The following is a 57,671-nucleotide window of genomic DNA, read 5'->3' on the forward strand; positions in this document are numbered from 1 at the left end:
AGTATAAAAGGCTTTAAAGCCTGATGAGATTGCGGGTCAAGCCCGCAATGACGCGACTTCGTCATCCTGAACTCCACAACCCGTCATCCTGAACTTGATTCAGGATCTCTTGAGGGTTTGAAAAGTATAAAAGGCTTTAAAGCCTGATGAGATTGCGGGTCAAGCCCGCAATGACGCGACTTCGTCATCCTGAACTCCACAACCCGTCATCCTGAACTTGATTCAGGATCTCTTGAGGGTTTGAAAAGTACAAAAGGCTTTAAAGCCCTGATGAGATTGCGGGTCAAGCCCGCAATGACGGAAATGTTGAGCTTCCAATGACGGAAATGTTGGACTTCAATGACGTAGAGGGAAGCCCGCAATGACGGAAATGTTGGGCTTCAATGACGGAAAAAGCACTAACACCAAAAAGAAGGAAAAATATGTTAAACCCTAAAACTTACTACTATGTTCATACAGGCCATCGTATTGGCTTAGACAGATTTAGAAGAGCTTGTACAATCATTCGACTTTTAAAAGATGTTGATATTACACTTTTATGTTCTGATTATCGTATCGCTCAGATCGCTTCTGAGTTTGGAGTAGATAAGAGTGTGGGAGTTGATGTTGTTAGAAATATTCCTCAGATCGCAAATCATGGTGACAACCTTATCTTTGACTCTGCAGAAGCTAACCCTATAATGCTCCAAGATATGAGAAACTACTTCTCAGGCTTTATTCGAATAAGCGATGAGAAAAATGACAAAAAAGAAGATGGAGAATTTTTGATATCGCCTTATTTAGAAGGGGATGAAATTTTAAATACTTTAGTCATTGATAAAAAATACTTCCAAGAAAAAGAAAAAACTATAGATATATCTTTTTTCTTCGGTGATGATGATTATGACAAACAATTAGAAAAAAATCTTTCACTTTTAGATGAAATAGATGCTGATTTACTTTTAGGTTTTTACTATTTTTTTGATTATGAAGATATGTTAAAAGAGAAATTTAAGAGACATTATGAATTTGAAAAATATGATGATGTCATCCAAAAGTCAAAAATTCTTATCAGTTCATCACATCAAGCAGTTTTAGAAAACCTAGCATCTGGAGGAAAACCTATCTTTATTCAAAGAAGAGATTATCCCGATAATTTTTTAGAAATTTTTAAGAAAATGAACATCCCTATAGTGCAAAACTACCAAAATAGTCAGCTCTTGACAATATTGAAAGCCCATGAAATACACGAGTATTACAAAGTGGAACATAAAAATGAAAAATTGATTGATTTTATAAAAGTTAGCTTAAATTTATAAATAATTAAAACTAATTTAGTGTATAATCAGAGTTAAAATTCACACTAAAGTAGCAAATATGGAAAATAATAGCCGTAGAGGTTTTATGGGTAAAGCGTTTGGTGCTGTTGCAGCAGTTGGTGCTGTGGGTTCATTAGTCGCGATGAAGAAATCGTGGGATCCACTCCCAAGTGTAAAAGCAGCAGGATTTACAACTCTAGATATGACAACATATCAAGAGGGTGTTATGGTAACTGAAAAATGGAGAGGCAAGCCTATCTTCGTTTTGAAAAAGTCAGCAGAAGTTATGGAGAATGAAAAGGGAAATCCAGCCGCAGAAGCAAGAAATATCAAAATCGGAGATGACAACTTTATGGTTGCTATCGGACTTTGTACACATCTTGGCTGTATTCCAGCATTTAGACCAGCAGAAAACGATTTTTTATGTGCTTGTCATGGTGGTATGTTTGATGCATCTGGTTTAGTTACAAAAGTACCACCTCCACGAGGTTTTGATATTCCTCCGTTTAAAATTGATGGTACAAATCTGATTTTAGGTGAAGTAGGTCCTGAGTGGCAATCGATGAAAGATAATGGCGTTACGCTATAAATTAGGGGGAAAATAAATGGCACATTTTACGAAGGCAACTGGTGTTAAAGATTGGTTAAACCAAAGATTAGCAGTTGAGACGGTAGAAAAGGTGATGATGTCGGAATATTGGATTCCGAAAAACATTAACTTTCTATGGGCAATGGGGATGGTTTTAGTAGTTACATTTGTACTACTATTGGTTTCAGGTATATTTTTACTTATGTACTATGTACCAACTGTTGATGAGGCATTTTATAGTGTAAACTATACGATAATGAGAGAAGTTGACTTTGGTTGGTTATGGAGACATGTTCACGGTGTAGCTGCATCTGTTGTCTTTTTAGTTATCTACATTCATATGTTTACTGGTATCTATTACGGTTCTTATAAGAAGGGTCGTGAAATGATTTGGATATCTGGTATGCTTCTTTTTGTCGCTTTTTCAGCTGAAGCATTTTCAGGGTATATGTTACCATGGGGACAAATGAGTTACTGGGCTGGTATGGTTATTACTAACCTGTTTGCTGGTGGTTCACTTCATGCAGATGGACTTGTTGAGTGGATTCGTGGAGACTATGTTCCTGCACAAGCATTTTTGGGTCGTTTCTTTATGTTACATGTACTTCTTTTACCACTTGCTATTGTAGGACTTATCGGTCTTCACTTTGCAGCACTTCGTATCCCGCATGTAAACAATCAAGATGGAGAAGAGATAGATTTTGATGTTGAGTCAAAAAAATATCTTGATGGAAACAAAGCTGAAAGTAAAGTTATGAGATTTGCAAATGACTTTATGTCTAAAGATATGATGGTTGTTGGAATTTTCTTAATCTTCTTCTTTTACCTAGTATTTTGGAACTATAGTTTCGCACTTGACCCCGTAAACTTTGATCCAGCAGATGGACTTAAAACACCTGCACATATCTACCCAGAGTGGTATTTCTTGTGGTCGTATGAAATTCTTCGTCCGTTTAACATTGACTTAGGTCTTGTACTATTTGGTTTTGCTCAAGTTATCTTTGTGTTCTTACCATTTCTAGATAGAAGTCCAAACACATGTCCAGCAAATCGTCGTGGAACAATGTTTAAAGTTTGGTTTTGGTTGATGCTCTCAAACATGATAGTTCTGACTGCCATGGGTAAACTACCTCCAGAAGGTATATTTAGTACTATTGGACTTGTTGCGGCTATATTGTTTGTTGTACAGTGGTTAGCACTTCCATTTATAACATCTAGGGAAAAAAAGGTATAAGGATAAAGATATGAAAAATAAAGAACCAATAATTTTAATAGTCGTCATCTTCTTTTCGCTTGTAACTTACTACCTAGTTGAGCCTTTTGCTCATGGTGTAATGCACAAGCATGTAGATAGTGAAAACTTTCAGTACAACGACTTACCCGCTCTTACAAAGACAGGTAATGTTGCAAATGGTCAAGAGTTGATAATAAATGCAGGTTGTGTTGGTTGTCACTCTATGGAAAAAGCTGGTATGCCAGCTCCTATGGATCCAGTAATGGCAGCTCAAAGTTATGGTGTAAATCCACCAGACTTAAGTGAAGCTGGTGCTGTTTACGATGCTAAGTTCTTAGCGGAGCTTATCAAAAACCCAGCACACGCACTAAAAGTTGAACATAAGTTTGATGAGTCAAAAGGTGAGATGCACCCGATGGTTCCGTTTTATGGAATGGGCGGAGACATAGATCAAGAAGTAGCTGATATGGTAGCTTACTTACAAGATCTAGCTGTTTCACCAGATGAAGTAACTCCTGCTATGGCATTTGAAAATGCTTGTGGTAGATGTCACGCAGTTGGTTATGAAAACTGGACTCAGATAGGTACAAAACCATCATTTAAACATGAAAAAGACTCACTAGCGTTTGATATAAAAGTTATGGAGTATGAAGAGTCACTTACTAAGTATATGGGTAAACTACCTCCAGATTTGAGTATATATATTCGTTCTCGTAGTGAAGACTTTTTAAGAACTTTTATAGAAAATCCTCAAAATCACTTAGCTGGGACTGCTATGCCTCGTGTTGGTGTAACTGCTGATGCTGCTGATAAAGTTTTAGAGTATATGAAAGACTCAGGTGATACTAAGCGTCACGAAAGAGAAGAGATAGGTAAAATGGTAATGATATACATAGTTATATTTGCTATTTTTGCATTCCTATGGAAAAAACAAGTTTGGAGAGACTTACACTAAGTTAAAACCTCCACGCAATGACAACCATGTCATTGCGAACTCACACTCCCGTCATTGCGGGCTACACTCTTCACTAGTTCCCATGCTCTGCGTGGGAACTCATATATATCTAAGTTGCAAGTACACATATAGACTCCCACGCAGAGCATGGGAGTCAGAAAAACCCTCAAGAGATCCTGAATCAAGTTCAGGATGACGGGTTGCGGGAGTTCAAGACGGAGTGCGGGAGTTCAAGACGGAGTGCGGGAGTTCAGGATGACGGAGTGGCGTCATTGAAGCCCAACACTTCCGTCATTGCGGGCTTGACCCGCAATCTCATCAGGCTTTAAAATTTCTCTCGTTGTAGATCTCCTTAGGCAGAACAATTTAGCTTCATCTCCACCTTGATTTTATATTTTTCTTTATTAGTGTATAATGTTTTATGGCAAAAATAGATGAGATAAAAGAACTTATAGGTTTTTTAAAAGCAATTTTTATAACATTGATAGTTATCGATACATCTTTGATAGCTTGGATATTTAAAAATTATTTTAATGAAATTTATTGGAAGTTGTATATTGTTCTATTTTTAATAATTATTATATCTTTTAGTATTGCAAAGCTTTTTACAAAAATACTAAAAGAGATTAAAAGTTTAAAGGAGATTAAGTAATGATACCACTAGTATTATCTCTCATAACAGGGCTAGCTTTATTGATATTTATAGTTTATAAAATACAGAAATTTGAAATAAATTAAACTCACACTTCCGTCACTGAAGCCCAATACTTCCGTCATTGCGGGCTCAACACTTCCGTCATTGCGGGCTTGACCCGCAATCTCATTAGGCTTTAAAACCTTTTTGTACTTTAAAACCTTTTGTACTTTTCAAACCCTCAAGAGATCCTGAATCAAGTTCAGGATGACGGAGTGCGGGAGTTCAAGACGGAGTGCGGGAGTTCAAGACGGAGTGCGGGAGTTCAAGACGGGTTGCGGGAGTTCAAGACGGGTTGCGGGAGTTCAGGATGACGGAGTGGCGTCATTGAAGCCCAACACTTCCGTCATTGAAGCCCAACACTTCCGTCATTGCGGGCTTGACCCGCAATCTCATTAGGCTTTTAAAGTTTATGTTACTTCTTCTCTACAACTACAAGAGTATTTACTAAGAGATCATGCAAAGCTTTTTTGTCTTTTCTGTATAGAGGTAGAAAAAGTCCTAAAAATGTCGCTGATGTGAATAAAAAAGCGATAAATCTTAAAAGGGCTCTGAAAAAACCTATGTATTGTCCGCTTCTGCTATCGACCACTTTCATCTCATAAGCTTTTTTCCCAGGGGTTTGTCCAAATCTACTAATAAGAAGTGCATAGATAAGTCCATATAGAGCAGTGCTTAAAAGTGGAGCTAGTTGTGATGCTTGAAAGTCATCTTTACCATCCATTATGACATAAGCACTTATATAGAGTATGGGAGCATAAATCATAAACATATCTGTTATAAATGCTTTTATCCTGCTTGTATACTTTGCGTAGGTATATTTAGGTTTTTGTGATGTGTTTTTTTGGTTTTTTTTCAATTTTCTGAATCTCATAAGGCAAATTATAGCAAAAAAGATGAAACTTTAAACAAAAAAATTAGTTAAAAGTGCCAAAAAACGGCTATATATGCCTAAAAGTAAACTAATAACTAATAAAACTTATGATTTAAACTTAATTTAAAAATTACCCTTGTACAATATGTAGTCTCAAAATGTATCACATGAGAGAAGTGATAGTGGAATAACACTTGCTGTTACTCTTCTATCACTTCTTAAAAGTGGTAACTTTTAAAAAAAAACAGGAGAATTAGAATGAAAAAAACAATGGTTTCTTTAGCGGCAGCGTCGCTAATCGCAACAACTGCAATGGCAGCTGACAAAGGTATCGATATCGTAACAACTGGTCAAGCGGTTCTTTACTATGAAACAAGTGATAACAATGGTAAAACTGAAAGTGTTCCAGGTGCTGGAGACTTTAAAGATCGTTCAAGTCTATTTCACCAAGACAGTTCACAAGCTAACGTTGGTCTTCAACTAAACCTTGATGCAGATCTTAAAAATAACTTCACTTTTGGTTCACAAATCTCTTACTTAGGCACAGCTGGTTTAGAGAAGAATCTTGTTTCTAATGTTAAACAAGATTTAGGTTTAAGTACTAAAAAAGACACAACTGGTCAATTAGCTCTAACTCAGATCTATATAGCTAAAAAGATAGGTAATACTACAGTTAAGATTGGTCGTCAAGAGCTTCCAAAATCACTCTCTCCTTTTGCTTACTCAGAGGGTTGGAATGTTTTCAAGAACACTTTTGATGCAGTTTTAGTGGTAAACACTGATATTCCAGATACTACTTTAGTTGGTGCTTATGTTTCAGGTGGAACAGGTATGAATCTATCTAGTACTAGTGATTTAACTCCAAAAGTTAATATTGATGGTGCAACAACTGTTGGTGGAACAGCTTATATGGCAACTGTTCAAAACAAGTCTATTCCAATGACTACAATTACTGCTTCTTACTATAGAGTAGCTAAAATATCTAATACTAGTCTACCAGCTACTGTAGTTTTAGATGGTGCTGATGCATTATGGGCTGATGTAGCTGTTGCCGGAAAAGATTTACCACTAGGTCTTAAATTTGGACTTCAAGGTGGTCAACTTTCATCAGATTCTTCTCTTGTAGCTGATACAAACGCATTTGGTGGTAAAATTGGTATGTCTCCAATTGATGCACTTACTCTATGTGTAGCATTTACATCAGTAGATGGTGATGATAATAAAGCTAATATAGCTGTTAAAAACTTTGGTACAGGTATCAAATCTCCACTATATACTCAAATGATATATAACCAAGATGCTATCGCTTTAGATGCAGATACTTTCATGCTTAAAGCTGCTTACAACACTGGTGACTATGGTACAGTTACAGCTCAATATGCTTTTACTTCAGCTGGAAACTCAAATCTTAACACTTACAGTGTAGGCGCCGTTGATAAGGGAAATGATTACGGTGAGTTTGACCTAATCTATAGCGTAAAAGCTGCAGGTGTTCAATACTTCGCTGCATACATCAACCGTTCATGGGATAAAAAAGATGGAATTAATGCTGCTGACACTGACCACAGACTTCGTGTTTGGGGTCGTTACAACTTCTAATAAGCACTTAGCTTAAAGAATCGAACTACTAAAAACTTTCCTACGCTTTTAAAGCGTAGGAATTCTTCAAAATAAATCCCCCAATCAAAAACTTTATGATATAATCTCTCTACTTTAAACTAAGAGAGAAATCATATGAACATAGTTAAAACACTCCTACTAACAGCCACTTTACTACTCTTTAGTGCATGTGGAAACAAAACAGCTTTTAAACTTCAAGAACCACTGGAAAATGCAGCTTTAGTATATGTATATGCAAAAGTAAAACTAGACTCTAGTGAGAGCTCAAACCGTGGTGAATACTCACTTCGTATAAATAATAAACCAGTTATGCAAAGAGTAAGAGATGGTGAATATATGGTCTTTAATCTAAAGCCTCAGCCTATGACACTCTCAGCTACAAAAGCTCAGATACAAGAAGTAGTGCTTGACCTTGACTTAAAAGCAGGAGAGACTTACTATTTTAAAATAGTTGACAGCCAAGATGGAAGTGCCTTTGATTTTGTAAAAGTTAAAAACTCAGAAGCAAAAACAGAGATAGCCTCAACTGGACTAGCAGGATCATCAGAAGAGTCACCAGAAAACATCATAACAGAGTTTGTAAACCCTAAAAAAACTGAATCTATGGAAGTTGTAGCACCTGTAGTAGTTCCTGTAACAACACAAGTTCCAATGGCTAAACAAACACCAATGCAAACAGCACCGATGTCAAAAACAGATGAGATCATGAAAGCTTATGAGATGAAAGAAAAAGGCATACTAAGCGATGAAGAGTTTAAAACTCTAAAAACAAATATACTAAATAAGTAAAAAAGATGCTAATAGATAGCTATGACAGAGTTGTTGACTACTTAAGAGTCTCTGTAACAGAGAGATGTAACTTTAGATGTCAGTACTGTATGCCAGAGAAACCTTTTTCATGGGTGCCAAAAGAGAACTTGCTTAGCTTTGAAGAGCTGTTTTTGTTTATGAAGATAGCCATCGATGAAGGTGTAAAAAAGATCCGTATAACAGGCGGAGAACCACTTTTAAGAGAAGATCTAGATAAGTTTATAAAGATGATCTATGACTATGAACCTAAGGTAGATCTAGCGATGACTACAAATGCATTTTTGCTAAAAGGTACAGCACAGAGACTAAAAGATGCAGGACTTAAACGTATAAATGTTAGCATCGACACACTTAAGCCAGAAATAGCTCAAAAGATAGCTCAAAAAGATGTACTCAAAAATGTTCTTGAGGGTGTTGATGAGGCTCTAAAAGTCGGGCTAAAAGTAAAAGCTAATATGGTGCCGATGAAGAGTTTAAATGCTGATGAGATCATAGATGTCTTGGAGTATTGTAAAGAGAGAAAGATTAGCATCAGGTTTATAGAGTATATGCAAAACTCCTTTGCATCTAAAGAGATAGAGGGCTTAAAGTCTGCCGAACTTTTAGAAATACTTAGATCTAAGTATGAGTTTAGTGATGATGGTTTTGATGGATCATCACCATCTCACTACTATACTATGAGTGATGGTTATAGGTTTGGAATCATAGAGCCATATGGAGACGACTTCTGTAAGCAGTGTAACCGCATAAGATTAACAGCTGAGGGAAATCTTATCCCCTGTCTCTACTTTGATGAAGCTATGAGTATATCTAAGGCTATAAAAGCGGGAGATATAAAAGCAGCTGCGGAAGTTTTAAGAGAAGTAGTAAGAACTAAGCCAGAGAAAAACCGCTGGGGTGGAGAAGATGGTGAAATCTCATCAAGAGCTTTTTATGAGACTGGTGGGTGAACGAGAGAGGCTTTGAAGCCTAATGAGATTGCGGGTCAAGCCCGCAATGACGGGAGTGTGAGCCCTCAATGACGGAAGTGTGAGGCTTCAATGACGTTACTTCGTCATCATGAATTCCCACAACCCGTCATCCTGAACTTGATTCAGGATCTCTTGAGGGTTTCAAAAATTACATAAGTTTTAAAATTGGAAATAGATGATATACCTAGTTGAACACTTTTACAGTATCCAAGGTGAGGGGCGTTATACTGGGACTCCATCGCTTTTTTTTCGCTTTGGTACTTGTAACTTAAAGTGTGAGGGTTTTGCTTGTAGTGAGATCGCTCCTGATGGCGTTGAAGTTGTAGGTTGCGACACTGTTTATGCGGTAAACAAAGAGCATTTTTCACATATGTGGAGCAAGATAACAAGATCCCAAGAACTTTTAAATGTCCTAGATCTATATGAACTTCCACAAAAAAGTGTAGATATAGTTCTCACTGGTGGAGAGCCACTTTTGTATGCAAATGATGAGATCTTTGTGGAGTTTTTAGAAGAACTTCACGCAAGAGGTCACAGGATCTGCTTTGAGACAAATGGAACTGTTGCAGTTGACTTTGAGAGGTTTGAGATATATAAAGAGTGTATTTTTGCTCTATCTGTAAAGCTCTCAAACTCAGAAGAGCCATATAAAAAAAGAGTAAGAGACGATGTTATAAACTCTATAGCCTCGTATGCTAAAGATGCTTTTTTTAAATTTAGTGTAGATGCGGAGTCTATAGATCTAGGTTTAGAAGATGAGATCTTTGATATAACTTCACATGCACCTAATGCTGATATTTTTTGTATGCCACTAGGCGGTGATAAAAAAACCGTAGAGGCAAATACTCCAATGCTTGTGGAGTTTTGCAAAGCAAAGGGTTATAACTTCTCAGATAGACTTCATATAAGGATCTGGGATGCAAATAAAGGAGTTTAAACTATGATAATAAGAAAAATGTTTAAGTTTGAAAATGCTCACATAGTAAGAGGTTGCTCAACACAAAAATGTAGAAGTTCTCTGCATGGACACTCTTACAAAGTTGAGCTTCTTTTTGAGTCTAACTTTTTAGATAATGGTCAGATGGTTTATGACTTTGGACTTATGAAGCAAAACATGAAAGAGCTAATAGACGCTTTTGACCATGGAGTTAGCATCTGGAGCGGTGATGAAGCGGAGTATATAGAAGATATGAAAAAACACTCACAGAGATGGATAGAACTTCCAGTTTCTCCATCGTGTGAGCAGTTTAGCCGTGTTTTTTTTGTGATGATAGATAGACTCTTACAGCTCACAAATACAGTAAATGGCGAGAGAGAGGTAAAACTCCATAGCATCATAGTTCACGAGACTGCAACAGGCTATGCACAAGCTTTTAGTTATGATGCATACTCTAAAGAGATGGGCTATATAGATCTAGAGAGCATTGTTTTTTCTCGGGCTGTTGTAGATGACTTTAGTGATAAAGATCTGTGGGAGAGAGTAAAAAAAGGCGAAAGTTTTACGAATCCAACAAAGGTTTAATCTAACCTTGTCACACCTCTCTTGAGGTGTGATGTATATATTTGTTCCACCTCAGGAGAGGATGGAACGAGAAAGTTCATTACACTTTTACACGAAGGAGTAAAATGAAAAAATTAAAAGAATTTTTTGAAAAACAAGATAGATTTGCAAAACTTTTAGGTTTTCATATAGAAGAAATAGAAGAAGGAACAGCAACAGTTAGCGCTACTATAAAAGAAGAACATCTCAATGGGGCAGATGTAGTTCATGGAGGATTTTTATTTTCCTTAGCTGATTTTGCTTTTGCCATTGCTTCAAACTCAAAAAATAACCTTTCTTTAGGTATAAATGCAAATATAAACTTTCAAAAAGCAAAATCTGGCGGTAAACTCTTTGCTAAAGCAAGAGAGCTAAGTGATGGTAAAAAAATTGCAACTTATGAAGTACGTATAAGTGATGAAGAAGATAACACAATTGCAACTTTTATAGGTACTGTATATAGAAAAGGGATCAATATTGTTTGATTTTAAACCCGTGATGAGATTGCGGGTCAAGCCCGCAATGACGGAGGTGTGGGTTGATGAGATTGCGGGTCAAGCCCGCAATGACGGAGGTGTGGGTTGATGAGATTGCGGGTCAAGCCCGCAATGACGCCATTTCGTCATCCTGAACTCCCACAATCCGTCATCCTGAACTTGATTCAGGATCTCTTCTCTCGTTCTCTCGTTCTCTCGTTCTGCGTGGGAATGCATATATATCTGAGTTGTAGTATATATATAGACTCCCACGCAGAGCGTGGGAGCCAGAGAAAGTGGCAATGACGGGAATGAGGTCAAGTTATTGATGGACTCAGTAGGGATGAGAAGTCCTCTTTTTTGCTTGTTGTAAAACTAAAGTTTATAGGTACAGCTTTTACTTTTTCATCTTTTTTTAACACCCCAACACCTGCATCTACCATAATATAAGAGTTTGATATGGCAAGAGGAGATACCATTCCAGGTGCGAACTTTTGGCAAGGTGTAAAACTACTTCCATCAAATTTTCCTGGAACTAAGGAGATAGAACTTTTTTTGAGTTTGTACTCATTTTTCATTTTTGTATCTATGCCTTTTAAGTATTTCTCATTTGCTCCACTTAGTGCTAAGATAATACTTTGTCCAAATAGTTCAAAGTTTAATGCGGCAGCTAGTGGATTTCCTGGTAGATTTAAAATAAGAGTGTCGCCGATTTTACCAAAAGCTGTTGGTTTTCCTGGTTTTATCTCCACTTTGTCAAAAAAAGTCTCCATACCAAATGAAGCAAACGCTTCTTGTGTAAAGTCAGCATCACCTACACTAACTCCTCCAGAAGTTACAATCAAGTCGCTGTTTAGTGCACTTTTGATATGTTTTTTCAAATCATCTATAGTATCTTCAGCTGTACCGATAAACTCAACTTCGCAACCTAGTTCCTCTGCACGAGCTAAAAGAGTAGGTGTGTTTGTGTTGTAGAGTTGGTAAGATGCAACTTGTTCAAAGTGCATCTTAAGCTCATTTCCTGATGCAAAAAGAGCTAATCGAGGTTTTTTGTGTACTTTTATATGGCTTATGCCTTGAGATGCTAAGAGGGTTATTTGATGAGCTTGGAGTTTTTGCCCTTTTTGTAAAAGCAGACTCTCTTTTTTGATATCTTCTCCGCAAAGTCTGATGTGTTTGCCGCTTAAGAGATCTTGTGGAAGTTTGATACCATCTTGGCACTTAGATGTCTCTTCTTGGGGAACTATACACTCACAACCCTCTGGAATCCTAGCTCCTGTCATAATTTTTATAGCGTATCCATCTACTAAGATCTCACTAGAGTTGTCGCCTGCAAAGATAGTATGCTCTACTTTGACACATTTGTTTGCATCTGAAGTCTTTACTGCGTAACCATCCATAGCTGAGTTATCGTAGGGTGGAAGGTTGTGAGTTGCATAAATATCTTCTGCTAAGATAAAGCCTAGAGCTTGTTCTAAGGGCAAGATCTTAAGTGCTTTTGTTTTTGTGTTTTTGTAGATAAAATCAAGTGCTTGAAGTATTGTAACGCTCATAAATGCCTCTTTTAAAATGTTTTAGTATTGTAGCATAGTATGGATTTTCAAACTGCTAATATGTGAGAGATAACTATTTGTATAGAATTTATAGTAGAATTTCACCATGAATGAAATGTATGATATGAGTATAGTTATGCACAACTATAGTGTTTATGGGATTTTAGCGGTGATTTTACTTAACTTTTTAATGCTTGCAAAAGCGGATGAAATAAGAGCTTATGCTAGATTTGTAACTCTTTTTATGCCTATTGGGATGACAGTAATCGGTGCTGTTATCTTTACTGGTGTAGTGATGATGGCTGCTAAGCATCTTGATTTTACTGTAGAGAATGTTGTGATGATACTTTTTGCTGTGATAGTGATAGTTTTAGAAAATATAAGATCTAAAAAACTGCAAAAGGTGGATAAAAAACTTCCTGAGGCACTTGTTTTGCACAAAAAAGAGGCTTATATAATCTTTGCGCTAGAAGTTTTTTTGGTTTTTAGTATCTCTGTTTGGATGTGGATTTGAAGTACATACTTTGTGATGAAGCCTCAAAAGATAAGATCAATATCAAAGGAGAGCTTCACAAGTACCTTGTCAAAGTTCGCAGACATAATGTCGGTGATGAGCTAGATCTAAGAGCAAAAAATGATCTCTCTATGCTTCATAGCTATAAGATCTCAAGTATAGATCCAAAGAGTTTGGAACTTTCTTTGTTATCATCTAGGATGCTTGAAGTAAAGAGCGAAAAGTATCTTCATGTGGCATGGTGCGTTATAGATCTTAAGTCTATAGAAAAAGTGCTTCCTATGTTAAATGAACTTGGAGTTAGTAGAGTTACCTTTGTTTACTGTGAAAGAAGTCAGAGAAATATAAAACTAGACTTTGCTAGGTTTGAGAGGATTTTAGAAGCTTCTATGCAGCAATGTGGCAGAAGCTCAATGATGGATCTAGATGAATGCAAAAGCATAAAAGAATTTTTGCATGAGTTTGATGATGTAGTTGTTTTTGACTTTTGTCAGCACTCTCTTGGATCTGATGCAAACTTTAAGAGAGTTCTTGTAGGTTGCGAGGGTGGTTTTTCTAAAAGTGAAAGGGAGATGCTTGGATCTAAAAAGAGTTTTAGATTAGAGACTCCGATGGTACTTCGTTCAGAGAGTGCAGTTGTGGCGATTTGCTCTAAAATATTGTTGTAAAGGTATTTTTAGTAAAGCCCGATGAGATTGCGGATCAAGCCCGCAATGACGGAGAGGGAAGTCCGCAATGATGCTATTTCGTCATCCTGAACTCTCACAACCCGTCATCCTGAACTTGATTCAGGATCTCATGAGGGTTTGAAAAGTACAAAAGGTTTTAAAGCCTTGATGAGATTGCGGGTCAAGCCCGCAATGACGGAGAGGGAAGTCTGCAATGATGCCATTTCGTCATCCTGAACTCTCACAACCCGTCATCCTGAACTTGATTCAGGATCTCATGAGGGTTTGAAAAGTACAAAAGGTTTTAAAGCCTTGATGAGATTGCGGGTCGAGCCTGCAATGATGGAGAGGGAAGTCTGCAATGATGCCATTTCGTCACTCTAAAATTAATATATGCTAAGTTAAGATAAAATTTGGTATAATTGCGTTTCTAAAAATCCGCCCCCATACGGATTTAAAAAATATATAGATATTCGCACATTAACGAGTATCAAAAGGCAAAACATGAAAAAAGATCTTCACCCTAAATTGGTAACATGTACAGTAACTTGTGCTTGTGGAAACAGCTTTGAGACAAAAAGTGCAAAAGATGAACTTCGTATAGATATTTGTAACGAGTGTCATCCATTTTTTACAGGTTCTGAGAGAATGGTAGATACAGCTGGTAGAATTGAGAAGTTTAAAAAACGTTACGCTCAAAACTAAAAACTTAATGCTTTTTCTCGCCAAAGGCGTAGCTTTAGTGACTGAGCATAATCTAGATTTGTTAAGATTGTGTGAGATTCAATAATGTTGAGCCTTGTTCCAACTCCCATTGGAAATATAAGCGATATATCTCTTAGAGCTATCGAAGTTCTAAGAGAAGCTGACATCCTGCTTTGTGAAGATACACGCGTCACAAAAAAACTCATCCACATCCTAAAAGAACGATATAACACCTCATTTAAAGAAGACCAACGCTTTATATCACTTCACTCACATAATGAAAAAAGTTTTTTAGAAGAACTTGATGTTTCTTTTTTTGATAAAGAAGTAGTTTATGTTAGCGATGCCGGAATGCCAGGCATTAGTGATCCAGGGCAACTTCTCGTTCGCTATGCACAAGAAAATGGTATTGACTATGATGTTTTGCCTGGCTCAAATGCTTTACTTACTGCTTTTGTAGCAAGTGGCTTTGTTGAGACTAGACTACTTTTTTGGGGATTTTTGCCTCATAAGGGAAGTGATAGAGCAGCATCACTTAATGGTGCTCTCTTTAGTGGTTTTGCAACTGTGCTTTATGAATCACCTCGCAGGCTTAATAAACTCCTCCAAGAGATAGAAAAAGAGCAACCTCTTAGAAAACTCTTTTTAGCAAAAGAGATAAGTAAAAAATTTCAAACATATTTTAGTGGAAATGCTTCAGAGTTACAAAAAGCCATAAATGACAATTTTCGAGGTGAGTGGGTAGTAGTTATTAGCCCTAGCGAGAAACAAAATAGTAGTGCTATAAGTGAAAATGACATTTTAGAACTAGACTTACCAAAGAAAGTACAAGCAAAACTCATATGTAAAATCACACAAGAAAACACTAAATCTTGTTATGAAAGACTACTAAAGCTATAAATATATAACAAAATGACTGCATTATCACTTTTTTTTGCTAGAATGTCCATATGTTAATTTATGCTAAACAACCAATCCAATACCTTATACAAAACTATCCAAATAAGATAAAAACTCTCTACTTAGCAAAAGAAGTAGATAAAAAAGAGTATGCTCGTTTGATGAAGATGAATTTTGAAGTAAAACGCATTCCATCTGATGCAGCTGGAGCGATGTGTAAAAATGCAAATCATCAAGGCATCTTAGCTGAAGTTGATGAGTATGAGCTTCAGCCTTTTAAATCCACTTTAGATAAAGAGTTTGTCTTGGTTTTATCTGGTTTAACTGATGTTGGAAATATCGGTGCTATTGTTAGAACTGCTTATGCAATGGGTGTTGATGCTATTGTCGCGTGTGGAGTTAAAAATCTTAACTTAGCACCAATAGTAAGAACAAGTACTGGAGCTTTGTTTGATATGCCTTTCGCGCTAGAACACAATATACTTGATGTTATGAATGACTTAAAAACATCTGGATTTTGTCTTTATGGCGCTGACATGGGTGGAGCAGACATTAGGGATGTTAAGTTAAAACAAAAAAGAGCATTAGTCCTTGGCAATGAGGGCGAGGGCTTAAGTAAAAGAATAATCTCAAAGTTAGATGAAGTTGTTAGTATAAAAATGTCACATAAATTTGACTCTTTAAATGTTAGTGTGGCAGGAGCTATTTTAATGGATAGGATGAGAATATGAGTGACGGGCTTAATAAGTTAAAAGAGATAGGTGCACAAAAGATTCATGAAAAAACACATATAGCAAGACATCATGTTCAAGCTCTTTTGCATGAATCTTTTGAAGATATGACAAAGATTCAAATGCAAGGTTTTATATCTATCTTGCAAAGAGAATATGGTGTAGATCTAAGTGATTTTAAAGCTAAGGTTGATGAATATTATCTTCTTAATACCCCAGAAGAAGATGATAGTGAGACACGATTTTTTGTATCTCCAACAAGAAAGAAAAAATATACCTTTGTTTATGTTCTAATAGCCGTAGCGATATTTGTAGTAGCTATGTTTTTTACACTAGAAAATTTAGCTCTAAGTAGTGAAAAAACAGATAATCACTCTATAGATAATAGTGCTATACAAAATGCTCAACAAAGTATGTCTAAGAGCGAAGAGTTAGAAGTTATAACAAAAGAAGATGCAGAAGATGATAACGCAACAGTAGCAGAAGTAGAAGACACCAAAGAAAAAGAAAAAATAGTAGAGTCAGAAGTAGTTGAAGTTGTAAAGTCTTTTAAAATTAAGCCTAATTCTGAACTTTGGATAGGTTATATTGACCTCTCAAACTATAAAAAATATCAAAAATTATTCTCAGGCGAGTTAGAGTTAGATCCAAATAAAGAGTGGTTATTCTCCCTCGGTCACGGATATGTTAGTATTGAGATAAATGGAGAAGTAAGAGAGTTTACTGATAGATCTAACCTTAGACTTCACTATAAAGACTCTAATATCTCAAAGATAAACTTTGCAAAGTTTAAAGAGTTAAACAGAGGACAAAAATGGTAAAAGTACTTTTTGCTATTTTACTCTTTAGCTCACTATCTTTTGCAGATATTTTGCAAGATGGTGAACTTTTAACACAAAAAATAAAAACTCTTATAAATCCTAAGATATATGAACAAAACAGAGCATATATAGATATCTTGTTTTCTCCAAAGTCTGAGTATTTTGTAAATGATAGAGTTGATGCTGTAAAAGTTATACAGACGCTAAAAGATAATGGACTTTTAAATCTTTTTTTTAAAAAACCTAGCGAGCTTACTTTGCGATTTAAAACAAGTGGCTCTCCACTGTTTTTTGTTAAAATCATGGGTGATACACTTAGAAATATAGGCTATTATAGATATGTAACACAAGAGTCAAATCTAAATAACTCAGAGTTTACTTGGACTATAAACTTAACCTCAGAATATGCAACAGATCCACTCATACTTCAACAAGAACTTAGAAAAAGTGGGTCACATATAGTTGATATAAAAAGAGACTCTGCGACTGACTGGACTTATGTGGTTGATATGAGAGATGGAAGACTAAATGTAGAGTCACTTGAAGATGGAATTGAACTTAGTCTAAAGAGATCTTTGTACTCCAAGTGGATAGATGTCTCAAAGGTAAAAAAACTTAAAATTTCTTCATCAAGAAGAAATAGTTGGTATCCTTACATCGCTCACTATGATGCTTCCCTGCATCTACTAAAGGTTGAAAAACACGATAGTAAAAAAACAAATCTTATACTTGAGCTTAATGACAACACTCACTACATAAAAATTTCAGATATCTACTCACTTAAAAATATAAGAGATGATCTGACTTTGATGCCATTAGGCTCTAGATAGGCAAAGATTTGTTAGCAAAGTGCAAATAATTTTGCTAGAATTACGACAATAATTTACTCAGGAATAATTGATGTTTGATGAAATAGAATTTGACAGAATGAAGAGACTACCGAAGTATGTATTTGCTGAGGTTAATGAGCTAAAGATGGCGCAAAGAAGAGCTGGTTCTGATGTTATAGACTTCTCTATGGGAAACCCTGATGGTGACACTCCAGAACATATAAGAGCAAAACTAATAGAGTCAGCCAATAAAACTAGAACTCACGGTTACTCAACTTCAAAAGGTATCCCAAAACTACTTTTGGCAATATCTGATTGGTATAAAACAAGATATGATTGTGATCTAGATCCGATGACTGAGTGTGTAGCTACTATGGGATCAAAAGAGGGTTATGCACACCTTACTTACGCAATAACAAATCCTGGTGATGTAGCAGTAATCCCAGATCCAACATACCCAATACATGAGTACTCTTTTATCTTAGCAGGTGGAAATGTAGTTAAGTTTGGTATAGAGTTTGATGAAGATTATAAGCTAGATGAAGATAAGTTTTTTCATGATCTAGATCGCGTTTTTAAAGAGAGTTCTCCAAAACCAAAGTATGTTTTAGTTAACTTTCCCCACAATCCAACTACAGCAACAGTTACACAAGAGTTTTATGTGCGTCTTGTAAAGATGGCAAAAGAGAAAAGATTTTATATTATCTCAGATATTGCTTATGGAGACATAACTTTCTGCGGATATACAACTCCATCTATCATGAGTGTGCCAGGCGCAAAAGATGTGGCAGTTGAGAGTTTTACACTCTCAAAATCTTACAATATGGCTGGCTGGAGAGTTGGCTTCTTTGTAGGAAACAAAAAACTCATAGGTGCACTTCAAAAGATTAAATCATGGCTTGATTATGGAATGTTTACGCCGATTCAAGTTGCAGCTACAGTAGCTCTTAATGGCGATCAGCAATGTGTTCAAGATATAACAGACAAATATAATCACCGTCAAGATATTTTACTTCGTGCATTTGAGAGAGCTGGTTGGAAGATCCGCAAAAATAGAGCAAGTATGTTTGTTTGGGCGGAGATTCCTGTGTGTGCTCGCCATTTGGGAAGTTTAGAATTTTCAAAAAGACTTCTTAAAGAAGCAGCGGTTGCAGTAGCTCCAGGGATCGGTTTTGGTGCTTATGGTGAGAACTATGTTCGTATAGCCCTTATTGAAAATGACAACAGAATCCGTCAAGCTGCAAGAAACATAAAAGAGTTTTTAAAACAGTTTGAAGACGAAAAAAAGTAAACACATGAAATAAATCACACTAGTGTGATGGGCTTTCTGCCGAAGAAAACTCAGCGCGCACGACGGAGTACCCTTGGGGTATTTGCGTGTTAAATGAGGGAAAAGGTTCCCTTAAATTTATGAAATAAATTAAAGGATATAAATTTGATAAAAGTAGGAATAATAGGCGTTGGGACAGTTGGAACAAGCGTAGCTCAGATCTTAAAAGATAATGCTGATGTTATTTCTGCAAGAGCAGGTGTTGATATAGTTGTTAAGTGTGGGATTGTAAAAGATCTAAGTAAAGACAGAGGCTTAGATATAAAGTTAAGCGACAATGTTAATGATGTCTTAGATGATGATGAGATCGATATTGTAGTTGAGCTTATGGGCGGAGTTGATGAGGCTTTTGAAGTAGTAAAAAAGGCACTAAAGAGTGGTAAAGCAGTTGTAACTGCTAACAAAGCTCTTTTGGCTTACCATCGTTATGAACTTCAAGATATGGCTAAAGATATTGCTTTTGAGTATGAAGCTTCTGTAGCTGGTGGGATCCCCATCATTAACGCTCTTCGCGATGGCTTATCTGCAAACCATATAGAGTCTATTATGGGCATAATGAATGGAACTTCAAACTATATGCTTACAGAGATGCGAGATGAGGGAGTTTCATACGATGCAATCCTCAAAGAGGCACAAGATCTAGGTTACGCTGAGGCTGATCCTACCTTTGATGTAGGCGGATATGATGCTGCTCATAAACTTCTAATACTCGCTTCTATAGCTTATGGAATTGATGCTAAACCTGAAGATATCTTAATAGAGGGGATAGAAAATATCTCTCAAGAGGATATCGCTTTTGCTAAAGAGTTTGGATATGTTATAAAACTACTTGGAATTGCGAAAAAAGATGCAAATGAAGTAGAGCTTAGAGTTCATGCTTGTTTAATAAAACAAGATGAGATGATAGCAAAGATAGATGGTGTGATGAACGCTATTTCAGTAGTTGGCGATAAAGTAGGTGAAACACTATATTATGGTCCTGGAGCTGGTGGAGATGCGACTGCTAGTGCAGTTATTGCAAATATTATAGACATTGCAAGAAGCGGAAAATCTGCACCAATGCTAGGGTTTGACAAGCCATTAGAGGGTAAACTTACACTAAAAGCGACTGATGATATAAACTCAAAATATTATCTTCGTATAAATGTCTCAGATCGTACTGGTGTACTTGCAAAACTAGCAAAAATATTTGAACAACACAATATCTCAATAGAGACTATGCTTCAACGCCCAGCATCAACAAACTCGGCAAATTTGTTAATATCTACTCATATAGCCCTAGAGAGAGATATACAAAACATGATAAAAGAGATCAAAGAGCTAGACTTTGTAAATGCAAAACCTGTAATGATTAGGATAGTTTAAAACTGGAAAATTGATGGAAAATATAGAGACAATAGATAGCGTTTGCACTTATTGTGGTGTTGGCTGTGATATCGCAGCCAATGTAGATGTAAAAGAGAACAAGATAAAAAATATCTTCGCTCATCCTGATGGAGTTGTCTCACAGGGAAAACTTTGCATCAAGGGAAAATACGGTTTTGACTTTGTGGATGCTGAGGATAGATTAAGAGTTCCACGCATAAGAAAATCTTTCTTAGAGAAAAATCCAAACATCAAAGACGCTATTTTTTCATCTCTAACTTCTCTTGATGAACTTTGGTTTGAGACAGATCTAGAGAGTGCAACTACTGCTATAGCTATGAAGTTAAAAGAAGTTCAACAAACATATGGACGAAAGAGTGTTTGTTCCATCGGCGGAGCTAGAACCTCTTGTGAGAGCTCATATATCTTTCAAAAATTTACCCGCCAAACTTTAAAATCTCCTCATGTTGATAATTGTGCTAGAGTCTGTCACTCTCCATCTCTAAAGGGAATGAAAACTACCATCGGAGAGGGTGCGGCAACAAATCCTTACAACGATATATATAACACTGAGTTTATGATAGTTATCGGCTCAAACACAACAGAAGCTCATCCTATCATCTCAAATCGCATCTTGGATGTAGCAAGAGAGAGTGATAACTTGGCAGTTTTTGATGTTAGAGAGATCAAGCTTCATAGATTTGCAAAGTATAAAGCCATTATGCCTCATGAAGCGAACTTGTTAATATTAAACATGATTGCTTATGTAATTATAGACGAAGAGCTTTATTCTGAGGAGTTTATAGCCGACAGAACTGAGGGCTTTGATGAGTTTAAAGAGATGATTTTAAATGATCCTTTTGCAAATCCTAACTATTTTAATGAAATTGAGGGCTATGAGAGTTTGGCTAAACTAGTGCCAAAAGTAGCTCGTGAGTATGCCCTGAAGAGATCTATGATCTTTTGGGGACTTGGGATCACTGAGCATATAGATGGATCTTACGCTGTTATGGCAATAACTCACTTAGCTTTAATGACGGGCAATATTGGAGGAAGTGGAGTTGGACTTATGCCACTTCGTGGACAAAACAATGTTCAAGGAGCTTGTGATATGGGGATGCTTCCATACTATGAGCCAGACTATCAAGATGCAAAAGAAGTTGGACTTATGACTCCACAGCTTGTAGATGCGATGCTAGGTGGCGAGATAAAAGCACTACTAAATATGGGCGAAGATATAACTCATATACATCCAAATATTAATAAAATAGACATGGCACTAGAGAATTTAGAACTCATAGCAGTTCAAGAGCTTTTTATGACTGATATTGCACAAAAGGCTGACATAGTTATAGGCGTAAAGTCGGCTTATGAGAAAACTGGTGTCTATATAAATGCGATGAGAAGACTGCATCTCTCTCAACCTCTTGTAAAGAGCGACTTGCCAGATGACTGGGAAATTCTGCAGATGATAGATAATAAAATGGGTGGAAATTCCAACTTTAAAGATTCTAAAGAAGTTTGGGATGAGGTTCGTGAGGTTGCATATAGAAGATTTAGCGGAGCTGACTATACTCGCTTAGAGAGACATAGAAAAAGAGGACTTCAATGGCCAGTTCATACTGAAGACACACCTATACTTCATCAACTAGACTTTAGAACTGACAACGGTTTAGGCAAGTTTTGTTACCATCAGTACAAGCTTCGTGGAATGGTAGAAGAGATAATTAATAAAAGCCTAAAAGGTTACCATCTTACAACTGGAAGAGCACTAGCTCACTACAACAACGCTTCACAAACAAAAAGAAGTGAGTCTCTAAATAAGAGATATAGTGAAGATATTTTGCTAGTAAATGATGGAGATGCGGATGATTTTAAGAGCGAAAGAGTTATTTTGAGATCTAAGTATGGAGAGACCTCGCCACTTCTTGTAAAATTTACAGACAAAGTACAACCAAAAACTCTTTTTACAACCTTTCATCATGCTGGATCTAAGATCAACGCTCTCTTTGGAGATGAGTGTGACGAGCTAATACTTACCGCTGCATTTAAGAGTGTCAAGGTTGAGGTTGTAAACGCTTGAGTAGAGCAAAAGGTAATTTAGCAGAAGATAGAGCTTGTTCGTTTCTTGATGAGAATGGCTTTATGATAGTAGAGAGAAACTTCTACTCAAGATTTGGCGAGATAGATGTTATAGCTTCAAAAGATAGTGTTTTACACTTTATAGAGGTCAAAAGTGGACTTGATTATGAGTTGGCAATACAAAATATAACTCCAAGCAAACTAAGAAAACTCATAAGAACTGGTAACACATTTTTGAAAAAGAACAACCTTGATGTTGACTTTGTTTATGATGCTGTGATTGTTACTCCACAAAATGTTGAGATGGTAGAAAATCTAACTCTATAGTTTATATGTTATAATTTTTCATAAAACTTCTAGAGGGATTTTAATGAGGGCAAATATATTTTTTGGCTCACAAGAGAGCCGAAGTAGAGAGTATAAACAAAGAAGAAGTCCATATAGTGGGGATGTGGTTTCTGAGTCTAGTATTTGTAATGAGAGTGATGCAAAAAAAGCTTTAAATATTGCAAAAGAGGCTGCAAAAGTAGCAAAAAAAACAACTATTGCACAGAGATGTGACTGGATCTTAGATGTTGCAAAAAGACTAGAAGATTCAAAAGAGGATATGGCACAAACCATAACCGATGAAGTGGCAAAGCCGATCTACTTCTCCCGCATAGAAGTAGATAGATGTGTTGAGACTCTAAGGTTAAGTGCTGAGACTATGCGAACTATGCATGGAGAGACTATTAACACAGATGCTATGAGTAGTGGTAGAAAAACCATCGCTTATTTTACGCGTGAGCCTGCTGGTGTGGTCGTTGCCATCACTCCTTTTAACTTTCCACTAAATCTAGCTGCACATAAACTAGCTCCCGCTCTTGTAGCAGGAAATGCAGTTGTATTAAAGCCAACTCCAGAAGCTCCTCTTACTGCTTACAAGTTTGCAAAGCTCTTTATAGAGAGTGAGTTTGCCATCAAAGATGCACTAAGTGTAGTTTATGGCGATGCTGAGGTTGGATCTGCACTTGTAGGTAGTGACATTCCTCGTGTAATTAGCTTTACTGGATCAGTTCCTGTTGGCGAGATCATTACAAGATCTGCTGGGATCAAAAAGATCTCACTAGAGCTTGGTGGAAATGCAGCTACTTATATAGATGAGAGTGCAGATCTAGATCTTGCAGCCACTCGTTGTGCTTATGGTGCTTTTGTAAATTCAGGGCAGGTTTGCATATCACTTCAACGCATTTATGTAGATGCTAAAGTCTATGATAAGTTTGCTTCTAAGATGGCAGAGGAGACAGCTAAGTTAAAAGTTGGATCTCCATATAATGAAGATACTTTTTTAGGACCACTCATAGATGATGAGTCGGCTAAAAGAGCATATGATTGGGTACAAAGTGCCATAAAAGAGGGAGCTAGATCTTTGCTTGAAATAAAGTGTGAGGGAAGGGTTTTTTCTCCTTGTGTAATGGCAGATGTAAGAGATGATATGGCTATAGTTTGTGAGGAAGTTTTTGCTCCCATAGTCTCACTTGTTAAGGTTGAGAGCTTTGATGATGCACTTCCACGAATGAACTCTTCGCCTTTTGGCTTGCAGTTTTCAGTCTTTACAAACTCTTTAAAAATCACAAAAAGAGCTATAGATGAGCTTGATGCTGGTGGAGTTGTAATAAACGATATTCCAACTTTAAGGTTTGACATACAGCCTTATGGCGGAGTTAAACTTAGCGGAGTTGGACGAGAAGGTCCTCGGTTTGCCATCGAAGAGATGAGTGAGATCAAGAGCGTAATGATATGTTAAAGAGATTTTACCTATCTTTTTGGATATAATCGCACAATTTTTATAAAAGAGAATATATATGGACATTAGAGAAGAGTACCTAAGATTTTTTGAATCAAAAAACCATGAGAGAGTTGCATCCGCACCTTTAGTCCCAGAAGATGCTACGCTTCTTTTTAACAACGCTGGTATGGTTCCATTTAAATCAATCTTCACAGGTGAGATCCCAAGACCACAAAACCCTCGTGCTACTTCATGTCAAACATGTTTAAGAGCTGGTGGAAAGCACAACGACTTAGAAAATGTTGGACACACGGCAAGACACCATACATTTTTTGAAATGCTAGGAAACTTTAGCTTTGGAGATTATTTTAAAGAAGAAGCAATTGCTTACTCATGGGAGTTTATTACTGAGGTTTTAAATCTTCCTATAGAAAAGCTCTGGGTTACAGTTCACGATAGCGATGATGAAGCAGAACTTCTTTGGCAAAAGTATGTTGCAAAAGATAGAATACTTCGTTTAGGCGATGATGATAACTTTTGGCAAATGGGAGATACTGGACCTTGCGGACCTTGTAGTGAGATCTTTTACGATCAAGGTGCTGAGAACTTTAACTCTAAAGAGGACTACTTAGGCGGTGATGGCGATAGATTTTTAGAGATCTGGAACCTTGTTTTTATGCAGTATGAAAAGAGTGCTGATGGCAAAATGACAGAACTTCCAAAGCCTTCCATCGACACAGGCATGGGACTTGAAAGAGTTACTGCTGTTTGTGAAGGCGTTCAAAGTAATTATGAATCATCTCTTTTTATGCCAATTATTAAAGAGGTTGAGAAGCTTATAGGTAAAGAGTATGTTTACAAAAATGGAGCTTCATACAGAGTTATAGCTGACCACATTAGAACAGCTCTGTTTTTACTAGCTCAGGGCATAAACTTCTCAAATGAAGGGCGTGGATATGTGCTTCGTCGCATCTTGCGAAGAGCTGTAAGACATGGTTATTTGCTTGGGTTTAGAGAAGCTTTTATGTATAAACTTGTTGATGTTGTTGTAGAAATTATGGGCACAGAGTATGAGTACTTAAGCCAAAGATCTACAGCTGTAAAAGAGCAGATAGAGCTTGAAGAAGAGAGATTTTTTAAGACTATAGAGTCTGGTATCGCTCTTTTTGAAGAAGAACTTTCAAATACTAAAGATACTTTTAGTGGAGATGTGGCTTTTAAACTCTACGATACTTTTGGATTTCCACTAGATCTTACAGAAGACATGTTAAAGGGTAAAGATATAAAACTTGACTTTGCAAGATTTGAAGAGCTTATGCTTGAACAGAGAACTCGTGCAAAAGCTGCTTGGAAAGGTAGTGGAGATAGTGCAACTCAGGGAGATTTTAAAGAGCTTTTAGAAGAGTTTGGAGAAAATGAGTTTGTGGGGTATGAGCAAATGAATCATAGCTCAAAAGTTTTAGCTCTACTCGATGAGAATTTTAAAAGAGTTAACTCTTTAGGCAAAGATGAGAGTGGTTGGGCTATGTTAGATCTAACTCCATTTTATGCAGAAAGTGGTGGACAATGTGGAGATCTTGGAGAACTTGTAGGAGTTGCTAATGTGCAAGATACAAGAGGTTTTTTTGGGCTTAACCTTTCAGAGATCAAAGTTAGTTCTAAGATAGAAGTAGGACAAAGTGTTGAGGCTAAGGTTGACAGTTCAAGAAATGAGATCATTAAGCACCACTCGGCTACTCATCTACTTCACGCTGTACTCTATGATGTCTTGGGAGATCATATTTCACAAGCTGGATCTCTTGTTGAGGCTAAAAGACTTAGGTTCGACTTCTCTCATCCAAAAGCACTGAGCTCTGAGGAAATTAGAGAGATTGAACTTCGTGTAAATAACGAGATCTTAAGAAGTATTGAGACTAAAACTGAGCTTTTAAGTATAGAAGATGCTAAGAAAAGCGGTGCAAAAGCACAGTTTGGTGAGAAGTATGGAGATGAGGTTAGAGTTGTAAGTTTTGCTGACGCTTCCATTGAGTTTTGTGGTGGAGTTCATGTTAGTAACACTGCAAATATTGGCTCATTCATCATCACAAAAGAGAGTGGTGTGAGTGCTGGGGTTAGACGAATAGAAGCTCTTTGTGGCGAGTCTGCATATAAGTATTTTTGTGGGCAAAGAGATCTGTTAAAGCAGGTAGAAGCTGAGGTTAAAAACCTTGACGCATTAGCTGGGATCTCAAGACTAAAGTCAAACATAAATGAGTTAAAAGCAGAACTAAAACTTGCACAAGAGAGCACTAGTGTTGAAATAAAAGTAGATAGTGTAAATGGTGTAAGTGTAGTTGTTGAAGAGTTAGTATCTGGTGATATTAAAGAAAAAATTGATGAGCTGAAAAACCAAAATGAGAAACTATGTGCGATGCTTTTTCAAGTAAAAGATGACAAAGTTCTTATCGCTGCAGGTGTAAAAAATGCCGATGCAAAAGCTGGTGAGTGGATCAAGAAAATAGCTCCTATTTTAGGTGGCGGTGGCGGTGGAAGACCAGACTTCGCACAAGCTGGCGGAAAAGACAAGACAAAACTTCCCGAAGCTAAAGAAGAAGCACTAAAGTACATAAAAGAGATACTAAGCTGATCCGCTTAGCATCTAACTCCTCTACTCGTGCCATGCTACTTCGCGAGGCTGGCATAGAGTTTGTTCAAGAATCTTACGACTTTAATGAAGATGAGATCATTGCAAAAACTCCAAAAGAGTTTGTCTATCTTGCTACTTTAGGAAAGTATGAGACAAATTTAAGAGCTTTTGGATGTGAAGATCTTGCTCTTTTAGTAGCTGATACTGTAGTTACAGCACAAGGCAAGATTTTAAGAAAAGCTAAAGATGAAGTAGAAGCTAGAGATATACTACTCTCTCAAAGTGGAAGTCTTACCTCAATAATAACCTGCATGATCTACCAAAGCAAAGCCAAAAAAATCATAGATATTTCACAAACAACCTATAGTTTTAGAGAGTTTGACAGGCAAGATCTAGAAGACTACTTAAAAAGTGGTGAGTGGGTTGGTAAAGCCGGAGCTTGTATGGTTGAGGGATTTTGTAAAAACTATATAGAAGAAGTAAGAGGCTTTGAGAGTACTGCTATGGGTTTAAATATAGAGGTGTTAAAAGCGTTTTATGAAAAATTGAACCCTCTTTGATTTATAAACTAGATTCCGTGTCAAGCACGGAATGACGGAGCACACGTCATCCCAAACAAACCATCACCCCGAACAAACAAACCATCATTCCGAACAAACAAAACTGTCATCTTGAGCAAGCAAACTGTTATTTTGAACAAGCAAACTGTCATCCTGAACAAACGAACCGTCATCCTGAACTTGATTCAGGATCCATTTTATAACTCTTCAAAGCATTAAATTAATTAAAAAAGTGATTAAAATCTCTATTTTTAGAAGGTTTAATAAGATATAGTGATAAAATAGGAAAAGGAAAAGGACAAATTATTTTAAAACAATACAGAATCTATATATTTGTATCGGTTTTAGTGTTAATTACCCTGTGTATGTCATGGTTGTACATGGATTTTTTGAATTCTAAAAAAAATTCTTTGACAATGTCTAAGCACCGAGCAGAAGCTTTGTATATGCGTGAGCAAGTGGCAAGCTTGATACTACTCAAACAAAAAGCTACTGTTGCCATGGCTTTAAGTCTTGCTAATGATAAAAACCTATCTTTAAAAGTAAAAAATAGAGAAATTGAACAAGATTACTACAAAAACCTCATACAAAATCTCACACAAGAGACACTTTATAAAAATATATGGATACAACTTTTTGATGAAGACATTAACACACTTTACAGAAGTTGGTCGCATAAACATGGCGATAACCTCTCAAATATGAGAGCTGACTTACGAAGAGTTGCTAGAGATAAAAAAGTTATCTACTCTATAAGTGCGGCAAAATTTAATCTCTCTTTAAAAGCGATGGTTCCACTCTTTATAAAAGATGAGTTTATAGGTATTGTTGAAGTCATCTCACATTTTAACTCCATCTCAAAAGAGCTTAAAAAGTCAGATATAGACTCGGTTGTAGTTTTGAATAAAGAGTATACAAAACAACTAGAAGAGCCTTTTACTAAGCTTTTTATAGGTGAGTATTATATTGCAAACTTTGATGCACCAAAAGAACTTATGGAGATTATGCAAAGAGATTCAGTTGAGAGTTATTTTACTAAAGAACATAAAATAGTTGATGATATGGTAGTAAGTTCTTATGAATTAAAAGGTGCTGATGGAAATTTATTTGGTCACTATGTAATGTTTAAAAAAATCGATAGTATCTCAAGCTTAGATTTGGAATATTTTATGTTTAAATGGCTTACATTTGGCATAGTTTTTGTGATGAGCATAACTATACTTGTAAGCACAATGCTCTTTTTTGCAAATAGAAGACAAAAAGAGTATTTTTACAATATCATAAACTCATCAACTAACATAGTAGTAGTGAGTGACACTAGATCAATTATTTATGCAAATGAGATGTTTTTTAAATACTTTAGCAGATATAAAACACTCCAAGAGTTCAAGCAAAATCATAAAAGTATAAGTGAGTTTTTTGTTAAAGAAGAAGCTTATCTGCAAGTGGATATGAATGGAGTTGGCTGGGTTTTATATATGATTGAAAACTCAAAAGAGCTTCATAAAGTCAAACTTGATATTTTTGGAAAAGTATATTGTTTTAGTATTGGTGCATCTAAACTCTCAGGTGCAAATAACCACTATGCAGTAGTTTTAAGTGATATAACTGAACAAGAGATTTATAAAAAAGAGCTAGAACTTTTAAGTACTACAGATGAGTTAACCAATATAGGAAACCGAAGATATTTTGAGAGAAAACTAAAAGAAGAGATAAGTCGTGCTAGTAGATATAACTATCCATTTTCTTTAGTGATGTTTGATATTGATCACTTTAAAGCCGTAAATGATAATTATGGTCACGCTATTGGTGATGAAGTCTTAAAAGAGTACTCAAGGCTTGTTGATTCTCACCTGCGTGAGGCTGATTTGTTGTGTAGAGTCGGTGGTGAGGAGTTTATGGTTATACTTCCTTATACTCAAAAAGATCATGCAAAAGAGATAGCAGAAAAACTAAGAACGAAAATAGAGTCGCATAAAAAGATCATCTCTATTACGATGAGTTTTGGTGTGGTTGAATTTGAAAAAGATGATGATTTTGAGTCTATTTATAAGAGAGTTGACGATGCTCTTTATAGTGCAAAGCGAAATGGCAGAAACATGGTTATAGTTGGATGAGTTTATACTACAACAAAGAGCTAAAAGCTATAAAGAAGAGAGCAAGATATAGACAAAGAGAGTTAGTAGATGACTCATTAGTAGACTTTGCATCTAATGACTACTTAGGACTCTCACACAACAAAACCTTGCATGAAAAAACTTGCAAAGAGATCTCGCGACTTTCACAAAATAGCTCAAAAGCTTCACTTTTAGTAAATGGATATCATAAGATCCACAGAGATTTTGAAGAGACGCTAAAAGAGTTCAATGGCTTTGAAGATGCAGTGATCTTGGGTAGTGGTTTTAATGCAAATATAGCACTTATAGATGCACTTGTGAGAAAAGGCGATGAGCTTTTTATGGATGAACTCTACCACGCTTCTGGGATCTTAGCTTCTCAAATAGACAATAAAAAAGTAAAGTTTTTCAAACACAATGACATAGAAGATCTAGAAAATATGCTTTTAGGCTCACAAGCTAAGCGAAAGATCGTAGCAGTTGAGGGCATCTACTCTATGGATGGTGACTTAGTTAAAGAGAGTGTTTTTGAACTTTGCGATAAATATGATGCAATTTTAATAGTAGATGAAGCTCACAGTAGCGGAGTGGTTGGAGAGAATCTTATGGGTGTTTATGATCTCTACAACATAAAAATCAGACCAAACCATATAAAGATGGGAACTCTAGGTAAAGCATATGGAAGCTTTGGGGCTTATATTTTAGGTTCTGAGCATATAGTAGAGTATCTTATAAATCGTGCAAAGCCCATTATTTACGCTACATCACTCTCTTTATATGACACACTCTTAGCTCATAACGCTCTAAGGTATATCCGAGATAATAAAGAGAGTTTAAAAGAAAAAATAGAGTCTTATAAAGAGATAGTAGAACAAGAACTAGGAATTAAAACACAAAGTTTAATAGTCCCTATAAATATAGGCGATAATGCAAAGGTTATGAAGATAAAAGAGGAACTAAAAGAGTCTGGCTATGCAGTAGGTGCTATAAGACAACCTACAGTCAAAAGTGCCATTATAAGACTAATAGCAAGACTTGGCACTAGTGAGAGTGAGCTTAGAGAGCTTTGCATGCTTTTAAACACTAAGAGAGAGATCTAGACTTCAGCTAGTTTCCAGGCTCAGCGTGGGAACTCATATATATTTGAGTTAGAATTTATATACACTCCCACGCAGAGCATAGGAGCGAGGGAGAATTTATATACACTCCCACGCAGAGCATGGGAGCGAGAGAGAGATTTATACACGACTACCCTCAGAGTAAGTGAAGTATTACAAGAAATAAGATAGAATAGCACAATGAAAATATCCAAGCTGCATATTAGCCTCAAAGATAAGATCTTAGTAGATATAAACTTTAGCATCACATCATCGTTGGCACTTGTTGGACAGAGTGGCAGTGGGAAGAGTTTGACACTCAAAGCACTCTTGGGGATGCTTCCATCTTCCATGGAATCCATTATAGAATCAGATGCAGATTTTGAGTTAAAAGGTGGTAGAGATATCTCTTTTGTGCCTCAAAATCCTTTTACAGCACTCTCTCCACTAACAAAGATAAAAAAACAGTTTTTTGTGGATGAGAGTAGGATAAAAGAGCTTTTTGCTCAGGTTGATTTGGGAGAGAGTCTCTTAGAGAGATTTGCTCCAGAACTCTCAGGTGGACAGCTTCAAAGGGTAGTAATTGCTATGGCGCTAGAGAGAGATCCAAAGCTGATACTCTTAGATGAGCCGACAACTGCACTAGATCCTACTACTAGAGTTTTGATCCTAGATCTACTAAGAGAGTTGCAAAAAAAGCATGGATTTAAGATGCTTTTTGTGACGCACGATATGAACTCAGCAAAAGTTATTTGTGATGAGATCTGTGTTATAAAAAACGGTAGAGTTGTAGAGAGTAATGATATGAAAACTCTTTTGGCTTCTCCACAACAAGAGTACACAAAAACACTGATAGATGCAAACTTTGCAAATAGGGAATTTAGAAGATGAGAATTGCTAGAAATATTTTTTTAAGTATCTTGCTACTTGGATTTTTATCTCCATTTATAGTTTTAGGATATTTTTTAACTGCAGAGAGTTATGACATAACAGAGTTAGTTGATTATAAGCCAAATGTTACTACTAGGATTTATGATAAAAATGGTGAAAAAATCGCAAATATTTTTCATGAAAAACATAGATATTATGCTAGCTTCGCAGAGATCCCACCAAGAGCCATAGAAGCACTTATCGCCATAGAAGATACTACTTTTTTTGAACATCCTGGTATAAATATAGATGCAATTTTCAGAGCAGCTATTAAAGTTATAAAGGCTGGAAAGGCTGTAGAGGGTGCAAGTACTATTACTCAACAGCTTGTTAAAAATGTACTTCTAACGAGAGAGAAAAAACTATCAAGAAAGATAAAAGAGGCGATTTTTGCACTTAAATTAGAACGTGTTTTAACTAAAGAAGAGATACTAGAGAGATACCTAAATGAGATCTATTATGGACATGGGTATTATGGTATAAAAACAGCGGCTGATGGGTACTTTCACAAGAAACTAAGTGATCTAACACTAAAAGAGATGGCTATTTTAGTTGGACTTCCAAAAGCACCAAGCATTTATGCACCTACAAAAAATTATGAGATCTCAATGGGTAGAGCCAATCGTGTAATATCGAGGATGCACACTTTGGGTTGGATAGATGAAGGTGCTTATAAAGATGCGATGGAAGAAAACCCGAAAGTTTATGATGATACATTAACACAAAACAAAGCGCCTTTTATAGTTGATGAAGTTGCAAGACGATTGCCAGATCTAGGTATTGATGATATGAAAAGTGGCGGTTATGAGATATATACAACTATAGACTTAAGGCTCCAAGAAGCTGCAAGAGAGGCTCTAAAGAGTGCTTATGATAAATCTTTAGAGAGGATAGAGGGCTATAAAGAACGAGAAGCTAAGATCGTGGAATCCAATCCATCGTATGAAGTATCTGATGATATAAACACCTCTGTACTTAATGGTGCTATTGTTTCTCTTGATTCTGCTAGTGGGGATATTGTGGCGCTTGTTGGAAGTGTTGATTATAAGATATCATCATATAATCGTGCTACTCAAGGAAAGAGACTACCTGGATCTGCATTTAAACCTTTTATATATCAAGTGGCAATAGACCTAGGATACTCAGGGGCTACCGAGCTAATAGATATCTCAAGAACATATAAGTATGAAAAAGATGGCGAAGAGTTGACATGGAGTCCAAGTAATTATGGCAAAAGCTATAAAGGACTTATCTCCCTAAGAGAGGCTCTGGTTCATTCAAATAATCTTGCGACTATAAACCTTGTAAATGAGATAGGGCTCAATCAACTCTTAGATGAACTAGATAAGTTTGGTATTGAGAATCTTCCAAGAAACCTTTCTATCTCACTAGGAACTATCTCTCTATCTCCGCTAGAGCTTGCAAAATATCTATCATCATTTGCAAATTGTGGGATGCAATTAGAGCCTCATCTTATAAGTTCAATAGAGCAAAAATCAAACACCATATATGAAAAAGAGCAAAAAAGTAAGTTTATAACAGAACCTACACAAGCCTTTATTATGACTACTATTTTAAGAGATGTTGTGCAAAGTGGAACAGGTAGAAGAGCAAAAGTAAGTGGTATAGAACTAGCTGGAAAAACAGGAACGACAAACAACAATGTTGATGGCTGGTTCGCAGGTTACTCGCCAACTATAGAGACTGTTGTTTGGTTTGGAAATGATGATAATTCTCCAATGCACAGATGGGAGACAGGTGGAAAGATTGCCGGTCCTGCATTTGCTCAGTTTTATAGAAGTGTGCTAGATCTATATCCTCAGATCCAGAGAAAGTTTATAGCTCCAGAGGGGATAGTTGAAGTGGATATTGGTGGTAAAAAAGAGTATTTTAGTGATATCTCTAAACCACCACGGGCAAAAAATAAAGCAGATGCTAACGAAGAACTTATCTTCTAATCAGCTTTTTTGTCTTCTTGCTTTTTATCCTCAGGTTTTTTGAGTGACTTTATGCTTATTTTTTTACCTATTTTTTTAGGTGCATCGTAGTTCTCTTTTGCAGATCCATCGTGACGATGGTTTCTCTCTCCGCTTTTACCTGAAAAAAGAGCTTTTCCTTTTTCATCTTTACCTAAAAATTTGTTTGGTGATTTTTTCTTTTTTTCCCACTGCTTAGCTTTGTCATCATCTCTTCTTGGCTTGTCAAATTTTTTATCGCCTTCGGGTTTTTTAAACTCTTTTTTTATCTCATTTGGATCTCTTGTGCCCTCGTCGTATCTCTTTTTAGCCACATCTTTTATATCTTGTTTTGACATCTGTTTTTGTTTTGGTTTTGTCTCTTTTTTTTCTATTTTCTCATACTCAAAACCTTCTACTATCTCTTGTTTTATAACACGACCTAAAAGAGTCTCTATAGGGTAGAGTAGCTTTTGTTCGCTCTCATTTAAAATAAGTATCGCTTTTGAAGTTGTATGTGAGAGTCTTTTTATGTAAAGGATTGCTTTTTGAGGTAGATCTAAGCTTATAAGTAGATCACATGTTATGGATTCATCTTTAAAAAGTGCATCATCAGTTAGCACTTGCGCGTTAGTTGCATCTGCTAGAGATTCTTTTATGCTAGAGGCATCTTGCGAAGTTACTATTATGATTTTACTATCTTTATTTTGGGAGATTATTTGTTTTAAAAGAGATGGTTTTTTATCATTGGGACAGGGGTAAACACGGTGATTTGTGGGCTTAATGCTACTTGTTGACATTAGAAATCCTAAAGGGTAATTTAAATTGAATGCTCTGAACAATTATTAAGTTAGATCCTGAATCAAGTTCAGGATGACGGTTTGCTTGTTCAGGATGACGCGTGTCCCGTCATTCCGTGCTTGACACGGAATCTAGTTTGATAGATTATCAGAGGGTTCAATTGTGAGATTATATCTCATATGTGCATAAAAGAGACTATGAATGTAAAGATAGTGATGCTACTTGTTTATTTTTTTGGTCGATATATAAGTATCATAAACTAAAGGATGAGTTGTGAAAATATTACATTCAGATGTATCTCTTTCTGGTAGTCATAAAAAGAGTCACGATATACAAGAATATGAAAAACTTGAAATGTGGAACAAAAAAGAAGATGCTCCAGAGAGATTTAAACTATTAGACAGACTAGAATTAACAAAAGATTTTAAAAACTTTATGCCAAAAGAGTTAAATATTGATGATGAGTCAGGCGAGATGCAACTTCCTCCAAAACTTATGGCAATTGTACGAGCCATAGAGATGTTAACAGGAAAAAAACTTGATGTATCATTCGCAAAAGCTATAAAACCACAAGATATATTGCCAAGCGGAGATGGCGAGGTTACAAGTGAACTACAAGGTTGGGGCATAGATTACCAATACCAAAAAACAGAGACTAAAAAAGAGCAACTAGGCTTTAGTGCATCTGGAAATATACAAACTGCCGATGGAAGAAAAATAGACTTCTCTGTAGCGCTTAGTATGAAGAGTGAAATAACTATACATGAGTCTATAAACTTTAGAGCTGGCGATGCAGCTATAGATCCACTTGTTATAAATTTTGGCACAGATATGGTTAGCATCAGTAGTGTTAAGCATAATTTTGACTTAGATCTCGATGGTAAGAGTGATGAATTTTCTTTTGTGGGATCTGGAAGTGGGTTTTTAGCATTAGACAAAAACAGTGATGGTATTATTAACGATGGAAGTGAACTTTTTGGTCCTAAAAGTGGTCATGGTTTTAGTGAACTTAGAGCTTATGATGATGATAAAAATGGTTGGATAGATGAGAGTGATGAGATCTTCTCTAAACTTCTTATTTGGACTAAAGATGAAAATGGTGTAGAGTCTCTTTATTCGCTAAAAGATAAAGGTATTGGAGCTTTATATCTTGGAAGTGCTAAAACTGATTTTGAGTTTATAGGATCTGATGCAAAAACAACAGCACAATTAAGAGAGAGTTCTATCTACTTAAGAGAAAATGGAGGAGTTGGTACATTTCAGGAGTTAGACTTAGTGGTATGACGGTTTTTTTGAAAAAGCTAAAGATTTGGTGTTAAATAGCCTTCTTCAACCATAATATCTATGATTTTTTTAAAGACCAAAACGGAAGTTTGTGAGGCAAACTGACTACTTTTTGGCTCTATTACTATTACGCCCATAGTGTATTTTTTCTCTCTATCATTAGTAAATCCTAAAAAAGCGGTGTTGTATCTGTTAACATATTCTCCACCCTCAACGATGTGAGCAGTTCCAGTTTTTCCACCAACTATAAGCCCCTCAGTTTTTGTTTTTTTACCAGTTCCCTCATTTACCGTTTTTATAAGTATTTTTTTAACTCGATCGGCAGTTGCACTTTTTATAACTTGGATCTGCTCTTCATTAGGAATCTTTTTTATCTGACCTCTTGCATCTACGAAACTACTTACAATCTTTGGAGTTACTATTCTTCCATTGTTGTCAAAAGCACTATATGCACGTATGAGTTGCATTAGATTTGCATTCATTCCATATCCATAAGAGCAGGTTGCTTTATAGATCTCGTTATTTAATTGATTTGCACTTGGAATGGAACCTTGTCTCTCATAAACTAAGTCAGGAGTTGATTTTTTAGCAAATCCAAAATCAAGAAGACCCTCATAAAACTCGCCACCACTAAGTTTTTGTGCAAGTTGTGCTATACCGATGTTGGATGAGTGAACTATAACATTCTCAGCACTAAGCCAATCAAAATCATGCTCATCTGTTATAACTTTTCTACCAATCTTAAAACGACCATTATGACCATTTACTAAGTCGTAAGGATTTACTAAACCTTTATCAAGAAGTAGAGCAAAAGTTATAGGTTTTATAACACTTCCTGGCTCAAAACTATACTCAGTCATTGCACTATTTAGAGATGGATAATCACTTCTTTTTATACTCTTTGGTAAGTATCTGTTTGAACTAGCTAATGTGATAACTTTTGCGCTTTTTGTATCCATCACAGCACAAATAATCTCTTTTGCTTCAAGCTGAATTTTCATGGCATCTAACATTCGCTCAACTCTGATCTGGAGACCTACTGGTATATTTAACTGAATATTTAGTCCATTTATATGAGGTTTTGAAAAGCTCTGTTTGTTTAAAATGATGTAACTATTTACATCTCTTTTTCCTTGTCTTAGCTCATCTTGTCTTGGAGCTAAGGCTCGCTCAAATCTCTTCTCAAGCCCTTTTACACCTTTTATATAGGTATATCCATCCTCTTCTTGTTTATGCGGATAACCGATGATTGGAGTTAATAGATTGCCATAAGGATATTCTCTGCTCTCACCACTCTCGATTATATTTAAGCCGTGAAGTGTTGCATATCCAGTTTTAGGGTTTTTTCTCTCAACAAAAACGTCATATCTTCTAAGTTCATAAGAGAGTTTTTTTAGGTACTGTGCCATTTTTTCTGTAATGTTGTAGCTTAAAACTACTGAGCCTTTTGCATTTTTTAGTTTTTTTTCAATCTCTTTAGAGTCTATTCCTGAGTAGATGCTAAATAGCTCTATAAAAAGATTCATCTTTTGTGGATCTATGTAGAGAGTGTTTACAACGGCTTTGTAGAGTTTTTGAGTAGTGGCTATGTGAAAACCATCTGCACTTATGATAGAGCCTCTTTGTGATTTTGATGTCTCTTTTGTATATAGAGATGGAAGGTGACGATGCTTTAGAACTGTCAGGAGCATAACACTTAAAAAGATCAAAAAAGCTATGGCAATAAGTGTGTAAAGAAGAAAGATTTTTTTACTTTTTGTTTTACTGTTCATAGATTGCACATGAATTTCTTTTTAAGAGATTATAGCACTTTGAAGTAGTGCTAAAGAGTAGAATTTAATAAATATTTATAGTTGAGTTCTTCCTAACTCTTTGTAAGCGCTTAACGCTTTGTTTCGGATCTCTAACATAAGTTTCATACTAGTTTCTGCTTTTCCAATAGCAAGTGCAGCTTGATGAAGATCTTTTACTTGACCTGTAGCCATTTCACTAAGAGCCACTTCACCTTTTTCTTGATACTCATTTACTTCATTTAGAGCAGATTTTAAGTGAGATGCAAAGGCTTCACCAGCACCATCTACTTTGCCTTTTTGTTTTAAAAGCTCAGCAGTAGATGTTCCTGATAGTCCTTCTATTTTACCAAATTCACTCATTTTATATCCTTACTTAACGCACTATTCATTTAAAGCCTACTGCAGAAGAGATATAGCAGAGTTTGCTATATCTTTTGAACTCTCAAATGCAGCCACATTTGCTTGATAACTTCTAGTCGCTTCTACTAAATCGGCCATTTCGATAACAGGATTAATATTTGGGTACGCAACATAACCACTTGCATCTGCATCTGGATGTGATGGATCAAATTTCATCTTTGGATCTCTGTCATCTCTTGAGATCTTGTCAACAACTACGCTCATTATAGCAGGATTTACCTTTTTGCCAAAATGTCCCTCATCTAGTGGATCTTCATATTTAGCACTATTTGTTGACTCGCCTAGAGCTTTGTTAAAGTGTTCATTAAAGTCTATAGCTTTAAAGATAACCTCTTTTCTTCTGTATGGTCCACCCTCTTCGGTTCTCGTTGTTTGTGCATTTGCTATGTTTTGTGAGATAGTATTTACTCGAACTCTTTGGGCACTTAGTCCATAACCACTGATATCAAAACTATTTAAAAATGACATTTATTCTCCTTTTTCTCAACTAACTTGAACAAGTCCAAGTTAGTTTCAGTCACTAAAGCTACGCCTTTGGCGAGATATTTAATACTTTGCATTATTAACTTGTTTTCGCAGATGCTTCTATAACACTGTTAAAGATACCAGAACTCTTTTTTCTAGCCATAACAAGCGCGTTAAACATGACCGAGTTTTTACTCATCTCAGTAGTCTCAACATCTAGATCTACACTGTTTCCATCGTTTCTAGCCATATGTCCATCTCTATAAAATGTTGTAGCACGACTAGTATCTCTCTCTTCGTGGAGTGGAATATGTGATCCATTTGTTTGAGCTAAGGCAAGTTTGTTTTTTTCATCGTTAAAGATCTCTGCTTTTTTTGCCATAAGTGTATCTTGAAAACTTATGTCTCTAGGTTTGTAAAAAGGAGTATCTGCATTTGCAATGTTTGAAGCTATCATATCTTGTCTAATAGCTCTATAATCAAGTGCTTTATCTACGATATCGTGCGCGCGAGATACTTGGATACTCATTTTTACTCCTTAGCAGTTCATATTTTATATATAATGCAAATAAAGCAAAAAGAGTTCCAAAAAAAGTCTCTACAATGTGAATCATAAACAACAAAAACAGATATAGATTGTCACTGTTATTTTTAAGCATTATTTAATACTTATTATCACATAATCTTCTCTACGGTTACTAGTGTAACCCATTTTTTATGCTAAGGAGTTCTTTATGAAAAGAGCTGGTTTTACAATGATAGAGTTGATTTTCGTTATCGTTATTTTAGGTATTTTGGCAGCGGTAGCGCTTCCAAGATTTATCGGTGTCTCAGAGCAAGCTGAGGCTGGAAAGTGTGGAGCATTTGTTGGGACTCTAAATCGTACAGTTGGACCAGCACTTTGGTCAGACTCACTACTAAATGGTTCAGGTGGTGCGATTGCTGGTGCTGATGCAGCTGCTAAAGCTACAACTGTAGCAGGACAAATAAACTTTCCTCCAGAATGTTTAGGGGAAGCTATTACAAGTGCGGATCAGACTCGTGCAGCTTATCTTAATGATAATAATGCAACTACATTTGGGTTTGGTGCAGGTACTTATAGTTTAAACTTTGTTGATGGTAACCGTACATCTTCTCCTACTTGGGAATGGGTAAAAACTAACTAGTAAACTCTCTTCCCTCATTCCATCTCTCCCGAGATGGAATGCATAACAACACATAGACTTATCTAGTTCCACCTCAGGAGAGATGGAACTAGATAATACTCAAATCAAAACCCCATAAAACCAAAATTTAAACTAAAAAATGCTAATATCATCTATTAACAATAATTGATATTTTTTAAAGGATACCTTATGCAAAAATCAAAAAATGCTTTTACTATGATAGAGTTGATATTTGTTATCGTAATCTTAGGGATTTTAGCTACTGTAGCTCTGCCTAGGTTTGCGAGCACAAAGGAACAAGCGGACATTGCATCTGGTCGTGCTGATGTTGCTACTATCAGATCTGCTATAGTAAACGAGAGACAGACTCAACTTGTAAGAGGTATAAACACTTGGATACCAAAACTAAGTGCTAACGATATAACTCTCTTTACAGGCGATGGTGATGGAAGAACACTTTTGATGTATGGCATAAGGAGTGGAACTGGATCTGGAGACTGGGCAGTGGTAGCTAACACTGATAGAAAACAATACACATACACAGTAGATGGGACACCTACAACTTTTGACTATAACTCAACTACTGGAATCTTTAATTGTGCAACAGGTACAGGTAACTGTAACGCCTTAGTTGACTAGAAATTTTTTTGCACTACTATAATATCTCACTTCTCGGCTCTCCTCTTGAGCCACTCACATACCACTCACTTCAAGAGATAGTAACTTCTACAAAAGTAAGTGTAAAACTACAAAACAGAACTCTTAGTGGTGTGGTTATACAAAGGCAAGAAAAACCTGAGTTTAAAACCTTGGAGATCTTGGAAGTGAGTGAGTTTTTTTACTCACAAAAACAGTTAGATCTTGCAAAGTTTATCTCTACTTACTATGTCTGCTCTTTGGGTGAGGCTTTGGGGATTATGATCCCGTTTAACAGTAGCTTGCAAGAGCGTTGCACCTCACAAGAGGTGGAACCAATATCCTCCATAAACCTCTCACAAAAACAAGAAGATGCACTAGAGTTTTTAAAGCAACACAAAACCTCTCTACTCTTTGGAGATACAGGAAGTGGAAAAACTGAGATCTATATGAAGTATTTTCAGCAGATGATAGCACAGGGAAGGCGCTCTATCTTTTTGATGCCTGAGATCTCACTAACTCCTCAAATGAACAAAAGGTTAGAAGCTCACTTTGGGCAAGACGCAGTTATGTGGCACTCAAAACTAACCCCTCTTCAAAAGAAAAAAGCACTTGCAAAGATATATGATGGAAGTGCTAAAATAGTAGCAGGACCAAGATCTGCACTTTTTCTACCCATAAAAGATCTAGGTCTTATAGTTGTAGATGAGGAACACGATGATAGCTATAAATCTTCTTCAAGACCTCGTTACCACGCAAGAGATCTTGCCATTTACATGGGAAAACTCTTTGCTTCTAGTGTCGTTTTAGGAAGTGCTACTCCATCACTTAACTCATTTGTAAAATTTCCTCATACAAGAATAAAAGGTACTCACTTTAGTGCAAAAAAAGAGTTTATTTATGAAAAATCAAAAGAGGAATTATCGCCCTTAGTTTTTGAGCAGATTGAAAAAACATTGCAAGCAAAAGAACAAGTTATAGTTTTTCTACCAACTAGAGCAAATTTTAAGTATTTGGTTTGCCAGAGTTGTGGAGCTAGTAGTGAGTGTGTTTTTTGTAGTGTTGGTATGAGTATACATGAAAAATCTAATGCTCTAAAGTGTCACTATTGTAACTTTACTCAAGCAATTCCCAAAGTTTGCACAAAGTGTGGGAGTGGATCTTTAATAAACTCAAGGCTAGGAACTGCCGAAGCTCTAAGAGTTATACAAGAGAAGTTTAGTGAAGTTAAAGTAGAACTCTTTGACAGAGATGCAATAACAAGCGCTAAAAAGCTCAAAGATGCACTAGAGAGGTTTAACACACAAGAGACAAGCATACTTGTTGGAACTCAGATGCTAAGTAAAGGACACGACTACCACGGAGTTACATTAGCTGTGGTTTTAGGACTTGACAATATGTTAAATATGAGTGACTATAGAGCTAGACAAAATGCTCTTTCATCGCTCATTCAAGTCTCTGGGCGAAGTGGACGGGCAAAAGATGCAAAGGTTTTAGTTCAAACATTTAATGAAGATTTTTTTAGTAAGTTTATAGACAATTATGACGCTTTTTTAGAAGAAGAGAAAAGTTTTAGAGAAGGACTCTACCCACCATACAAAAAACTTTGTCGCATTTTGTTCTCACATAAAAATGGGATAAAAGCACAAGATGAGATGCATAAAATGTTAGAAGGTCTCTCTAAGATAAGAGATATTGAGATAGTTGGTTTTGGCAAGTGTGCCCTAGAGAGAGTCGTAGATAAATATAGGTTTGAGATACTTTTACGCTCAGATAAAAGCACAAATATCATAAGAGCTATAAAGTCGTGTAAAGTAGCACTAGCTGAGGTTGATATGGATCCTATAGAATTTTCTTAAAGCTCTTCAACCACACAAGATCCACCATTTTTAAAGTAGCAAACACTCTCTTTTTTTGGAGGTTTTGTATACTTTGTTTGGTTGCTTAGGTGTAGCTCTATACTTTGATCGAAATTCTCTTTGAGCTTAACAAAAGCATCATACCCTTTGCCTTTTAGCTTTTTAGTTGTCACTTGGACTACATTTAGAGGGTTTATGGCAACACCGTGTTTTCTAAGTTCAAAGTGAAGATGAGGACCAGTAGAGCGACCAGTACTTCCTACATAGCCGATAGTATGACCTTTTTTTACATACTTTCCTCTATGAATGCCTCTACGAAAAGATTTTAAATGTGCATATCTAGTCTCATATCCATCTGCGTGGCGGATTTTTATAAGGTTTCCATAACTTCCAAGTCTAGCTGCATGAGCTATAGTTCCACTTCCAGCAGCGATTATAGGTGTGCCAGGTCTAGCCGCATAGTCGATGCCTAAATGAGCCTTCCACTTTTTTAAAATAGGATGATATCTTCTTTTTGTAAAGTAAGAAGAGATCCTTGTAGCTTGGACAGGTCGAGCTAGTAAAAAGCCCTCAACTTCATGACCTTTTGCGTCATAATATCTCTCATCATCATTTAAATATATAAAGTTCTTTTTCTTTCGCATCTCTATCATCGCAGCTTTTAGAGTAGGCATAGAAAATGGACGACCAAGACGATATTTTTGATCATAGATCATTACAAGAGTGTCACCTTTTCTTAGATCTCGTTTGAAATTTAGTGAGTTTTTAAAGTTTGAGACAAAGATCTGAGCTAGCTTTTTTGAACCTGTTTCCTTGATGATGTCGTAGTATGGAGAGTTGTTTATAGTGAGTGTAAAAGACTCTGTTTTTGTCTCACTGATGATAGGAATGGCTTCAAAATTATACTCATCATTGTGTTTATATATATGGACTTGTAGTTCATCATTTAGAGGCAAAAGAGCCTGCTGTATAGCTCCTTCATCATCTCTGAGAATTTGACAGTTAACGCCTGCTCTCATCTCCTCTGTTAACTCCTGATCATCTTTGTCAAGTCCATAGTAAAGCCTAAAAGTTGGAAGATTGTGCTTTTCTAAGAAAATAAGATAAGTTTCATCTTTGATCCATCTAAAGCGCTCTACTTGAGCGCTAAAGAGTGTAGTAGTAAGTATTAGAAGTAGAAAAAATCGTATCATTTAGTAATAACCTATAAAAAAATATTTCGTAACCTTATCAAAAATTGGCTTAGTTAAGATATAATCACTCCACTATTATTTAAAAAAAAGAGAGTTTATGAAGTATATATTTTTAGTCATGTTCTTAGTTTTACAAACTTTTGCTGGGGTTGTAAAGTCGCCTATTGTAAGTGTTGATGAGCAAAACTCGCAAGCAACCATTAAGATAGATAAGATAGATGTTGGTATGAGTGGGTTTATAGTTCACAAAGTTAGCAGTGAACAAAGTATAATACTTAAAAACATTGTTGTTAGTTCTTATGATAAAGACTCTAAGATAGCAACTCTAGATATGTCGACTTTCGATGCTCTAAGAAATAATGCTCTTCCAAGTGGAAAGTGGAGTGTGAGTGCTGGAGATGAGGCAATACTCGCTTTTGGTTACACAAGAGGACTTTTAATAGCACCAAATGAAGATATATATCATAGGGTAACTAGAAGTGTAAAAAAATTGCAATGGGTGCATACTGACCTTTTTGCAACTACACTATCTTTTAATGGTCATCCAACTCCTCTAAGGGAAGACTTTACAAAGTTCTCTATAGCAACTTCAGTGGGGTTAGTTTTTATCTACTTAGATGAAAAACTTTTTACACTAGATGCAAAGAGTTTTAAAATTTTAAACATCACAGATGCTTCTCTTAAGCAAGAAGAGACTCAGCTTCCTTTTTATACTAGAGTCGAGGAGATAGATGCAGCATGGTGGGGAGAGGGGAGTAGTAAGTTGAAATCTTACGAGCCTCACTACTATGAGCTTTTATCCAAGGCAAATCCAGATAACAAAGAGCTTGAGAGATTGATAAAAAAATATAACACAAAGGTTGACAATGATTGATAAAAAACACTTAGAACATCTTGCGAGTATTGTCACACAAGAGAATATCTATAGTGATAAAGCACATCTTATCGCTTACTCATATGATGCTACAAGAGAGCATTTTGAGCCTGATGCTGTAATATTTCCAAGAAATGAAGATGATATTAGTGCAATTTTAAAATATTGTAATGAGCACAGAATTATCATAGTTCCTCGTGGGGCTGGAAGCGGTTTTACAGGTGGGGCGCTTCCAAGTAGCGGTGGCATAGTCTTAGCTATGGAGAAGCATATGAATAAGATCTTAGAGATAGATATGAAAAATATGGTAGCCATTGTTCAGCCTGGTGTGATAAATATGGACCTACAAAAAGCAGTAGAAGAGGTCGGACTCTTTTATCCGCCAGATCCTGCATCTCAAGATTATTCTAGTATTGGTGGAAATGTAAGTGAAAATGCTGGTGGCATGAGAGCTGCAAAGTATGGTATTACAAAAGATTATGTGATGGCAACTCGCGCGGTTTTACCAAATGGCGATATCATTAAAGCTGGAAAAAGAACCATAAAAGATGTAGCGGGTTATAACATAAGTGGCATCTTGATTGCATCTGAGGGAACTTTAGCGGTTTTAAGTGAGATAACTCTGCGACTAATTCCAAAACCAAAGTTAACTAAGACAGCGATGGGGATATTTCCGACTGTAAAAGATGCAATGGAAGCAGTTTATAAAACAATGGCGAGCGGGATCACACCTGTTGCTATGGAGTTTTTAGACAACTTAACCATAAGAGCGGTTGAACAAACTTATAAAAAGGGACTTCCAATTGATGCTGGTGCACTTTTAGTGACTGATGTTGATGGAAATTTAGAAGAAGATCTAAACTTTCAACTTTCACAAATTGAGAAAGTTTTTCGTGAGAATGGATGTAGTGAGTTTAGAATTGCTAAAGATAAAGCAGAAGCGGCTGATATCTGGTTTGCAAGAAGAAATGCATCTCCATCACTTAGTGTTTATGGAAGTAAGAAACTAAATGAAGATGTAACAGTACCAAGATCTGCTCTACCCGAACTTCTTGAGAGATTTTACGCCATAGCCGACAAATACCAAATAAACATACCATGTTTTGGTCACACGGGCGATGGAAATGTACATACAAATGTGATGGTAGATGGAAGCGATCCTGCACAAGTTGAAATTGCTTACAAAGCCATAGAAGAAGTCTTTCAAGCGACTATAGATCTAGGTGGAACTCTAAGTGGAGAGCATGGAATTGGACTTGCAAAAGCACCTTACATGAAGATGGCTTTTAGTGATGAAGAGATGAATCTTTTTAAGTCTATAAAAAAAGCGTTTGATCCTAACAATATTTTAAACCCTGCTAAAATGGGTTTAAACTAAAGATTATTCATGTTTGATGGCAAAAAGATAACTCTTAAATATATCTATAGACATATAAAATTTTTTATAAGTACATTTATTGATAAAGAGTTAACTCTTTTTGCCGCAAGTCTAAGTTACTATACTATCTTTACCATTATTCCACTTCTGCTTATTATGCTGACACTTTTGACTTCACTGCCTAGTTTTGAGGAGCATTATGAGACTATAAAAGTTTTTATATTTTCAAACCTTATGCCAGTTAATTCTGAAGCTGTCATGGGACACATTGATGGGTTTTTGAAAAATTCTGCAAAAATGGGGACTATTGGTCTTGTTATGATCTTAGTTGCTTCACTACTTTTTTTCAAAAACTTTGAATACATCGCAAACAAAATCTTTCATGCAAAACCTAGAACTCTTTGGGAGTCAGTCACAACCTACTGGACAATGCTTACTCTCACACCTATAGCTCTTGGTGCATCTTTTTATATCACCGCTCAACTTGCCATTATGATGTCCTCAAACACTTACACTGCACATATGAATATTATGCCTTTTATTCCATATGTTATTATCTGGGCTCTATTTTTTCTCATCTTTCAGATCGGAGCAAATACAAAGATAAACCCAAAAGCTTCACTCATTAGTTCGTTTATAATAGCTGGAGTCTTTAGCATCTCTAAAAATGTCTTTATAGAGTATGTTTTTTACAACAAAGCTTACACGACTATGTATGGATCTTTTGCAATTATGATGTTTTTATTTTTATGGATCTATGTCTCATGGATCATCTTTATATATGGGTTAAAGCTATGTTATATGATAGATCGCGTATATAAAAAAAGAGATGCTAACAAAAAAAGTAAGCCAGATGAAGTTCTTATAAAAAACACTAATGAGCGAGATGAGAGCGTAAAAAACTAACCAAATATAGCCAATTTCTACACTCTGCTCAGAGTTACCAAGTGAGATCAAACTCACTAAGGCAGGATCCAGCAAACCTCCAAACCCTACAATATGCAGAACAATACTAAGCGGATAGAAGATAGTAAAAAGCGAAGTCCAAAGAATTGAAAGCGGATGATATATGCTAAAGTTTGAAAAGATTACTAAAGATAGTGGTAACATTGTGATGTATACAAAGATGGGGATTAGGAGAAACTGCCAAACTTTGTGAAGATGTTTAAAGTGGATGAGAAATAAAAATATAAAAAATACTCCAGATACCGAGAGCCAAAAACCAAGCGAGAAAAAGAGTCTAGGAGAAAATACCAAGATTAAAATAATGGTAAGCAAAAGTGTCTGCATTGAGACAATTTTAATACCTCTGTCGTAAAGAGCAAAGCCTATAACAAGCATTACAAAGGCACGAAGTAAAGAGGCTGGAGAGTCTAAAAAGTTTAGGTAAAGTAGAAGTACAAAAGCTACAAAGACAAAGATGTCTGCTTTAGCATTTCTGTAGGGAAAGTATCTATCTTGTGCAAAACTATATAGGGGCTTTACTAAAAAAAATAAAATGGCACTAAGAACTCCTAAGTGAAAACCACTAATGGCTAGAAGATGCGAGACTCCAAGGTTTGAGAAACTCTTTATAAGTGAGTAGTTAAGAGGAGTAGCACTAAAGAGAGCTTGATAGATGTTTGCAATATCTGGATCTTGATGTTGTTCTGCAACAGCGGAGTTTAACTTTTGTTTTAAGGTCACTTCTTCGTGGATAGTTTGAACTTTTGAGTAAGCGTAAAAAGTAGTTAAATAGTTATAAAAGGAGACTTCTTTAGCGTAGATCTCAAGTGTGAGTCTTTTATGTAAAACATCTTCAAAACTCTTTCTAGCCCCCGTATAAAAAATAAGTGAATCATCAGTTTTTAGTTTTAAGACTTGGTATGTTCGAGAGTTTTTTGTTTTTTCATACTGCTTTAAAACCTTTACTTCTACAATAGCAGAGTTAAAACGAGTAAGTTTTTTATAGTTTTGGTACTCTATAAGAAGTGAGTAGCTAAGTATAAAAAGAGAGATAAGCAAAAAGGAGAGAAACTCTTTATACTTAAAAAGCTCAACTCTCTCTAGTGCCATCTTAGAGTGTCGGCATCTCTATGGATGAGTTCTCTCCAAAGTCAACATTAGCAGACTTTGTATCTATGTGCTCGTAAGTTGTAATGATGGCTTTTGGCTGAACATCTACAAAACGAGTAAGCTTTTTTTGAAAAACAAGTTTAACATGACCAGTTGGACCATTTCTCTGCTTACCAATAATGATCTCAGCATCTTCTTCTTCTTTTTCTACATACTCAGAGATAAACTCTTTACCATCAGCTTTAGCAGCCTTCTCTCTCTCTTTTTCTTCTTTGTAGAGGTAAACATCATCACGATAAACGAACAAAATAATGTCAGCATCTTGCTCTATAGATCCAGACTCACGAATGTCACTAAGCATTGGTCGCTTATCGTTTCTTGCTTCAAGTCCACGGTTAAGTTGAGAGAGTGCGACTATGGGCATGTTTAACTCACGAGCTAGCATCTTAAGTCCACGCGAGATCTCAGAGACTTGCAAGTGTCTATCTTGGTTTCCAACGCCTTGCATAATTTGAAGGTAGTCGATAACTGCAATTTCAATCTCTGGATGTTGGTTTTTTAGTTTTCTGAGTTTTGAGCGAAGTTGATTTATATTTATACTTCCTTGATCATCTACAAAGAGTTTTGCTGAGTCCATATTAGCTATGGCACTCATCAAAGACTTGTCTTGATCTGGAGTTATATCTCCAACACGGAGTTTTTGAAGAGGAATGGAGGTTTGAATAGAGAGAAGTCTTAACATTAACTGTTCAGCTGGCATCTCTAGTGAGAAAAAAGCGACACCTTTTGACTTCATAATAAGAGAATTTACGGTGTTTAGTATAAAAGAAGTGTTGTGTGTGACTGTCATATCTTCTAGTAAAAATAGATGATTTTTATCGATGGTAAAACCGTAGTAATCATCTATTTTGTCATATTCAACCTTTATGCCAGTATGCTTAAAGTCTCTCTTTGCAACTAATTTTCTAGCTTTTTTTCTCTTTATCTTTGTTGGAATTTTATCCAAATCACCAACAATTCTAAGTCTGTAAACATCACAAGAGTAGTTGATCTCTTTAATTGTTGCTTGTTTTATTTTTAGTGAGACTCTAAAGCCTAGAGAGTCAGCTAAGAACTTTATCTCTCTTGTTAGCTTTTCATCTTTTTGTACAATCTCAAAAACATTAAACTTCTCATCATAATATCCATCGCTATCTAAGATCCCAGCCAAGAGCTCAAGCCTGTTTGTTTTAGAATTTTGGAGGTAGCGATGAGGGATGTGTTTATCGTTTAAAACTCCCAAAGCTCTTAGTTTTTTCTGCAGTGAGATATCTTTATGTTTAGAAATCCCCCTCTCTCCAGATGTGATACCATAAACAGGGCATCTATCCTTTGCTACCTGCTTTGTGACTTGCAGTCCTAGTTTTTTTGCATAGAGATTTAAGTAATTTATGACTTCTTTGTCTGTAGTTGTAATATTTACGCTTGAACTATGCCCATCGCCGAGCCAAAGACCTAGAAAGTAAGGCTCAATATCTAGCTTTTGCTTTTTAAAATCAACTGCAACCTTGTAGCCTTTATAGTTTGAGTGAAATTTTTTAGACTTTTTGTTGTAGTCTCTGACTTCTATGTTTAAAACTTCTCCATGCTTATGTTTCCCCTCGTTTCTACTTCTCTTTAGTGAGAGTATATGAGATTCATTTACACGGTAGTCGATTCCCTTATTTTGGCGAACCCAGTACATCTTCTCACGACCGCGGGCAAGTGAGAGAACGGTTCTTGGAGTTGAGTCATCTCCCATGAGTTGGTCGCCCACTTTTATATCTTCTACATTTTTAAGTGTTGCATCGTACATTAGAACTTTTGTGCCTTTACCCAAACATTTGCCCATCGCAGGCCTTGCTGCGATGATAACTAAGTCACCTTTACCAAAACCTGTAGTCATCTTGTTTAGTTCATGAAAACCTGTATCAACACCAACTAGTACGGTGTCTCCGCGGGCTTTCATCTCGTTGATGTACTCCATAGTTTCGCGAGTCATCTGGGGAGAATCTTTAAAGTCGCTTGTTTGGTTGTCTTGAGTTATCTCATATAGTTTTTTCTCTACTATATCTATAACTTCAGCAGAGGGGAGTTCCTCTTCTACTGTTACTCTTTTGATCTCAGTTGTAAGTGTTAAAAGATGGCGTTTTAGTGACTTGTCTTTTATCTCATCTACATAGGCTTTTGTGTTTGAGATGGGGTTTGCAGAGAGGATCTCAAGCATAACTTGTTCATCGAACTTCTTTATCTTTATAAGTTCTTTTTTGAGAAACTCTTCATCTATGGGTTGATCTTTTTGAAGCAAGTTTAACATTGATGAGAAGATATCTTGATGAGCAGGAAGGTAAAAATCCTCTTTCTTAAGGGCAACACTTAAATCATCAAACTGTTGTGGCTCAAAAACAATAGAGCTTAAAATACTTCTCTCAAATGCTAAGTTGTATAGGTTGTCTTGCACTACTTTGACTCCTTTGCCATTTTCTCTACTTCGTCTACAAATCTATCTACAAGTTCTCTCTCATCTAAGTTTGCTACAACTTCACCTTTTACCATTACTAGACCTTTCCCTTTTCCATAAGCGATGGCTACATCGGCGTGAGCGGCTTCTCCTATGGCGTTAACCACACAACCCATAACAGAGACATTTAGGGGAGCTTTTATATGTGCTGTTCTTTTTTCTATTTCAGCCACTGCAGAGACAAGATCTGCTTCTATACGACCACAAGTTGGACAAGAGATAATATTTAGTCCATCTGGCATTGCACCGCTATCTTTGAGTATTGCACGAGCTACATTTATCTCCTCTTCAAGCTCTCCTGTAATAGAGACTCGCATAGTATCACCAATGCCATCGAGCAAAAGAGTACCTAAGCCTATAGAACTCTTTACCGTTGCGTGAAATAGAGTTCCAGCCTCTGTTACACCTAAGTGAAAAGGGTAGTTGTTTTTTGGTCGAAGCATTCTATATGCTTCTACTGTTCTTTGCACATCGCTCGCTTTTAGGGAGATCTTAATATCTGAAAAACCAAGATCTTCTAAGTATTTGATGTTGTACTCTGCAGATGCTACCATCCCTTTAGCGGTTTGTCCATACTTGTTTAAAAACTCTTTCTCTAGTGAGCCTGCATTTACACCTATACGTATAGGAATACCACGAGCCTGACAAGCTTTTACAACTTCAGCAACCCTTGTTTTTGAGCCAATATTACCAGGGTTTATGCGGATGCAGTCTACAACTTCTGCGGCAATGAGAGCGAGTTTATAGTTGAAGTGGATATCTGCAACAAGAGGGAGTTCGATCTGCTCTTTTATGGATCTAAGTGCAAGAGCGTCCTCAATATCTGGAACGGCACAACGAACTATATCGCAACCTGCAAAATGAAGTCTTTTTATCTGTTCAACCGTGCTTTTTACATCGGAAGTTTTAGAAAATGTCATAGACTGTGTAGATATTGGTGCATCCGCGCCAATTGCTACATTTCCTACGAAAATCTGTTTAGTTTTTACTCTGTTTATCATGTAGTGATTTTAGCCACTTTGGTATAAAAACATTATAAAGGAGAGTGAGAATATTTTGCTTAGATGTTTTGTTTGTAGTTGTAGCTTTTTTAAAACCATGATGAGATTGCGGGTCAAGCCCGCAATGACGGAGATGTTAAGCCTGAAGTGGAGGAGATGTTAAGCCTGAAGTGGTGGAGAAGTTAGGTTGCAATATATAATATCGTCATCCTGAACTTGATTCAGGATCTCATGGGTTTTGAAAAGGTACATAAATTATAAAATCCTGATGAGATTGCGGGTCAAGCCCGCAATGACGGAGAAGTTAGGTTGCAATGACGGAGAAGTCAAGTTGCAATGACGGAAAGATCAAGCCTGAAGTGGTGGAAAGATCAAGTCCTCAATGATGGGTTTGTATTAAAACTTAAATGATAAGTTTGTGTAAACATATCTTCCTGGTTCGTTTAAAAGCATAGTGTCTACTCCGGCAGTAAGAAGTGTTAAGTCAGTATATGTGTTACTTTTTGCATAAGCTTTGTCAAATAGATTATTTATTCCTAAAGTAAAGTCAAAGTTTTTGCTTACAGCGTGTTTTACTTTTAAGTTTAAAACTGTCCAAGCACTAAGTCTTTGTTCGCCATTGTCTTTATCATAATCACTCCATTTATCAGAAGCTTGTACTTCAATTTTAGCGATGCTATTACTCATATATTCATAGTTAAGAGCAAGCGTTCCTCTAAGAGGTGCCATGTCTGCTAAGTCTTTATCAGTTTGACCAATTATAGCTTTGTCTTTTTCACCTTTTTTATAAGAGACGCCAGCATCTATAGTAATATCATCAGTCGCATAGTAAGAAGCACTTAACTCACCACCATAAACTGTTGCATCAATATTTTGAAAAGTAGCTCCTTTTTTTAGATAAATATAGTCGTCTAACATCGAGTAAAACCCTTTGATCTTGAACTTAAATGAACTATTGTCAATTTCATATCCTAAATCAACTTCTGTGTTTGTTGTTTGATCTAAGTTAGCATTTCCACTTCCTGGCATATAGAGCTCTCTAGCATCAGGAACACGAGAAGCTTGACCAACACCTAAGAAGATTTTATTCTCTTTGTTAAGGTTATAAGTAGTCATTAGGTTTGCACTAAAAGCGCTGTAATCATTTGATTTCAAAGCTATATCGCTAGGATCAATATCTGTAGAATCATATCTTGCTCCAAGGCTAAAACCAAAAGATCCATACTCTTTATTTAGTTTTGCAAAAATAGCACTATTTTTTGTCTCGGTGTGAGTTAAGCTAATGGAGTGTGGACCTTCAATAGTAGTCATTGCATTGGTCCCATATTTTTCACCTTCCCAGGTTCTTTTACTTCCATCAAGTCCAACTAAAAGTTTAAAGCTATTTATATCAAAGTTATTTTTAAGCTTCAAGCCTTTCATTGTTGTTTTTAAGTGGTTTGTCATATACATCATAGTGCCACTATTTCTGTACTTTGTATCCATAGGATGATCCACATTAGAGTAGTAATACTGCAAGTTTACATCTTTATAGATATCACTAATATTTTTTATATCATAAGCTACGCTATAGATATTTGAATCATCATATGCTGCATCCATCTTTGAGTTTCCATAAAGAACATCATCGCTCTGGTTTCTTGTAGCACTTAGCTGAAGTTCTTGGTCCTCTGTGACATTTACAAATGCCTTAGCCATGATACTTCTTTTTTTATATGCGGGAATATCTTCATATTTTGTTTGAAACTGGTTAGGTACCGGTGCATTCTTTTTCACTTGTCCAGCTATAGTATCGCCATTTCCATCTCTGTATTGGTCACTTGTTTCACTTGAACCACTTACTAAAACACGAACTATGTCATTTCCTCCACTAAAAGTAGCTCCAATTTTTTTATAGTTCCAGCTTCCAACTCCTAAATCAACTTGACCTTTGAAATCTTTTGTAGGTTTTTTTGTTTTGATCTTTAAGCCACCGCTTAGAGTTCCAAAGTTCTCTACATCATAAGGACCTTCTATAACTTCTACAGAGTCAATCTGGCTTGTAATAATGTGTGAGACTGGTGGATCCATTCTATTTGGACATGCTCCAAAAACTTTAGTTCCATCGACATCTACAGAGATGTTGTCTCTTTTTTGCCCGCGGATAAAAACATCATTTGCAATGCCACTACGGCGACTCATATCTATACTAGGTACACTATTACTTAGTGCCTCTGCTAAGTCAGCTGAGACCTGCGCATTTTGGCTAACTTCTGTGATAACAGTCGACTCTACACTAATGGGTGCAAGTTGAACTTCATTTGCCACAAGAGATGCAATAGCTATTAGAGATAGAGGGATAATCTTCTTCATAAAACTTTCCTTAAATGTTTAAATTAGCAAATGATATAAAAACATTGTTAAAAGAGTGTTAATTTGTTAATTAATTGTTGTTAAAATTTCGCCATGAATAAAATTGAAAAAATAAAAAGAGTAGTTTTAATAGCCTTGGGCTTTGGACTTGCTACTTACCTTATCATGAGTGGAATGGCGATGTTAGAGCAAGAAGATAAAGCATCTTTAGTTAGTGAGAGTAACTCCACGAGCGAAGTTCATGGTCACACAGTGAAGTGATCCGTGTTGCTTTATAAGAGTTAGACAGTCAACTCCTACAACCTCTCTGTCTCTAAAGGTATCTCTAAAAATCTCTAAAGCCTCAGTATCTTGCTTAACACCATATGTAGGAACTATAACTGCCCCATTTACAAACAAAAAGTTTGCATAAGTAGCTGGAAGTCTCTCTTCTTCAAAGTATATGGCATCACTCATAGGTAGAGCTATAAGCTTAAAGTTGTGCTCTTTTGCAAAAGCTTTTAACTCATCTTCCATAAGTTTTAACTCACTAAAGTGCTCATCACTCTCATCTTCGCACTTAACATAGATGATGCTATCTCTGCTTATAAAGCGTGCTAGAGTATCTATGTGAGAGTCCGTGTCGTCACCTGCTAAGTAGCCGTGATTTAGATACAAGATCTTATGTGATCCAAAAAATTCATTTAGTTTTTGTGTGATCTGCTCTTTGCTTAGATGTGGATTGCGGTTTTTGTTTAACATGCAAGCTGAGGTTGTAAGAATGATGCCATCTCCATTGCTCTCAACTGCACCACCCTCAAGAACAAAGTCAATAGTTTGAAGTTTTGCACCGTAGATCTTAGAGATGCTTCTACTCATAAGATTGTCTTTTTGAGAGTCAAACTTTCCTCCCCAAGCGTTAAATGAAAAATCAAGAAGTTTAATCTCATAGTTATCTTTTATAGTAAGAGCCGAGCAATCTCTAGCCCAAGTGTCGTTTGTCTCATACTCTAGAAAAAATAGATTTTCTAGATCTATAAAATGCTTCTTAACTTCTTCTATATCGTGACAAATTATAAGAACATTTTGATACTTTTTAATAGCGTTTATGATATTTATAAAGCAGATCTCGGATTCATCTAGATAAAGAGACCAGTCGCTATTTTTATGTGGAAATATAATTTGTGTAAAACTTTGTTCTTCAAACTCTGCTATTAGGCTCTTCATAGTGTATAATTTCCTTATGGCTTATATAATTTTAAATAAAAACAATTTTTTTCATAACCTCGACATTATCTCAAAACGAACCAAAAGCAAAGATAAAATAGCAATAGTTTTAAAAGATAACGCGTATGGACACGGACTTCTTGAGATGGCAGAAATGTCAAAAGAGTATGGTATCAAAAAAGCAGTAGTTCGCAGTTGCGAAGATGCTAAAAGAGTTGAGGATTTTTTTGAATATATCTTGGTGTTAGGCGAGATTCCAAACTCTGCAAGTAAAAAAGTAAGATACACCATAAACTCTCTTGACTCTATAGAGAATTTTCCAAAAAATAGTTTAGTTGAGTTAAAAGTAGATAGCGGAATGCATAGAAATGGAGTTCTCTCAAGTGAGCTTCGTGAAGCATTTTTGAGGATAAAAAAAGCAGGACTTATCTTAGAAGGTGTTTTTACTCATCACAGATCTGCTGATGAATTAACAAGTGAGTGGTTTTGGCAAAATGACAATTTTAAAAGAGTAAAAAAAGAGGCAAAAGCTTTAGCAGAGGAGTTTAAGGTAGAACCGCTTAGGTTTCACTCAGCAAACTCAGCATCTCTCTTTAGAAGTGAGAGTTTTGATGAGGATATGGCAAGAGTTGGCATCGTATCTTATGGCTGTTTAGAGGGCAGTGACGAACTAAAGCCAGTCCTTAGTCTATATGCTAAAAAGATATCTACAAGAGAGCTTAAAAAATCCCAAAGAGTAGGTTATGGTGGAAGATTTGTGGCACAAGAAGATTTAGTAGTCTCAAACTATGATTTTGGTTATGGTGATGGATTTTTAAGATGTTTATCTAACAAGTTTGTAGCTCCAAACGGTGAAAGACAGGTTGGAACTATCTCTATGGATAACAGCTCATTTTTAACTGATAAAGATGAGATCTTAATATTTGATGATGCAAGAGTTGCAGCAAAACAGGCTGATACAATAAGCTATGAAATTTTAACATCACTAAAGAGTTATATAAAAAGATGGATAGTTTAAAACCCTAATGAGATTGCGGGTCAAGCCCGCAATGACGGAGTGTTTAAGAGTGAAATGACGGAGTAGTTGAGCTTCTCTAGTTCCAATGCTCTGCGTTTGAATTCTCTAGTTCAAATGCTCTGCGTTGGAATTCATATATGTCTGGATTATAGTATATATATAGACTCCCACGCGGAGCATGGGAGCCAGATAGATGTAAAATTTGCAACTCCGTGAGATCTTTTATGGTAAGATTCTTCTTGCTTGCCAGTATTTATCTTTCCAATAAGGGTTATTTAGACTTGAGATGCTAACTCCCCTTTTTGTTGAAGTGTGGATAAACTTATCTTTTTCTATAATCACTCCAGCATGTCTCTGTTTGAATCCAGTCTTAAAAAACACCAAATCTCCCTCTCTTACTGAAGCTCTACTCACAAGATAACCTGTTTTAGCTTGATACTTTGTAGTTCGTGGTAGATCTATGTTAAAAGCATCTTTGTAGATGTTTTGTATAAGTGATGAGCAGTCAAGCCCGCTTGTGTCAAAACCGCCATATTCATAAGGTGTTCTATACCATTTTTTATACTCTTCATAGAGAGCTATGGTTATCCAGTTTTGTTGGCTTGGCTTATACTCTGGGGATGCTTTTTTTGTATTTGTTAATTTTATGGCTTTGTTGGCGCTAGTTGTGCTAGGAGTTTTGCTTATCCCTCTTGTAGAGCACCCACTAAGTAAAAAAGTAGACACGACTACAAAAACGAGACACTTTAACATGACATTTAAGAGTTAGTTTTTATGATGGCAGTTGAAAATATCACTCCATCTACGCCCAAAATTGCCAACTCTTCGATCTCATCTTCATCCTCTATGTGAACTAAAATTTTTGCATCAAATAGATAGTTATTTGCAATGCGCGTGGCAGTAGAAGCCAGCTCTTTTTGCACTAAAATAAAAGAAGCTCCAAGTGAAGATGCATAGATAAGTTCTCTTATATCTTCTACTCCTACAGCTAAGCTTATCTCGTTTGCTTTGCAGTAGTTTATGATCTCTAAATTGTCTTCACTAAAGTCTAAATAGATAGTAGAGTTTGACGGAGTATTATCTATAGCATCTATATTTTGTGTATGATAAAAGTTTACACTATCGATAAATCTATGACCAAATATAAACATTATGACCTCTTTAAACACTCTTGTGAGCAGTAGTATTTGTTGTTACTGATAATCGTATCATCTACTTCACAGTAGATCCCACACTGTTCGCAACTCACCATATCGTTTGCTAGGGAGTCTTTTTTATTATGTTTTACTTGTGGCTTTTTTTTGATAAATACAAAGTACACAACTGCGATAAGTACAATAACTAAAATCCATTGCATTAGTCTTCTCCTATGAGTAAATAGTGTCTATTTTTAGTCTTTATGACCTTGTGTTTGAGGCTTGGATCTACTTCATCGTAAACTCTCTCACCTTTGTAAAAGAGTAGTTTTGAATCTTCATCTCTAAAGTTTTTACTCAGATCTAATAGCATCTTTGTATCTGTAACTGCTCTTGAAGTTACAATATCGAAGATCTCGCTATCCATCTGCTCGACTCTTTTTTTAACAACTTTAACATTAAGAAGCTTCAAATCAGCCTTTACAAACTGTAAAAAACTAGCTCTTTTTGCTAATGGTTCAACTAAAGTTACTTGTGTGTTTGGTAAGGCAAAAGCTAAAATCATACCAGGAAAACCAGCACCCGTTCCTATATCTAGGAGAGTTTTAGCAGGTGGTAAAAAAGAGATAGGAAAAACTGCATCATAGATAAACTCATCTATAGTTTTTTCACCTTTTGCACCTGTTAAGTTATGAACCTTGTTCCACTTAAAAAGAAGTTCTTTATACTTTTGTACATTGTAAAAAAAGTTATCAGGTAGCGTGATGTTATCGTAAGAGAGAGTAGCTTTCAAATCCACAAAAATCCTTTAAAAGAGACATTTTAGCATAAGTTTAAATGGAGATTTAAATCAAATGTCCCATCTTGTCTTTTTTAACATTT

General features: G+C 36.1%; 56 protein-coding genes (1 of these 56 running past the window's edge). 38 read left to right on the forward strand and 18 right to left on the reverse strand.

Features of this window, described 5'->3' with window-relative positions:
* The first annotated feature begins 422 nt into the window (after nt 1-422).
* The 5 genes from M0Q24_RS04145 (at nt 423) to M0Q24_RS04165 (ending at nt 4,728) form a co-directional block, all read left to right on the forward strand.
* A complete protein-coding gene (locus M0Q24_RS04145; protein WP_295047687.1) occupies nt 423-1,298 on the forward strand; it encodes a hypothetical protein in 876 nt (291 codons plus the stop codon).
* Nucleotides 1,299-1,356: 58 nt separating this feature from the next.
* Entirely contained in the window at nt 1,357-1,887 is a 531-nt protein-coding gene (gene petA, locus M0Q24_RS04150; protein WP_295047690.1) for a ubiquinol-cytochrome c reductase iron-sulfur subunit, read from the forward strand.
* A 16-nt stretch (nt 1,888-1,903) separates the two neighbouring features.
* Nucleotides 1,904-3,121, forward strand: coding sequence for a cytochrome bc complex cytochrome b subunit (locus M0Q24_RS04155; RefSeq protein ID WP_295047693.1), 1,218 nt, complete (start codon nt 1,904-1,906; stop codon nt 3,119-3,121).
* A gap of 10 nt (nt 3,122-3,131) precedes the next feature.
* Entirely contained in the window at nt 3,132-4,076 is a 945-nt protein-coding gene (locus tag M0Q24_RS04160; RefSeq protein WP_295047696.1) for a c-type cytochrome, read from the forward strand.
* Nucleotides 4,077-4,497: 421 nt separating this feature from the next.
* Nucleotides 4,498-4,728: a hypothetical protein gene (locus tag M0Q24_RS04165; protein WP_295047700.1), complete on the forward strand. Its 231-nt coding sequence runs from the start codon at nt 4,498-4,500 to the stop codon at nt 4,726-4,728.
* Nucleotides 4,729-5,185: 457 nt separating this feature from the next.
* Here the strand turns inward: M0Q24_RS04165 and M0Q24_RS04170 are convergent, their stop codons facing one another.
* A complete protein-coding gene (locus M0Q24_RS04170) occupies nt 5,186-5,629 on the reverse strand; it encodes an RDD family protein (RefSeq protein WP_295047703.1) in 444 nt (147 codons plus the stop codon).
* 273 nt (nt 5,630-5,902) lie between these two features.
* On the opposite strand from M0Q24_RS04170, the gene M0Q24_RS04175 reads away from it, so the two are divergent.
* From M0Q24_RS04175 to M0Q24_RS04200, 6 genes are all read left to right on the forward strand, one after another.
* On the forward strand, nt 5,903-7,243 hold the full coding sequence (locus M0Q24_RS04175; RefSeq protein ID WP_295047706.1) for a hypothetical protein: 1,341 nt from the start codon (nt 5,903-5,905) through the stop codon (nt 7,241-7,243).
* A gap of 135 nt (nt 7,244-7,378) precedes the next feature.
* Nucleotides 7,379-8,053 (forward strand): hypothetical protein, encoded by a 675-nt coding sequence (locus M0Q24_RS04180; RefSeq protein WP_295047709.1) that lies wholly within the window; start codon nt 7,379-7,381, stop codon nt 8,051-8,053.
* 5 nt (nt 8,054-8,058) lie between these two features.
* Entirely contained in the window at nt 8,059-9,024 is a 966-nt protein-coding gene (gene moaA / locus M0Q24_RS04185) for a GTP 3',8-cyclase MoaA (RefSeq protein ID WP_295047712.1), read from the forward strand.
* A gap of 196 nt (nt 9,025-9,220) precedes the next feature.
* Nucleotides 9,221-9,982, forward strand: a complete 762-nt coding sequence (locus tag M0Q24_RS04190; protein WP_295047715.1) for a 7-carboxy-7-deazaguanine synthase QueE — start codon at nt 9,221-9,223, stop codon at nt 9,980-9,982.
* 3 nt (nt 9,983-9,985) lie between these two features.
* Nucleotides 9,986-10,567, forward strand: coding sequence for a 6-carboxytetrahydropterin synthase (locus M0Q24_RS04195; protein WP_295047719.1), 582 nt, complete (start codon nt 9,986-9,988; stop codon nt 10,565-10,567).
* A gap of 104 nt (nt 10,568-10,671) precedes the next feature.
* On the forward strand, nt 10,672-11,070 hold the full coding sequence (locus M0Q24_RS04200) for a PaaI family thioesterase (RefSeq protein ID WP_295047722.1): 399 nt from the start codon (nt 10,672-10,674) through the stop codon (nt 11,068-11,070).
* A 308-nt stretch (nt 11,071-11,378) separates the two neighbouring features.
* On the opposite strand, the gene M0Q24_RS04205 is transcribed toward M0Q24_RS04200, so the two are convergent.
* Entirely contained in the window at nt 11,379-12,614 is a 1,236-nt protein-coding gene (locus M0Q24_RS04205) for a molybdopterin molybdotransferase MoeA (protein ID WP_295047724.1), read from the reverse strand.
* Nucleotides 12,615-12,720: 106 nt separating this feature from the next.
* Here M0Q24_RS04205 and M0Q24_RS04210 point away from each other — a divergent pair, with 106 nt between their 5' ends.
* The 18 genes from M0Q24_RS04210 (at nt 12,721) to M0Q24_RS04295 (ending at nt 33,616) form a co-directional block, all read left to right on the forward strand.
* Nucleotides 12,721-13,128, forward strand: coding sequence for a hypothetical protein (locus tag M0Q24_RS04210; RefSeq protein WP_295047726.1), 408 nt, complete (start codon nt 12,721-12,723; stop codon nt 13,126-13,128).
* Nucleotides 13,119-13,796 (forward strand): 16S rRNA (uracil(1498)-N(3))-methyltransferase, encoded by a 678-nt coding sequence (locus M0Q24_RS04215; RefSeq protein WP_295047825.1) that lies wholly within the window; start codon nt 13,119-13,121, stop codon nt 13,794-13,796. Before M0Q24_RS04210 ends, M0Q24_RS04215 begins: the two co-directional genes overlap by 10 nt.
* A 504-nt stretch (nt 13,797-14,300) precedes the next feature.
* The gene (gene rpmE, locus M0Q24_RS04220; protein WP_295047728.1) at nt 14,301-14,501 is read left to right on the forward strand and encodes a 50S ribosomal protein L31; all 201 of its coding nucleotides are present in this window, start codon (nt 14,301-14,303) and stop codon (nt 14,499-14,501) included.
* Between the two features lie 84 nt (nt 14,502-14,585).
* Nucleotides 14,586-15,401, forward strand: coding sequence for a 16S rRNA (cytidine(1402)-2'-O)-methyltransferase (gene rsmI, locus M0Q24_RS04225; protein ID WP_295047730.1), 816 nt, complete (start codon nt 14,586-14,588; stop codon nt 15,399-15,401).
* A gap of 50 nt (nt 15,402-15,451) precedes the next feature.
* Complete coding sequence (gene rlmB, locus M0Q24_RS04230; protein WP_295047732.1) at nt 15,452-16,132, forward strand: 23S rRNA (guanosine(2251)-2'-O)-methyltransferase RlmB; 681 nt, start codon at nt 15,452-15,454, stop codon at nt 16,130-16,132.
* Complete coding sequence (locus tag M0Q24_RS04235) at nt 16,129-16,953, forward strand: hypothetical protein (RefSeq protein WP_295047734.1); 825 nt, start codon at nt 16,129-16,131, stop codon at nt 16,951-16,953. Before rlmB ends, M0Q24_RS04235 begins: the two co-directional genes overlap by 4 nt.
* The gene (locus tag M0Q24_RS04240; RefSeq protein ID WP_295047736.1) at nt 16,947-17,783 is read left to right on the forward strand and encodes a hypothetical protein; all 837 of its coding nucleotides are present in this window, start codon (nt 16,947-16,949) and stop codon (nt 17,781-17,783) included. The genes M0Q24_RS04235 and M0Q24_RS04240 overlap by 7 nt, the downstream gene beginning before the upstream one ends.
* 70 nt (nt 17,784-17,853) lie before the next feature.
* On the forward strand, nt 17,854-19,074 hold the full coding sequence (locus M0Q24_RS04245) for an LL-diaminopimelate aminotransferase (RefSeq protein ID WP_295047738.1): 1,221 nt from the start codon (nt 17,854-17,856) through the stop codon (nt 19,072-19,074).
* A 144-nt stretch (nt 19,075-19,218) separates the two neighbouring features.
* Nucleotides 19,219-20,478 carry a homoserine dehydrogenase gene (locus tag M0Q24_RS04250; protein WP_295047740.1) on the forward strand — a complete coding sequence of 420 codons (1,260 nt, stop codon included), beginning with the start codon at nt 19,219-19,221 and terminating at the stop codon, nt 20,476-20,478.
* Nucleotides 20,479-20,491: 13 nt separating this feature from the next.
* Nucleotides 20,492-22,561: a molybdopterin-dependent oxidoreductase gene (locus M0Q24_RS04255; RefSeq protein WP_295047742.1), complete on the forward strand. Its 2,070-nt coding sequence runs from the start codon at nt 20,492-20,494 to the stop codon at nt 22,559-22,561.
* Complete coding sequence (locus M0Q24_RS04260) at nt 22,558-22,887, forward strand: YraN family protein (protein WP_295047744.1); 330 nt, start codon at nt 22,558-22,560, stop codon at nt 22,885-22,887. Before M0Q24_RS04255 ends, M0Q24_RS04260 begins: the two co-directional genes overlap by 4 nt.
* A gap of 43 nt (nt 22,888-22,930) precedes the next feature.
* A complete protein-coding gene (locus M0Q24_RS04265; protein ID WP_295047746.1) occupies nt 22,931-24,346 on the forward strand; it encodes an aldehyde dehydrogenase family protein in 1,416 nt (471 codons plus the stop codon).
* 58 nt (nt 24,347-24,404) lie between these two features.
* Complete coding sequence (gene alaS / locus M0Q24_RS04270; protein ID WP_295047748.1) at nt 24,405-26,954, forward strand: alanine--tRNA ligase; 2,550 nt, start codon at nt 24,405-24,407, stop codon at nt 26,952-26,954.
* Complete coding sequence (gene maf, locus M0Q24_RS04275; protein ID WP_295047826.1) at nt 26,951-27,514, forward strand: septum formation inhibitor Maf; 564 nt, start codon at nt 26,951-26,953, stop codon at nt 27,512-27,514. Before alaS ends, maf begins: the two co-directional genes overlap by 4 nt.
* A 458-nt stretch (nt 27,515-27,972) precedes the next feature.
* A complete protein-coding gene (locus tag M0Q24_RS04280; protein ID WP_295047827.1) occupies nt 27,973-29,631 on the forward strand; it encodes a diguanylate cyclase in 1,659 nt (552 codons plus the stop codon).
* Nucleotides 29,628-30,731 (forward strand): pyridoxal phosphate-dependent aminotransferase family protein, encoded by a 1,104-nt coding sequence (locus M0Q24_RS04285; protein WP_295047750.1) that lies wholly within the window; start codon nt 29,628-29,630, stop codon nt 30,729-30,731. Before M0Q24_RS04280 ends, M0Q24_RS04285 begins: the two co-directional genes overlap by 4 nt.
* A 198-nt stretch (nt 30,732-30,929) precedes the next feature.
* Complete coding sequence (locus tag M0Q24_RS04290) at nt 30,930-31,619, forward strand: ATP-binding cassette domain-containing protein (RefSeq protein ID WP_295047752.1); 690 nt, start codon at nt 30,930-30,932, stop codon at nt 31,617-31,619.
* A complete protein-coding gene (locus tag M0Q24_RS04295; protein WP_295047754.1) occupies nt 31,616-33,616 on the forward strand; it encodes a penicillin-binding protein 1A in 2,001 nt (666 codons plus the stop codon). Before M0Q24_RS04290 ends, M0Q24_RS04295 begins: the two co-directional genes overlap by 4 nt.
* On the opposite strand, the gene M0Q24_RS04300 is transcribed toward M0Q24_RS04295, so the two are convergent.
* Nucleotides 33,613-34,413: a hypothetical protein gene (locus M0Q24_RS04300; protein WP_295047756.1), complete on the reverse strand. Its 801-nt coding sequence runs from the start codon at nt 34,411-34,413 to the stop codon at nt 33,613-33,615. The genes M0Q24_RS04295 and M0Q24_RS04300 overlap by 4 nt on opposite strands.
* A 274-nt stretch (nt 34,414-34,687) precedes the next feature.
* Here M0Q24_RS04300 and M0Q24_RS04305 point away from each other — a divergent pair, with 274 nt between their 5' ends.
* A complete protein-coding gene (locus M0Q24_RS04305; protein ID WP_295047758.1) occupies nt 34,688-35,698 on the forward strand; it encodes a hypothetical protein in 1,011 nt (336 codons plus the stop codon).
* Nucleotides 35,699-35,715: 17 nt separating this feature from the next.
* On the opposite strand, the gene M0Q24_RS04310 is transcribed toward M0Q24_RS04305, so the two are convergent.
* The 4 genes from M0Q24_RS04310 to flgB form a co-directional block, all read right to left on the reverse strand.
* Nucleotides 35,716-37,470 (reverse strand): penicillin-binding protein 2, encoded by a 1,755-nt coding sequence (locus M0Q24_RS04310; RefSeq protein ID WP_295047760.1) that lies wholly within the window; start codon nt 37,468-37,470, stop codon nt 35,716-35,718.
* Between the two features lie 75 nt (nt 37,471-37,545).
* Nucleotides 37,546-37,851, reverse strand: a complete 306-nt coding sequence (gene fliE / locus M0Q24_RS04315) for a flagellar hook-basal body complex protein FliE (RefSeq protein ID WP_295047762.1) — start codon at nt 37,849-37,851, stop codon at nt 37,546-37,548.
* A gap of 36 nt (nt 37,852-37,887) precedes the next feature.
* Entirely contained in the window at nt 37,888-38,379 is a 492-nt protein-coding gene (gene flgC / locus M0Q24_RS04320; RefSeq protein ID WP_295047764.1) for a flagellar basal body rod protein FlgC, read from the reverse strand.
* A 94-nt stretch (nt 38,380-38,473) separates the two neighbouring features.
* Nucleotides 38,474-38,905 (reverse strand): flagellar basal body rod protein FlgB, encoded by a 432-nt coding sequence (gene flgB / locus M0Q24_RS04325; RefSeq protein WP_295047766.1) that lies wholly within the window; start codon nt 38,903-38,905, stop codon nt 38,474-38,476.
* 205 nt (nt 38,906-39,110) lie between these two features.
* On the opposite strand from flgB, the gene M0Q24_RS04330 reads away from it, so the two are divergent.
* The 3 genes from M0Q24_RS04330 (at nt 39,111) to M0Q24_RS04340 (ending at nt 42,037) form a co-directional block, all read left to right on the forward strand.
* On the forward strand, nt 39,111-39,542 hold the full coding sequence (locus M0Q24_RS04330) for a type II secretion system protein (RefSeq protein WP_295047768.1): 432 nt from the start codon (nt 39,111-39,113) through the stop codon (nt 39,540-39,542).
* A 189-nt stretch (nt 39,543-39,731) separates the two neighbouring features.
* The gene (locus tag M0Q24_RS04335) at nt 39,732-40,181 is read left to right on the forward strand and encodes a type II secretion system protein (protein ID WP_295047770.1); all 450 of its coding nucleotides are present in this window, start codon (nt 39,732-39,734) and stop codon (nt 40,179-40,181) included.
* A gap of 8 nt (nt 40,182-40,189) precedes the next feature.
* Complete coding sequence (locus tag M0Q24_RS04340; RefSeq protein WP_295047772.1) at nt 40,190-42,037, forward strand: primosomal protein N'; 1,848 nt, start codon at nt 40,190-40,192, stop codon at nt 42,035-42,037.
* Here M0Q24_RS04340 and M0Q24_RS04345 read toward each other — a convergent pair.
* Nucleotides 42,034-43,230 (reverse strand): peptidoglycan DD-metalloendopeptidase family protein, encoded by a 1,197-nt coding sequence (locus M0Q24_RS04345; protein WP_295047773.1) that lies wholly within the window; start codon nt 43,228-43,230, stop codon nt 42,034-42,036. The two genes, M0Q24_RS04340 and M0Q24_RS04345, sit on opposite strands and share 4 nt — an antisense overlap.
* A gap of 97 nt (nt 43,231-43,327) precedes the next feature.
* Here M0Q24_RS04345 and M0Q24_RS04350 point away from each other — a divergent pair, with 97 nt between their 5' ends.
* Genes M0Q24_RS04350 through M0Q24_RS04360 form a run of 3 tightly spaced genes read left to right on the forward strand, consistent with a single transcriptional unit; the run spans nt 43,328 to nt 46,388 of the window.
* Complete coding sequence (locus M0Q24_RS04350; RefSeq protein WP_295047775.1) at nt 43,328-44,104, forward strand: plasminogen-binding N-terminal domain-containing protein; 777 nt, start codon at nt 43,328-43,330, stop codon at nt 44,102-44,104.
* A complete protein-coding gene (locus M0Q24_RS04355) occupies nt 44,097-45,482 on the forward strand; it encodes an FAD-linked oxidase C-terminal domain-containing protein (RefSeq protein ID WP_295047777.1) in 1,386 nt (461 codons plus the stop codon). Before M0Q24_RS04350 ends, M0Q24_RS04355 begins: the two co-directional genes overlap by 8 nt.
* 9 nt (nt 45,483-45,491) lie before the next feature.
* Nucleotides 45,492-46,388, forward strand: coding sequence for a YihY family inner membrane protein (locus tag M0Q24_RS04360; RefSeq protein ID WP_295047779.1), 897 nt, complete (start codon nt 45,492-45,494; stop codon nt 46,386-46,388).
* Here the strand turns inward: M0Q24_RS04360 and M0Q24_RS04365 are convergent.
* The 4 genes from M0Q24_RS04365 to M0Q24_RS04380 all read right to left on the reverse strand — a co-directional run bounded on the left by M0Q24_RS04365 (nt 46,275) and on the right by M0Q24_RS04380 (nt 53,429).
* On the reverse strand, nt 46,275-47,537 hold the full coding sequence (locus tag M0Q24_RS04365; protein WP_295047780.1) for a ComEC/Rec2 family competence protein: 1,263 nt from the start codon (nt 47,535-47,537) through the stop codon (nt 46,275-46,277). The genes M0Q24_RS04360 and M0Q24_RS04365 overlap by 114 nt on opposite strands.
* A 1-nt stretch (nt 47,538) precedes the next feature.
* Nucleotides 47,539-50,016 (reverse strand): replicative DNA helicase, encoded by a 2,478-nt coding sequence (gene dnaB / locus M0Q24_RS04370; protein WP_295047782.1) that lies wholly within the window; start codon nt 50,014-50,016, stop codon nt 47,539-47,541.
* Nucleotides 50,016-51,077 carry a flavodoxin-dependent (E)-4-hydroxy-3-methylbut-2-enyl-diphosphate synthase gene (gene ispG, locus M0Q24_RS04375; protein ID WP_295047784.1) on the reverse strand — a complete coding sequence of 354 codons (1,062 nt, stop codon included), beginning with the start codon at nt 51,075-51,077 and terminating at the stop codon, nt 50,016-50,018. The genes dnaB and ispG overlap by 1 nt, the downstream gene beginning before the upstream one ends.
* A 396-nt stretch (nt 51,078-51,473) precedes the next feature.
* Nucleotides 51,474-53,429 carry a TonB-dependent receptor gene (locus M0Q24_RS04380; protein WP_295047786.1) on the reverse strand — a complete coding sequence of 652 codons (1,956 nt, stop codon included), beginning with the start codon at nt 53,427-53,429 and terminating at the stop codon, nt 51,474-51,476.
* A gap of 93 nt (nt 53,430-53,522) precedes the next feature.
* Between M0Q24_RS04380 and M0Q24_RS04385 the strand changes: the two genes are divergently transcribed.
* On the forward strand, nt 53,523-53,690 hold the full coding sequence (locus M0Q24_RS04385; RefSeq protein WP_295047788.1) for a hypothetical protein: 168 nt from the start codon (nt 53,523-53,525) through the stop codon (nt 53,688-53,690).
* Here the strand turns inward: M0Q24_RS04385 and M0Q24_RS04390 are convergent.
* Nucleotides 53,637-54,635, reverse strand: coding sequence for an agmatine deiminase family protein (locus M0Q24_RS04390; protein WP_295047790.1), 999 nt, complete (start codon nt 54,633-54,635; stop codon nt 53,637-53,639). The two genes, M0Q24_RS04385 and M0Q24_RS04390, sit on opposite strands and share 54 nt — an antisense overlap.
* A gap of 16 nt (nt 54,636-54,651) precedes the next feature.
* On the opposite strand from M0Q24_RS04390, the gene M0Q24_RS04395 reads away from it, so the two are divergent.
* Complete coding sequence (locus M0Q24_RS04395; protein ID WP_295047828.1) at nt 54,652-55,653, forward strand: alanine racemase; 1,002 nt, start codon at nt 54,652-54,654, stop codon at nt 55,651-55,653.
* Nucleotides 55,654-55,875: 222 nt separating this feature from the next.
* Here the strand turns inward: M0Q24_RS04395 and M0Q24_RS04400 are convergent, their stop codons facing one another.
* The 5 genes in view from M0Q24_RS04400 to ribA are tightly spaced (at most 46 nt apart) and all read right to left on the reverse strand, a layout consistent with a single transcriptional unit that may run on beyond the window.
* Complete coding sequence (locus tag M0Q24_RS04400; protein WP_295047792.1) at nt 55,876-56,406, reverse strand: NlpC/P60 family protein; 531 nt, start codon at nt 56,404-56,406, stop codon at nt 55,876-55,878.
* 5 nt (nt 56,407-56,411) lie between these two features.
* The gene (locus M0Q24_RS04405; protein ID WP_295047794.1) at nt 56,412-56,804 is read right to left on the reverse strand and encodes a hypothetical protein; all 393 of its coding nucleotides are present in this window, start codon (nt 56,802-56,804) and stop codon (nt 56,412-56,414) included.
* The gene (locus tag M0Q24_RS04410) at nt 56,804-57,010 is read right to left on the reverse strand and encodes a PP0621 family protein (RefSeq protein WP_295047796.1); all 207 of its coding nucleotides are present in this window, start codon (nt 57,008-57,010) and stop codon (nt 56,804-56,806) included. The genes M0Q24_RS04405 and M0Q24_RS04410 overlap by 1 nt, the downstream gene beginning before the upstream one ends.
* The gene (rsmG, locus tag M0Q24_RS04415) at nt 57,010-57,588 is read right to left on the reverse strand and encodes a 16S rRNA (guanine(527)-N(7))-methyltransferase RsmG (RefSeq protein ID WP_295047798.1); all 579 of its coding nucleotides are present in this window, start codon (nt 57,586-57,588) and stop codon (nt 57,010-57,012) included. The genes M0Q24_RS04410 and rsmG overlap by 1 nt, the downstream gene beginning before the upstream one ends.
* A 46-nt stretch (nt 57,589-57,634) precedes the next feature.
* On the reverse strand, nt 57,635-57,671 hold the final stretch of the coding sequence (gene ribA / locus M0Q24_RS04420; RefSeq protein WP_295047800.1) for a GTP cyclohydrolase II. 527 nt of this gene lie beyond the right edge of the window; the window shows 37 of its 564 coding nt (coding positions 528-564); the start codon falls outside the window, past its right edge; its stop codon occupies nt 57,635-57,637.

Origin of the sequence: Sulfurimonas sp. (assembly GCF_023228785.1) — a bacterium.
In the GTDB taxonomy this organism is placed as follows: Bacteria; Campylobacterota; Campylobacteria; order Campylobacterales; family Sulfurimonadaceae; genus Sulfurimonas.

Excerpts from the sequence above, each read along its gene's own strand:
- M0Q24_RS04145 (WP_295047687.1), top strand. The coding sequence starts at position 423 with ATGTTAAACCCTAAAACTTACTACTATGTTCATACAGGCCATCGTATT.
- petA (WP_295047690.1), top strand. The coding sequence starts at position 1,357 with ATGGAAAATAATAGCCGTAGAGGTTTTATGGGTAAAGCGTTTGGTGCT.
- M0Q24_RS04155 (WP_295047693.1), top strand. The coding sequence starts at position 1,904 with ATGGCACATTTTACGAAGGCAACTGGTGTTAAAGATTGGTTAAACCAA.
- M0Q24_RS04160 (WP_295047696.1), top strand. The coding sequence starts at position 3,132 with ATGAAAAATAAAGAACCAATAATTTTAATAGTCGTCATCTTCTTTTCG.
- M0Q24_RS04165 (WP_295047700.1), top strand. The coding sequence starts at position 4,498 with ATGGCAAAAATAGATGAGATAAAAGAACTTATAGGTTTTTTAAAAGCA.
- M0Q24_RS04175 (WP_295047706.1), top strand. The coding sequence starts at position 5,903 with ATGAAAAAAACAATGGTTTCTTTAGCGGCAGCGTCGCTAATCGCAACA.
- M0Q24_RS04180 (WP_295047709.1), top strand. The coding sequence starts at position 7,379 with ATGAACATAGTTAAAACACTCCTACTAACAGCCACTTTACTACTCTTT.
- moaA (WP_295047712.1), top strand. The coding sequence starts at position 8,059 with ATGCTAATAGATAGCTATGACAGAGTTGTTGACTACTTAAGAGTCTCT.
- M0Q24_RS04190 (WP_295047715.1), top strand. The coding sequence starts at position 9,221 with ATGATATACCTAGTTGAACACTTTTACAGTATCCAAGGTGAGGGGCGT.
- M0Q24_RS04195 (WP_295047719.1), top strand. The coding sequence starts at position 9,986 with ATGATAATAAGAAAAATGTTTAAGTTTGAAAATGCTCACATAGTAAGA.
- M0Q24_RS04200 (WP_295047722.1), top strand. The coding sequence starts at position 10,672 with ATGAAAAAATTAAAAGAATTTTTTGAAAAACAAGATAGATTTGCAAAA.
- M0Q24_RS04205 (WP_295047724.1), bottom strand. The coding sequence starts at position 12,614 with ATGAGCGTTACAATACTTCAAGCACTTGATTTTATCTACAAAAACACA.
- M0Q24_RS04210 (WP_295047726.1), top strand. The coding sequence starts at position 12,721 with ATGAATGAAATGTATGATATGAGTATAGTTATGCACAACTATAGTGTT.
- rpmE (WP_295047728.1), top strand. The coding sequence starts at position 14,301 with ATGAAAAAAGATCTTCACCCTAAATTGGTAACATGTACAGTAACTTGT.
- rsmI (WP_295047730.1), top strand. The coding sequence starts at position 14,586 with ATGTTGAGCCTTGTTCCAACTCCCATTGGAAATATAAGCGATATATCT.
- rlmB (WP_295047732.1), top strand. The coding sequence starts at position 15,452 with ATGTTAATTTATGCTAAACAACCAATCCAATACCTTATACAAAACTAT.
- M0Q24_RS04235 (WP_295047734.1), top strand. The coding sequence starts at position 16,129 with ATGAGTGACGGGCTTAATAAGTTAAAAGAGATAGGTGCACAAAAGATT.
- M0Q24_RS04240 (WP_295047736.1), top strand. The coding sequence starts at position 16,947 with ATGGTAAAAGTACTTTTTGCTATTTTACTCTTTAGCTCACTATCTTTT.
- M0Q24_RS04245 (WP_295047738.1), top strand. The coding sequence starts at position 17,854 with ATGTTTGATGAAATAGAATTTGACAGAATGAAGAGACTACCGAAGTAT.
- M0Q24_RS04255 (WP_295047742.1), top strand. The coding sequence starts at position 20,492 with ATGGAAAATATAGAGACAATAGATAGCGTTTGCACTTATTGTGGTGTT.
- M0Q24_RS04265 (WP_295047746.1), top strand. The coding sequence starts at position 22,931 with ATGAGGGCAAATATATTTTTTGGCTCACAAGAGAGCCGAAGTAGAGAG.
- alaS (WP_295047748.1), top strand. The coding sequence starts at position 24,405 with ATGGACATTAGAGAAGAGTACCTAAGATTTTTTGAATCAAAAAACCAT.
- M0Q24_RS04285 (WP_295047750.1), top strand. The coding sequence starts at position 29,628 with ATGAGTTTATACTACAACAAAGAGCTAAAAGCTATAAAGAAGAGAGCA.
- M0Q24_RS04290 (WP_295047752.1), top strand. The coding sequence starts at position 30,930 with ATGAAAATATCCAAGCTGCATATTAGCCTCAAAGATAAGATCTTAGTA.
- M0Q24_RS04295 (WP_295047754.1), top strand. The coding sequence starts at position 31,616 with ATGAGAATTGCTAGAAATATTTTTTTAAGTATCTTGCTACTTGGATTT.
- M0Q24_RS04300 (WP_295047756.1), bottom strand. The coding sequence starts at position 34,413 with ATGTCAACAAGTAGCATTAAGCCCACAAATCACCGTGTTTACCCCTGT.
- M0Q24_RS04310 (WP_295047760.1), bottom strand. The coding sequence starts at position 37,470 with ATGAACAGTAAAACAAAAAGTAAAAAAATCTTTCTTCTTTACACACTT.
- fliE (WP_295047762.1), bottom strand. The coding sequence starts at position 37,851 with ATGAGTGAATTTGGTAAAATAGAAGGACTATCAGGAACATCTACTGCT.
- flgC (WP_295047764.1), bottom strand. The coding sequence starts at position 38,379 with ATGTCATTTTTAAATAGTTTTGATATCAGTGGTTATGGACTAAGTGCC.
- flgB (WP_295047766.1), bottom strand. The coding sequence starts at position 38,905 with ATGAGTATCCAAGTATCTCGCGCGCACGATATCGTAGATAAAGCACTT.
- M0Q24_RS04330 (WP_295047768.1), top strand. The coding sequence starts at position 39,111 with ATGAAAAGAGCTGGTTTTACAATGATAGAGTTGATTTTCGTTATCGTT.
- M0Q24_RS04335 (WP_295047770.1), top strand. The coding sequence starts at position 39,732 with ATGCAAAAATCAAAAAATGCTTTTACTATGATAGAGTTGATATTTGTT.
- M0Q24_RS04345 (WP_295047773.1), bottom strand. The coding sequence starts at position 43,230 with ATGATACGATTTTTTCTACTTCTAATACTTACTACTACACTCTTTAGC.
- M0Q24_RS04350 (WP_295047775.1), top strand. The coding sequence starts at position 43,328 with ATGAAGTATATATTTTTAGTCATGTTCTTAGTTTTACAAACTTTTGCT.
- M0Q24_RS04355 (WP_295047777.1), top strand. The coding sequence starts at position 44,097 with ATGATTGATAAAAAACACTTAGAACATCTTGCGAGTATTGTCACACAA.
- M0Q24_RS04360 (WP_295047779.1), top strand. The coding sequence starts at position 45,492 with ATGTTTGATGGCAAAAAGATAACTCTTAAATATATCTATAGACATATA.
- M0Q24_RS04365 (WP_295047780.1), bottom strand. The coding sequence starts at position 47,537 with ATGGCACTAGAGAGAGTTGAGCTTTTTAAGTATAAAGAGTTTCTCTCC.
- ispG (WP_295047784.1), bottom strand. The coding sequence starts at position 51,077 with ATGATAAACAGAGTAAAAACTAAACAGATTTTCGTAGGAAATGTAGCA.
- M0Q24_RS04380 (WP_295047786.1), bottom strand. The coding sequence starts at position 53,429 with ATGAAGAAGATTATCCCTCTATCTCTAATAGCTATTGCATCTCTTGTG.
- M0Q24_RS04385 (WP_295047788.1), top strand. The coding sequence starts at position 53,523 with ATGAATAAAATTGAAAAAATAAAAAGAGTAGTTTTAATAGCCTTGGGC.
- M0Q24_RS04390 (WP_295047790.1), bottom strand. The coding sequence starts at position 54,635 with ATGAAGAGCCTAATAGCAGAGTTTGAAGAACAAAGTTTTACACAAATT.
- M0Q24_RS04395 (WP_295047828.1), top strand. The coding sequence starts at position 54,652 with ATGGCTTATATAATTTTAAATAAAAACAATTTTTTTCATAACCTCGAC.
- M0Q24_RS04400 (WP_295047792.1), bottom strand. The coding sequence starts at position 56,406 with ATGTTAAAGTGTCTCGTTTTTGTAGTCGTGTCTACTTTTTTACTTAGT.
- M0Q24_RS04405 (WP_295047794.1), bottom strand. The coding sequence starts at position 56,804 with ATGTTTATATTTGGTCATAGATTTATCGATAGTGTAAACTTTTATCAT.
- M0Q24_RS04410 (WP_295047796.1), bottom strand. The coding sequence starts at position 57,010 with ATGCAATGGATTTTAGTTATTGTACTTATCGCAGTTGTGTACTTTGTA.